The sequence below is a fragment of the Bacteroides sp. 1_1_14 genome (assembly GCF_000162515.1).
Classification (GTDB): domain Bacteria; phylum Bacteroidota; class Bacteroidia; order Bacteroidales; family Bacteroidaceae; genus Bacteroides; species Bacteroides thetaiotaomicron.
This window is the reverse complement of record NZ_GG774705.1, coordinates 159,305-216,975: the sequence shown is the minus strand read 5'-3', so window position 1 is coordinate 216,975 and position 57,671 is coordinate 159,305. Positions and strand designations below refer to the sequence as shown.

The 57,671-nt window shown below is 45.3% G+C and carries 42 protein-coding genes and 4 pseudogenes (1 of these 46 cut by a window edge); 18 read left to right on the top strand and 28 right to left on the bottom strand.

Annotated features, from left to right (window positions below; genetic code table 11):
- The 9 genes from HMPREF9007_RS14045 to atpD form a co-directional block, all read right to left on the bottom strand.
- Positions 1 to 1,031, bottom strand: the 5' portion of a protein-coding gene (locus HMPREF9007_RS14045; RefSeq protein WP_032850357.1) for an LruC domain-containing protein. The gene continues 937 nt to the left of window position 1, outside the view; 1,031 of the gene's 1,968 nt are visible here — the first part of the coding sequence; the start codon lies at positions 1,029 to 1,031; its stop codon lies off the left edge, out of view.
- Between the two features lie 165 nt (positions 1,032 to 1,196).
- Positions 1,197 to 2,093: a F0F1 ATP synthase subunit gamma gene (locus HMPREF9007_RS14050; RefSeq protein WP_008761394.1), complete on the bottom strand. Its 897-nt coding sequence runs from the start codon at positions 2,091 to 2,093 to the stop codon at positions 1,197 to 1,199.
- A gap of 89 nt (positions 2,094 to 2,182) precedes the next feature.
- Positions 2,183 to 3,766 (bottom strand): F0F1 ATP synthase subunit alpha, encoded by a 1,584-nt coding sequence (atpA, locus tag HMPREF9007_RS14055; RefSeq protein ID WP_008761393.1) that lies wholly within the window; start codon positions 3,764 to 3,766, stop codon positions 2,183 to 2,185.
- Positions 3,766 to 4,326 carry a F0F1 ATP synthase subunit delta gene (locus HMPREF9007_RS14060; protein WP_008761392.1) on the bottom strand — a complete coding sequence of 187 codons (561 nt, stop codon included), beginning with the start codon at positions 4,324 to 4,326 and terminating at the stop codon, positions 3,766 to 3,768. The genes atpA and HMPREF9007_RS14060 overlap by 1 nt, the downstream gene beginning before the upstream one ends.
- A 5-nt stretch (positions 4,327 to 4,331) precedes the next feature.
- Positions 4,332 to 4,835 (bottom strand): F0F1 ATP synthase subunit B, encoded by a 504-nt coding sequence (atpF, locus tag HMPREF9007_RS14065; protein ID WP_008761391.1) that lies wholly within the window; start codon positions 4,833 to 4,835, stop codon positions 4,332 to 4,334.
- Between the two features lie 12 nt (positions 4,836 to 4,847).
- Positions 4,848 to 5,105, bottom strand: coding sequence for an ATP synthase F0 subunit C (gene atpE / locus HMPREF9007_RS14070; RefSeq protein WP_004295758.1), 258 nt, complete (start codon positions 5,103 to 5,105; stop codon positions 4,848 to 4,850).
- 58 nt (positions 5,106 to 5,163) lie between these two features.
- Positions 5,164 to 6,270 (bottom strand): F0F1 ATP synthase subunit A, encoded by a 1,107-nt coding sequence (gene atpB, locus HMPREF9007_RS14075; protein ID WP_011107411.1) that lies wholly within the window; start codon positions 6,268 to 6,270, stop codon positions 5,164 to 5,166.
- Between the two features lie 459 nt (positions 6,271 to 6,729).
- A complete protein-coding gene (gene atpC, locus HMPREF9007_RS14080; RefSeq protein ID WP_011107410.1) occupies positions 6,730 to 6,975 on the bottom strand; it encodes an ATP synthase F1 subunit epsilon in 246 nt (81 codons plus the stop codon).
- Positions 6,976 to 6,993: 18 nt separating this feature from the next.
- On the bottom strand, positions 6,994 to 8,511 hold the full coding sequence (gene atpD / locus HMPREF9007_RS14085; protein WP_008761388.1) for a F0F1 ATP synthase subunit beta: 1,518 nt from the start codon (positions 8,509 to 8,511) through the stop codon (positions 6,994 to 6,996).
- Between the two features lie 622 nt (positions 8,512 to 9,133).
- Between atpD and HMPREF9007_RS14090 the strand changes: the two genes are divergently transcribed.
- Together HMPREF9007_RS14090 and HMPREF9007_RS14095 are read left to right on the top strand one after the other, a co-directional pair.
- The gene (locus HMPREF9007_RS14090; RefSeq protein WP_008765587.1) at positions 9,134 to 9,544 is read left to right on the top strand and encodes a hypothetical protein; all 411 of its coding nucleotides are present in this window, start codon (positions 9,134 to 9,136) and stop codon (positions 9,542 to 9,544) included.
- A 99-nt stretch (positions 9,545 to 9,643) separates the two neighbouring features.
- Entirely contained in the window at positions 9,644 to 12,019 is a 2,376-nt protein-coding gene (locus HMPREF9007_RS14095; protein WP_128567836.1) for a DUF3987 domain-containing protein, read from the top strand.
- A gap of 226 nt (positions 12,020 to 12,245) precedes the next feature.
- Here HMPREF9007_RS14095 and HMPREF9007_RS14100 read toward each other — a convergent pair whose 3' ends face one another.
- On the bottom strand, positions 12,246 to 12,491 hold the full coding sequence (locus HMPREF9007_RS14100) for a DUF4248 domain-containing protein (RefSeq protein ID WP_008761384.1): 246 nt from the start codon (positions 12,489 to 12,491) through the stop codon (positions 12,246 to 12,248).
- A 278-nt stretch (positions 12,492 to 12,769) separates the two neighbouring features.
- Here HMPREF9007_RS14100 and HMPREF9007_RS14105 point away from each other — a divergent pair, with 278 nt between their 5' ends.
- The 3 genes from HMPREF9007_RS14105 (at position 12,770) to HMPREF9007_RS27130 (ending at position 13,964) form a co-directional block, all read left to right on the top strand.
- Complete coding sequence (locus HMPREF9007_RS14105) at positions 12,770 to 13,279, top strand: HU family DNA-binding protein (RefSeq protein WP_008765585.1); 510 nt, start codon at positions 12,770 to 12,772, stop codon at positions 13,277 to 13,279.
- 64 nt (positions 13,280 to 13,343) lie between these two features.
- Positions 13,344 to 13,793 (top strand): N-acetylmuramoyl-L-alanine amidase, encoded by a 450-nt coding sequence (locus tag HMPREF9007_RS14110; protein ID WP_008761382.1) that lies wholly within the window; start codon positions 13,344 to 13,346, stop codon positions 13,791 to 13,793.
- Positions 13,794 to 13,862: 69 nt separating this feature from the next.
- Positions 13,863 to 13,964 (top strand): smalltalk protein, encoded by a 102-nt coding sequence (locus HMPREF9007_RS27130; protein WP_149192761.1) that lies wholly within the window; start codon positions 13,863 to 13,865, stop codon positions 13,962 to 13,964.
- A gap of 130 nt (positions 13,965 to 14,094) precedes the next feature.
- Here the strand turns inward: HMPREF9007_RS27130 and HMPREF9007_RS14115 are convergent, their stop codons facing one another.
- From HMPREF9007_RS14115 to HMPREF9007_RS14135, 5 genes and pseudogenes are all read right to left on the bottom strand, one after another.
- Entirely contained in the window at positions 14,095 to 15,030 is a 936-nt protein-coding gene (locus HMPREF9007_RS14115; protein ID WP_032850356.1) for a hypothetical protein, read from the bottom strand.
- Between the two features lie 97 nt (positions 15,031 to 15,127).
- Positions 15,128 to 16,294, bottom strand: coding sequence for a formate-dependent phosphoribosylglycinamide formyltransferase (gene purT / locus HMPREF9007_RS14120; RefSeq protein WP_008761380.1), 1,167 nt, complete (start codon positions 16,292 to 16,294; stop codon positions 15,128 to 15,130).
- A gap of 50 nt (positions 16,295 to 16,344) precedes the next feature.
- Positions 16,345 to 17,568 (bottom strand): acyloxyacyl hydrolase, encoded by a 1,224-nt coding sequence (locus HMPREF9007_RS14125; protein ID WP_008761379.1) that lies wholly within the window; start codon positions 17,566 to 17,568, stop codon positions 16,345 to 16,347.
- 36 nt (positions 17,569 to 17,604) lie between these two features.
- Positions 17,605 to 18,228, bottom strand: a complete 624-nt coding sequence (locus tag HMPREF9007_RS14130; RefSeq protein ID WP_008761378.1) for a chloramphenicol acetyltransferase — start codon at positions 18,226 to 18,228, stop codon at positions 17,605 to 17,607.
- A gap of 265 nt (positions 18,229 to 18,493) precedes the next feature.
- Positions 18,494 to 20,010, bottom strand: a pseudogene (locus HMPREF9007_RS14135) (DUF4301 family protein).
- 106 nt (positions 20,011 to 20,116) lie between these two features.
- Here HMPREF9007_RS14135 and HMPREF9007_RS14140 point away from each other — a divergent pair.
- Positions 20,117 to 22,334: pseudogene (locus tag HMPREF9007_RS14140) on the top strand (RelA/SpoT family protein).
- Positions 22,335 to 22,462: 128 nt separating this feature from the next.
- Here the strand turns inward: HMPREF9007_RS14140 and HMPREF9007_RS14145 are convergent.
- The 3 genes from HMPREF9007_RS14145 to HMPREF9007_RS14155 form a co-directional block, all read right to left on the bottom strand.
- On the bottom strand, positions 22,463 to 23,620 hold the full coding sequence (locus HMPREF9007_RS14145; protein WP_008761375.1) for an MFS transporter: 1,158 nt from the start codon (positions 23,618 to 23,620) through the stop codon (positions 22,463 to 22,465).
- A gap of 8 nt (positions 23,621 to 23,628) precedes the next feature.
- Entirely contained in the window at positions 23,629 to 24,450 is an 822-nt protein-coding gene (gene panB, locus HMPREF9007_RS14150) for a 3-methyl-2-oxobutanoate hydroxymethyltransferase (RefSeq protein ID WP_008761374.1), read from the bottom strand.
- A 182-nt stretch (positions 24,451 to 24,632) separates the two neighbouring features.
- Complete coding sequence (locus HMPREF9007_RS14155) at positions 24,633 to 25,280, bottom strand: HAD family hydrolase (RefSeq protein ID WP_008761373.1); 648 nt, start codon at positions 25,278 to 25,280, stop codon at positions 24,633 to 24,635.
- 151 nt (positions 25,281 to 25,431) lie between these two features.
- Here HMPREF9007_RS14155 and HMPREF9007_RS14160 point away from each other — a divergent pair, with 151 nt between their 5' ends.
- Complete coding sequence (locus HMPREF9007_RS14160; RefSeq protein ID WP_008761372.1) at positions 25,432 to 26,802, top strand: MATE family efflux transporter; 1,371 nt, start codon at positions 25,432 to 25,434, stop codon at positions 26,800 to 26,802.
- Between the two features lie 137 nt (positions 26,803 to 26,939).
- Here the strand turns inward: HMPREF9007_RS14160 and HMPREF9007_RS14165 are convergent, their stop codons facing one another.
- Genes HMPREF9007_RS14165 through HMPREF9007_RS14175 form a run of 3 tightly spaced genes read right to left on the bottom strand, consistent with a single transcriptional unit; the run spans position 26,940 to position 32,292 of the window.
- Positions 26,940 to 29,255: an ABC transporter permease gene (locus tag HMPREF9007_RS14165; RefSeq protein WP_008761371.1), complete on the bottom strand. Its 2,316-nt coding sequence runs from the start codon at positions 29,253 to 29,255 to the stop codon at positions 26,940 to 26,942.
- A 12-nt stretch (positions 29,256 to 29,267) separates the two neighbouring features.
- On the bottom strand, positions 29,268 to 29,942 hold the full coding sequence (locus HMPREF9007_RS14170) for an ABC transporter ATP-binding protein (protein WP_008761370.1): 675 nt from the start codon (positions 29,940 to 29,942) through the stop codon (positions 29,268 to 29,270).
- A gap of 40 nt (positions 29,943 to 29,982) precedes the next feature.
- The gene (locus tag HMPREF9007_RS14175) at positions 29,983 to 32,292 is read right to left on the bottom strand and encodes an ABC transporter permease (protein WP_032850355.1); all 2,310 of its coding nucleotides are present in this window, start codon (positions 32,290 to 32,292) and stop codon (positions 29,983 to 29,985) included.
- A gap of 296 nt (positions 32,293 to 32,588) precedes the next feature.
- Between HMPREF9007_RS14175 and HMPREF9007_RS14180 the strand changes: the two genes are divergently transcribed.
- The 6 genes from HMPREF9007_RS14180 (at position 32,589) to hcp (ending at position 39,410) form a co-directional block, all read left to right on the top strand.
- Entirely contained in the window at positions 32,589 to 33,392 is an 804-nt protein-coding gene (locus tag HMPREF9007_RS14180; RefSeq protein WP_008761368.1) for a metallophosphoesterase, read from the top strand.
- Positions 33,373 to 34,176 (top strand): hypothetical protein, encoded by an 804-nt coding sequence (locus HMPREF9007_RS14185; protein ID WP_008761367.1) that lies wholly within the window; start codon positions 33,373 to 33,375, stop codon positions 34,174 to 34,176. Before HMPREF9007_RS14180 ends, HMPREF9007_RS14185 begins: the two co-directional genes overlap by 20 nt.
- A 68-nt stretch (positions 34,177 to 34,244) precedes the next feature.
- Positions 34,245 to 35,588, top strand: coding sequence for a sigma-54 dependent transcriptional regulator (locus HMPREF9007_RS14190; RefSeq protein WP_008761366.1), 1,344 nt, complete (start codon positions 34,245 to 34,247; stop codon positions 35,586 to 35,588).
- Positions 35,585 to 36,901 (top strand): ATP-binding protein, encoded by a 1,317-nt coding sequence (locus tag HMPREF9007_RS14195; protein WP_008761365.1) that lies wholly within the window; start codon positions 35,585 to 35,587, stop codon positions 36,899 to 36,901. Before HMPREF9007_RS14190 ends, HMPREF9007_RS14195 begins: the two co-directional genes overlap by 4 nt.
- An 11-nt stretch (positions 36,902 to 36,912) precedes the next feature.
- Positions 36,913 to 37,581, top strand: a complete 669-nt coding sequence (locus tag HMPREF9007_RS14200; protein WP_008761364.1) for a Crp/Fnr family transcriptional regulator — start codon at positions 36,913 to 36,915, stop codon at positions 37,579 to 37,581.
- Positions 37,582 to 37,778: 197 nt separating this feature from the next.
- Complete coding sequence (hcp, locus tag HMPREF9007_RS14205) at positions 37,779 to 39,410, top strand: hydroxylamine reductase (RefSeq protein WP_008761363.1); 1,632 nt, start codon at positions 37,779 to 37,781, stop codon at positions 39,408 to 39,410.
- Positions 39,411 to 39,558: 148 nt separating this feature from the next.
- Here hcp and HMPREF9007_RS14210 read toward each other — a convergent pair whose 3' ends face one another.
- Entirely contained in the window at positions 39,559 to 40,743 is a 1,185-nt protein-coding gene (locus HMPREF9007_RS14210) for a uracil-xanthine permease family protein (RefSeq protein WP_008761362.1), read from the bottom strand.
- A 168-nt stretch (positions 40,744 to 40,911) separates the two neighbouring features.
- Here HMPREF9007_RS14210 and HMPREF9007_RS14215 point away from each other — a divergent pair, with 168 nt between their 5' ends.
- Together HMPREF9007_RS14215 and HMPREF9007_RS14220 are read left to right on the top strand one after the other, a co-directional pair.
- Entirely contained in the window at positions 40,912 to 42,384 is a 1,473-nt protein-coding gene (locus tag HMPREF9007_RS14215) for a potassium/proton antiporter (RefSeq protein ID WP_008761361.1), read from the top strand.
- Between the two features lie 318 nt (positions 42,385 to 42,702).
- Positions 42,703 to 44,370 (top strand): annotated as a pseudogene (locus HMPREF9007_RS14220) (long-chain fatty acid--CoA ligase).
- 194 nt (positions 44,371 to 44,564) lie between these two features.
- Here HMPREF9007_RS14220 and HMPREF9007_RS14225 read toward each other — a convergent pair.
- Positions 44,565 to 46,580, bottom strand: coding sequence for a glycoside hydrolase family 97 protein (locus HMPREF9007_RS14225; protein WP_008761360.1), 2,016 nt, complete (start codon positions 46,578 to 46,580; stop codon positions 44,565 to 44,567).
- Positions 46,581 to 46,699: 119 nt separating this feature from the next.
- Here HMPREF9007_RS14225 and HMPREF9007_RS14230 point away from each other — a divergent pair, with 119 nt between their 5' ends.
- Positions 46,700 to 47,374, top strand: coding sequence for a response regulator transcription factor (locus HMPREF9007_RS14230; protein WP_008761359.1), 675 nt, complete (start codon positions 46,700 to 46,702; stop codon positions 47,372 to 47,374).
- Between the two features lie 23 nt (positions 47,375 to 47,397).
- Complete coding sequence (locus HMPREF9007_RS14235; protein ID WP_008761358.1) at positions 47,398 to 48,729, top strand: HAMP domain-containing sensor histidine kinase; 1,332 nt, start codon at positions 47,398 to 47,400, stop codon at positions 48,727 to 48,729.
- 97 nt (positions 48,730 to 48,826) lie between these two features.
- Here HMPREF9007_RS14235 and HMPREF9007_RS14240 read toward each other — a convergent pair.
- The 3 genes and pseudogenes from HMPREF9007_RS14240 to HMPREF9007_RS14250 form a co-directional block, all read right to left on the bottom strand.
- Positions 48,827 to 51,951: pseudogene (locus HMPREF9007_RS14240) on the bottom strand (CusA/CzcA family heavy metal efflux RND transporter).
- Between the two features lie 15 nt (positions 51,952 to 51,966).
- Positions 51,967 to 53,061 carry an efflux RND transporter periplasmic adaptor subunit gene (locus tag HMPREF9007_RS14245; RefSeq protein WP_032850354.1) on the bottom strand — a complete coding sequence of 365 codons (1,095 nt, stop codon included), beginning with the start codon at positions 53,059 to 53,061 and terminating at the stop codon, positions 51,967 to 51,969.
- A 55-nt stretch (positions 53,062 to 53,116) separates the two neighbouring features.
- Positions 53,117 to 54,379 (bottom strand): TolC family protein, encoded by a 1,263-nt coding sequence (locus HMPREF9007_RS14250; RefSeq protein ID WP_008761356.1) that lies wholly within the window; start codon positions 54,377 to 54,379, stop codon positions 53,117 to 53,119.
- Between the two features lie 233 nt (positions 54,380 to 54,612).
- On the opposite strand from HMPREF9007_RS14250, the gene HMPREF9007_RS14255 reads away from it, so the two are divergent.
- The gene (locus tag HMPREF9007_RS14255) at positions 54,613 to 54,972 is read left to right on the top strand and encodes a thioredoxin domain-containing protein (RefSeq protein ID WP_008761355.1); all 360 of its coding nucleotides are present in this window, start codon (positions 54,613 to 54,615) and stop codon (positions 54,970 to 54,972) included.
- Positions 54,973 to 55,189: 217 nt separating this feature from the next.
- On the opposite strand, the gene nagA (HMPREF9007_RS14260) is transcribed toward HMPREF9007_RS14255, so the two are convergent.
- The gene (gene nagA, locus HMPREF9007_RS14260) at positions 55,190 to 56,362 is read right to left on the bottom strand and encodes an N-acetylglucosamine-6-phosphate deacetylase (RefSeq protein WP_008761354.1); all 1,173 of its coding nucleotides are present in this window, start codon (positions 56,360 to 56,362) and stop codon (positions 55,190 to 55,192) included.
- An 18-nt stretch (positions 56,363 to 56,380) separates the two neighbouring features.
- Positions 56,381 to 57,547 carry an N-acetylglucosamine-6-phosphate deacetylase gene (gene nagA / locus HMPREF9007_RS14265; protein WP_008761353.1) on the bottom strand — a complete coding sequence of 389 codons (1,167 nt, stop codon included), beginning with the start codon at positions 57,545 to 57,547 and terminating at the stop codon, positions 56,381 to 56,383.
- Between the last annotated feature and the right edge of the window lie 124 nt (positions 57,548 to 57,671).

Genomic DNA, 57,671 nt, shown 5'->3' with positions numbered 1-57,671 from the left:
AACCATCCTACTGTATATCCTTTCGGAAATTTCTCACTTGGTTTACCATCCTCACCCCAAAAGAGCAGACGTACTTTATCTCCACACTTCAAAATAGATAAAGCTCCATTATATACGGAAAAAGCAACATTTGGAAATACGATATACTTCCTCATATTAGAGTTACTAACTCCATCACTTGTTTTATAATAATAATATCCAAATGAATTATTAAATGAAGCGTCCCTGTCAAGAAAGACCAAATCTAATGTAGTTCCCTCTTGTGTTACATTAATATTAGTGATTTCAGATCCCTTATACAAATAAGCGTTGTCAACAGAACCTCCGGATGGCTTGAAAAAAGAGTTTAAACGTTCTACAAGATTTCCAATCAATTCATTACCCACTTGTTTTTGAGGTGTTACATATCCATTATTAATAGGGTCTGGCTTTCCTGTTTGACTATTATAAATATAGGTGAGATTTCCTCCTTCTCCCCACTTACACAATGAATACAAATTAGCACCGGAATTGATAAGATACGGCACGTTACCTTTCGAAAAGTCATAAGAACGCGTTACCGCTTTAGTATTGGCAGTAGGAGAATCCTTTTTACTCATATCAAAACTAGCCATCCCATCTTTGATATCTAGTTTTACGCATCGGGGCACTCCCCAGCTTGATGTATACAAGTAAACAGTCTCTACAGAAGTCGGAATATTCATTTTCCCTTCATATTTTCCATTTCCATCCGTAAAAATTTTGAATAAAGCTTCAACCCCTTCTTTCTTTACCGGAACATTGTCCACTACTTCCATCGGGTCTTCATCATACACTTCAAGTAGAGCCACAAGTCCGGGGACATCATAGTTTACTGAGAGGTTCACGTCGCCACGTGTTTCAAATCCGAAATACTCGCTAGGGTCCGGAAGAGGTTCTTTTCCATAATTAGGATCGTACAGATCTTTTTCCATACATCCAGCCAACAGCCCACCAATCAATGCTGCCGTAGCAATAGCACCAGAAATGCCGAATAATCGCTTTTGTGTCATAATCTATATATTTGTTTTGTTAGTTATCAAGGCTTGTTTTGTTCCCATCAAAACAATCTCACCTCTCAAATAATTTTCAAATATATAGATTATTTAATTACCAGCCGGACAAAGCTTAAAAACGGAATACCGATTCACAAAATAGTGTTATCGTGCAATCTTTATTTACTGCATAGAACCACCCACGATATCCAATAATTCGTTGGTAATAGCCTGCTGGCGACTCTTATTATATTGCTTCGTCAAATCCTGGATCAATTCGTTCGCATTGTCCGTAGCCACCTGCATCGCCAATGTGCGTGCCGCATGTTCCGAAGCGTTCGAATCCACGGCAGCCGTAAAAAGCTTCTGGCTCAATACCGTTGGGATCAGATTGGCGATCAGTTCCTCTGCAGAAGGTTCGATAATGTAATCATTCGCTATTTCACCTCCTTGTACTTCTTCTTCCTTTTGCTTCTCTTCCTCATCCACGACCCGTGTCAGGTCAATAGGCAGATAAGTTTCGCGAAGCAGAATCTGCACGCCCATTGATTTAAAATGATGATAGATCAGTTCTACCCGGTCTATTTCTCCGGATACGTACATTTCCATCAGGCGATGTGCCAGTTCGGAAGCCTCCTGATACGATGGTTTGTCGGAAAGCGTCGGTGAAGTCTCCTGCGGTTCGAATCCCAGGCGCTTCACTGCTTCATCCACCTTCTTCCCTACCGGGAATATCAGGATATTATCCTGTCCCAGTGTACGAAACTCACCGACTGTTTGCAGCAGCATCTTAATCACATTTGCATTAAAAGCACCACAGAGCGACGTATTCGAAGAAAAGGCAACGATTGCCACACGCTTCACTTCCCTCGCCTTGATGTAAGGAGATTCAACAGGAAGGTCGGCACTCAGGAAGTTGGTCAGAATCTTGTTGAGCTTCCTTTCATAAGGCAGCATATTTTCAATGGCTCCTTGTGCCTTGTGTAACTTGGCAGAAGCCACCATCTTCATTGCTGAAGTGATTTTTCGGGTACTCTTTACCGAATTTATTCTGGTTTTTACTTCTTTCAGTGAAGCCATAACTATTTAAATTAAGAATTAAGAATGAGTGTGTGTCAAAAGTCAGTCCCAGTTCAGTTACTATTGACTTTTGACACAGCGTCTTCATTTTATAAATATTGTTTGGCAACCATAGCGGCAGTCTCTTCGATAGCCTTGGTCACGTTATCGTCTATCACACCGGTTCTCAGAACGTCCAGCACATCTTCCTGATGATTGAGTTGTAGAGATTCGATGAAGCTGCGTTCAAAATCCTGTACGTTTTCCAAGGGAACATCGTGGAGCAGACCGTGCGTGCCGCAATACAGAATAGCAATCTGTTGTTCTACCGGCATCGGACTATACTGAGGCTGAATCAGCAATTGTGCATTCTTACGTCCCTTGTCGATAGTCATCGCCGTAATGGGGTCCATATCACTGCTAAACTTGGAGAAGGCTTCCAGTTCACGATACTGTGCCTGGTCCATCTTCAAGGTTCCGGCCACTTTCTTCATCGCCTTAATCTGAGCGTTACCACCTACACGGGATACAGAAATACCGACATTGATAGCCGGACGGACACCTTGATTAAACAAGTCCGTTTCGAGGAATATCTGTCCGTCGGTAATAGAAATCACGTTCGTCGGGATATATGCCGAAACGTCTCCTGCCTGCGTCTCAATGATAGGCAGAGCTGTGAGTGAACCACCACCTTTCACGATACCTTTCAGGCTCTCCGGAAGGTCGTTCATTTCGCGTGCCACTTCTTCTTCCTTGATGATCTTTGCCGCACGTTCCAACAGACGTGAGTGCAGGTAGAAGATATCACCCGGATATGCCTCACGTCCGGACGGACGACGAAGAATCAACGATACTTCCCGATAAGCAACTGCCTGCTTGGAAAGGTCATCATAAACCACCAGCGCATGACGGCCGGTATCACGGAAATATTCACCGATGGCAGCTCCTGCAAACGGTGCATAATACTGCAACGCTGCCGGATCACCTGCCGTAGCGGCAACGACAATCGTGTAATCCATCGCTCCATACTCACGGAGCGTATTTACGATAGAAGCCACGGTAGAACCTTTCTGACCGATAGCTACATAAATACAGTACACCGGGTCACCTGCCAGAAAGTTATTGCGCTGATTGATAATCGTATCAATCGCAATGGAAGTTTTTCCTGTCTGACGGTCGCCGATAATCAGCTCACGCTGTCCGCGTCCGATAGGAATCATAGCGTCTACAGCTTTCAAGCCCGTCTGTAACGGTTGGTTTACCGGCTGGCGGTAGATAACTCCCGGCGCTTTGCGTTCCAACGGCATTTCATACAGTTCTCCACCGATCAGCCCTTTTCCGTCGAGCGGTTCGCCCAGCGGGTCGATGACACGTCCCAGCATGCTTTCACCTACACGGATTGAGGCGATACGCTTGGTACGTTTCACTATAAAGCCTTCCTTGATTCTGTCGGTAGGTCCCAGCAGAACGGCACCTACGTTGTCCTCTTCGAGGTTCATCACAATGGCTTTGATGCCGTTGTCAAACTCCAGCAATTCGTTGGCTTCGGCGTTCCGCAATCCGTAGATACGTACCACTCCGTCGCTTACCTGGAGCACCGTACCGATCTCGTCGAGCTGCACGTTGGTATTGATACCTTCGAGCTGCTTGCGCAATATATCGGATACTTCGCTTACTCTTATATTTTCAGACATTATACAATTCTCCTATTCTTATCAATAAACTGTTGTTTCACTCGTTTCAACTGCGTGGCAATGCTTGCATCGAGCCGATAATCATTGATATCGAAGATGAAGCCCCCCTCTATCGAGGGATCGATCACAGTATCCAGTTCCATTTGGGCATGCAGAATATGTGCTGCTGCGGAACGGATCCGGTTTTCTGTCTCCTTGTCCACCGGGACTGCCGTAATCAGTTTGCCTACTCCGATGTGTTTCAGTTTCCGGTAAAGATCGAGATACATCAGGCTGATGAACTGCAAATAGCCTTCGCGCCTGTTTCGCAGAACCAGCGTGATGAAACGGACAAACTCTCTGCTGGATTCACCGTTACCATCGGCAGCCGTACATATCAGCGCCAACTTGTCCTTTACCGACACCACAGGATTATCAAGCACTTCGCGCAGTCCCGGCTGGACACGAAAACTGTGAGACAATGTGAAGAATTCGTTGTAGAGTCTATCCTCCACACCTTTCTCCTGAGCGTATTCGATCATCGCTTTGGCATATCGCATTGAGAGTACTCCGACTTCCATCTTCCTTAGTTCTTATTAGGGGTTAATACTTCATCCAGCATACGGTCGATCATTCCCATCTGGGATTCTTTGTCCTGAAGGTTCTTGCGGAGCACCTTCTCGGCGATATCGACAGAAAGCACAGCTACCTGGCGACGGATGTCGCGGATCGCTTCATCCTTCTCTATCTGGATTTGTTGTTTCACCGCATCCAGTTCTTTCTGTGCGGCTATCTCTGCTTGCTTACGGGCCTCGTGAACAATCTTGTCACGTTCTTCCATTGCCTCCTTCAAGATTCGTCCTTGTTCCTTGTTGGCAGCAGCCACAAGCGCCTCGCCCTCTTCCTTCAAATGAGCTAACTGGGCGTTGGCTTCTCTTGCCACCTCCAAGGACTGGTCGATATAGGTTTTACGGCCTTCCACCATCTTGATGATGATGGGGAAACCGTATTTCGCTAATATCACGAACACAACCCCGAATGCGACAAACATCCAGAACAACAGGCCACTATCAGGTAATAGTAATGACATATCTATTTAATATTACAGGAAGAATACCAGCAGACATACTACTACCGCCAACAGAGCCACACCTTCGATCAAAGCGGCGGCGATAATCATATTCATACGGATGTCACCCGAGGCTTCCGGCTGGCGTGCAATAGCTTCCATAGCCGAACCACCAATCTTACCAATACCCAAACCAGCTCCGATTACTGCAAGACCTGCACCGATAGCTGCACCTAATTTACTTACTCCTACTGCTGCTGCAGTGGCTTGTAACAATACTGATAGTAACATAATTTTCAGTTTTAAAATGGTTTATTTTCTCGTTTATTTATTTGCTCTCTCTTCGCGTTTATTCTGCTTTTACTTTTGCACCTTCCTGCGCCAGTCCGATAAATACGGCCGAAAGCATGGTGAATACATATGCCTGGATGAAAGCTACCAACAGTTCAAGCGCATTCATAAAAATGTTGAACAGTACGGAAGCTACCGTCAGTGTACCATTGAGCGCAGGTCCCATGCTTGCCGAGATAAAGATCAGGCAAGTCAGTACCAGCATCGCCATGTGTCCCGCCAGCATATTGGCGAAAAGACGGATCATCAAGGCAAACGGTTTCGTAAAGATTCCGAAGAACTCGATGAAAGGCATCATCGGTACAGGCACTTTCAGCCACCAGGGCACATCCGGCCAAAAGATATCTTTCCAGTAATGTTTCGTTCCAAAGATGTTGACTGCAAGGAACGTACAGATTGCAAGCACCATAGTGATGGCAATGTTTCCCGTCACATTCGCACCACCGGGGAAGAAAGGAATCAGCCCCATGATGTTATTAATGAAAATGAAGAAAAACGCAGTCAGCAGGTACGGTGCAAACTTCCGGTAGTTGGGTCCGACACAACTCTTGATGATATCATCGTTCACCATCATGATAAACATTTCCATGAATCCGATAAAACCACCCGGTGCCAATGCTCCCTGCGGACGCTTCCTGTACCATTGCGCCACACTCAGCACGATAACCAGCAGCAGCACACTGTTGAACAACAAAGCGAATGTCACCTTCGTAATGGAAATATCCCACGGACGAACCTGCTCTCCGGCTGCATTATACTCCACCAGTTTGCCTTCGTACTTACTTCCTTCGGGGGCGACGGAGAGCCCTTCATAAGTGCCTCCATTCTCAGCGAGACGGGAAGAAAGGAACGTATGCCAACCTGTAGTAGAACTATAAACAATGATAGGTAATGGTATAGTAATGTGCGTTTTACCCCACGTCGTAATATGCCATTCGTATGAGTCGCCGATATGTCCGAACACGATCTCCTTCACATCGACCGTATTCTCTTTCTGCTCCTGCGGAGTCACATCTTCCTGTGTCTGCGCGAAGACCGGCAGACCGGCTACCAACATCAGGCAGAGCAGAAATATCGGAGCTACTATGTTACGCAACTGTTTCATTTTTATTCTTATTTTTCTTTTCCGTTTCAGGTTCACTTCAAAGGAGAAGAAGAACCACGTTTCATATATCAGATACAACAGATAGAACGAGATAAACGTCAGCAAGAAAGCCTTGGCTTCTTCGCGTACTGCCAGACAATAAATCAGCAGCAGAATCAGCGAGAGAATCATTTTTATCATCTTCATTGCCAGATACAGCAGCGACAACTTCTGCGGAGCATGCCGCCGACACGCATCGAACATATAAATACTAAACAAACCGAAGATATAGAAATATACCGGTATAAACGGATATCCTCCGAAATAATGCCCCGGCAAGGCTATGTGTAAAATCACTGCTCCCGCTGCTCCGCTTAGTATAGCAAACAGCGTATTCAGTGCGATAAAATTCCGTTTAGTCTTACTAATGTTCACCATGTCGTTGTGTTTTTCTGCTGTATATTATCCATCTCGTCTTCCTTACGAGACACACACCGAAGCTGTCCCGTCACTCATTTCAACAAAACCACCCTGAATATCCAATGTATGCTCCTCGCCGTCCATCGTGGTATAACCCAACGTTCCCGCTTTCAATGACGAGACGATCGGCGCGTGTCCCGGCAGGATAGAAAACGATCCTACCGTTCCCGGCAGTGTGACAATCTTCACTTCTCCGTCGAATACGCTCTTTTCGGGCGATACGATACTTAAATGCAATTCTTTCATCATGGAATGTTGTTTCGATTACTTTTTCGCTTGTTCCAGCAATTTCTTGCCTTTCTCTATCGCTTCTTCAATCGTGCCCACGTTCAGGAAAGCCTGTTCGGGGAGGTTGTCTACCTCACCGTCGAGAATCATTCTGAACCCTTTGATTGTATCCTCGATGCCTACCATCACGCCCGGAACGCCTGTAAACTGTTCGGCAACGGCAAACGGCTGCGAAAGGAAACGCTGCACACGGCGCGCACGGTTCACGACCAGTTTGTCTTCTTCCGAAAGTTCCTCCATACCAAGGATAGAGATGATGTCCTGCAATTCCTTGTTGCGCTGCAAAATCTGTTTCACGCGCTGTGCTACGTCATAATGTTCCTGTCCCACGATGTGCGGGTCAAGGATACGGGACGTAGAAGCCAGTGGATCGACAGCCGGATAGATACCCAATTCCGTAATCTTACGGTCGAGTACGGTCGTTGCATCCAGATGGCTGAAGGTTGTTGCCGGAGCAGGGTCCGTCAAGTCATCCGCAGGCACATATACTGCCTGTACGGAGGTGATAGAACCTTTCCGGGTGGAAGTGATACGTTCCTGCATCGCACCCATTTCCGTGGCAAGTGTCGGCTGATAACCAACGGCAGAAGGCATACGTCCCAGCAGAGCCGAGACTTCCGAACCCGCCTGCGTGAAACGGAAAATGTTATCGATAAAAAACAGGATATCGCGTTTCTCACCTTCCTTGCCGGCATCACGGAAAGATTCCGCTACCGTCAGTCCGGACAATGCCACAGAGGCACGTGCGCCCGGAGGCTCGTTCATCTGTCCGAAAATCAAGGATACCTGCGACTTTTCCAGTTCATTATAGTCTACTTTCGAAAGGTCCCAGTCACCCTTCTCCATACTTTCCTTGAAAGCCTCGCCGTAGCGGATAACGCCCGACTCGATCATTTCACGCAGCAAGTCGTTACCTTCACGGGTACGCTCGCCGACTCCGGCAAATACGGAGAATCCGTTATGTTTCTTGGCAATATTATTGATCAGTTCCTGAATAAGTACGGTCTTTCCTACACCGGCACCGCCAAAGAGTCCGATCTTGCCACCTTTGGCATACGGCTCCAGCAGGTCGATTACTTTGATACCCGTGAAGAGTACCTCCTGCACAGTTGTCAAATCTTCAAACTTTGGGGGATCACGGTGGATGGAATATGCGCCTGTACGGTCGAGACTCTTCATACCGTCGATAGAGTCGCCCACTACGTTCATCAGTCGTCCTTTAATCTGTTCGCCTATCGGCATTGTGATCGGGCCTCCGGTGGGATACACCTTCATGCCTCGCTGAAGTCCGTCAGTGCTGTCCATAGCCACGGTACGAACCGTATTCTCGCCGATGTGTTGCTGAACTTCTACAACCAGTATTTTGCCGTTTGGCCTCTTTATCTCCAGTGCGTCGTGAATGCTTGGCAGCATTAACTCTGCGTCCGTACCTTCAAAGTACACGTCGACCACAGGGCCGATCACCTGTGAGATATGTCCGATAATCTGTGACATAAGCAATCTTTATTTATATTATTCTTTCTTTACCTATCGAATTTTAGTAGCATGACAAGGAACGTTTCGCGTTTTATCTACTTTAATCTACTATAGTAAACAGTTAAATTTAGCTTTTGTTCAATCATGCCCGATTTCTTTTTAACAAAATAGTTAAATAAACAACCGCGCAAATGTAGAAACAAATTAGCATCGTTGTTCTTCCTTTTTCATTATTTGTCGTTCAATAACACTTGTTAGGCCAACAAAGACTACAAACAGACCAATATCGGAACATTCCAATTACGATTGTATAGTAAAACAAGCCTGTTAGTTATAAAATATCATTAAAACTATGACTTAACATCAAGTTTTCCCATTCAACGGTAATATTCAAACACTTAAACGAGTGATAAAATAGTAGCATATGCAACTAGTTTTATATCCGGGCACGTACGTCCTATTAAACACTCCCCATTTGCCTGAAGCGGAAAAGTTTTCGGCAAGAAAATTATAAATTCCTTAATTTTGCCACTTTGTTAAATGTCAGCAGAAAAAATAAGAAGCAAAAAACACTCTTCTGATAAAAAAAGAAGAAATTTGCTGCATTATTAATCCTAAAAATTATGGTAAAAAAAACCTTTTGGCTTTTGCCGAAAAAATCGGCAACTTTACGTTAAACGTAACAATGGTAGACAAAGCAGGCAATCCGTTGACAGTAGATGATATATCTCAATGTCACCTACCCGGATTCCCCATCTTATTCACTCAAAATGAATTACTTGAAATCCTTGCAAAAGAGATTTTCAAGCAACAGTTTCTTTGGAAATCCGTACAGGATAAAGACATCAAAGAGTGCAACAAAGAAGAACGGATCATCAAGCAGATACCGCTGATGCCACGCTGTCCGGATGTACTGAAAGGGCTGTTCCATTGCATCGAAATCCGCGACGAACGCTCTCCGAAGCATGCCATAGCCTATAAAAGCTGTCTGGGAAAACTGGAGGAGATGGTGAAAGACCAATGGGACGATTGGAACAGAAATCAGTCCTAATAATCGATTTGGTAAAAAAAGAGAAGTTCCTACCTTCGCAGCCGGAAGCCCGTGATAACTACACCACCCGCTTCCGGCAACTTATATATTATATTTCAAATGAGAAAGCACATGTACCAAGTGTCACTATTTATCAACACTTGGAGTAAAACTCCCACGACTATAACTTTTGAAGATTTTTTCGCAATGGTACGCAACGGACATTGGAAAGTGCCTACGGAAGGCCACCGCAGCTGTCTGGCAAAAGACCGCAAACACGACGCGCAAACCATCAAAGACAGCATGGCATGTGTCATCCCCGCAGGCATATGCAAGAATGGACACGCAAAAAACAACCTTACCTCCCTGTCACTCGCACTCTGCATCGACATCGACCATACGGACGAACAGACAAAGGATATTTTCGTACGTGCCTGCCTGCTCGAATACGTACTGGGAGCGTTTATCAGCATCTCCGGACGTGGTGTTAAGTTGTTCATTCGTATAGATATCGATGGAGTAAACGATTATCCTGCCATTTATGAAGCGACTGCAAAGCTCGTTTCCACCGTTCTCGGCGTAGAGAACGACGGGAAATGCAAGGATATCACCCATCCCTGCTTCGGATCATACGACCCGGACGCATACTACAACGGTGACGCAAAGGCCGTCAACGACTTTCTGCCGAACGGTGCACTCACTCCGCGCGTCACCTACGCTCCCGTCACTTCCGCTCCCCGTACCACCTGCACTCCCACCTCTTTCTCCAACGGACATCCGCCTGCGATGCCGGGTAACCGGATTTCCGCCGCTCCCTTCGTACAGTCCTACCTCACCCTCTACCCTGCCGCAACGGGCGACCGGAACGGAACCGTTTTCCGGCTCAGCTGCGCTGCCTGCAAACGCGGCATCGACCGTAACGAACTGACCACCGAATTGGTTCGCACCTTGGAAGAAGACAACTTCCGTGAACCCGAAATCACACGTACTGTAAAATCAGCTTACCAGAATGTAATGACTGCGGCAGAGACGGAAAGCTTCGAAAATCCTCCTTCAAATTCCAGTAAAGTCCAAAAGTCCGTTATAGGATTTTCAGAAAACGAAAATCCGGCAGAAAAGGAGGATGAAATCATCGGAGAAGAGCTCAGAGAGCAGACTCCGACCTTTCCTGACGAAATTTACGATCTCATTCCCGCCATCTTCAAGGAGTGCGTCTCCATCGCAAGAGACGAGCGTGAAAGGGACGGACTCTTGTTGTCATGTATTACCACGATAAGCAGCATGCTCCCCAGTGTAAGCATCCGCTACAACCGACGGAATTATCAGCCCAATATCTACTGTATCGTCGTAGCTTCCTCCGGTGCCAACAAGAACCTCATCGGCTATGGCATACGCCTGCACAAGCACTATTGTGAGTATTGGGAGAAGCAGAGTCTGAAGATCGAAAAGGAATACAAGAAAGCACTCAGGGACTACACCCTCTCCTTGCAGGCGATACGCAAAAAGAATACTGCCGCCACCAACCTGCCGGACGAACCGGAGGAGCCGAAGCTGGCATTTCCGCTGATCCCTGCCGACATCAGCCGTGCACAGCTCATCACTCACCTCATCAACAACCAAAGTTGTTCTTCCTTGCTCACCAGTACCGAAGCCAGCAGCGTCAGCACAGCCCGCAACCAAGATTACGGACACTTCGACGATATCCTCTGCAAGGCATTCGAGCACGAACTGATCAGTTCGTCCTACAAGATCAACGGACGACATCCGCTGAAAGTGGAATATCCCTCCCTGTCGGCTTTTCTCACCGGCACTCCATCCAGCCTCATTTTATTCATCCCGACCATGGAGACAGGGCTGTACAACCGCTTTCTGATCAATACCTTCAGACTTCCGGCAGCATGGCAGGATGTATTCGCGGAGGAAAAGGTGCGGGCGGACGATCTCTTCAACGAGTTGTCCATGCGCTTCGCACAGATGGCATTGTTTCTGAAAGATTCTCCTACGGAAGTAAAGCTGACAGATACACAGAAAAAAGAATTCAACCGGGTATTCACGCAACTGCTCAAAGATACGGACCAGTTAGGTAATGATGACCTGCTGGGGGTGGTGAAACGTTATGGAGTGATAACGGCACGCATCTGCTGCATTTTCTCCGCCATCGACAAGGGAACCATGAGAATGGAAACACCCGAAGTATACTGCTCGGACGCGCATTTCAAAGCAGCGCTCGCCATCGTGCTGTGTTGCTTCGAACATAGCAAACTGGTCAGTACTTCGGTAAAAAGCTCTGCCGAAGATACGAAACCATTACAATCGCCCGATAATCTCTCGCGACTTCTGACGAAACTCAAAAAGAGTTTTTCAGCCAAAGAAGCATGTGCTTTGGGAGAGGAATTGAACCTCTCAAGAAGCACCGTTTACTACTTATTGAATAAAGGCATTAAAGCAGGGAGAATCAGCAAGTTAGGTCACGGTTCGTATATTCTGAAAATCTAATATGGACTTTCTGGACTTTACTGGACTTTGAAAAGGGAAATTCGTGACTTTTACTTCATTGTCACAAGAAAAAAAAACAATAAGTCTTATTAGCATATCGAAATTAGCTATTAGCAAAAACAAATTAGCTAATAGCTAATCGAAATATGCTAATAGCTAATTTGTTTCTTCCTTACAGACGGACGACTTATCAAGAAACAGATTCACGACTCATCGAAAAACAGATTCACGGCTCATCGAGAAACTTCACAATCAGCCTCACCTGTCTGCTGCTATAAGCATGATCGTTTTTTCCTTCTCCACCGCTATACATAGCGTCATAAAGTTCTTTATTATTTCTGATCCATCCCCGTAGTTTCTGCATGGCATAAATCAATGGCAAATGTGGATTGTACTTGTGAGCCAGCTCCGACTTCAAATACGGACGGATGACAAACGGTTCTTCTTCCGCTTCTTCTTTTTCTGTTTTCATATCGTTGTTTTTAAGTTCTTTCGTACTTCAAATATACTAAAACATATTTGCGCACACAAGCAAACAAGTAAAATAAAATCAATCAGAAAGAAAGTAAATACATTCTGAAAGAAAGTACGACGAAGTACGATAAAGTACGTATTCTCATGGCTTAAGAATAGGCTACCTTTGACACATCGAAAGAAAGAAACAGAGCTCATTCTCTCTCCCGACACTGATCGAGTGACAGCAATCAGTAATTATTAATTTATATTTTTCTAAATCTTTAATTTATCATCATGGCAATACCATTTAAAAGAATGGGTCGTAAAGACCCGCGAAAAATTGACGGGGTGCTGAAGTACCACCCCCAACTGGTGACGATGGGACAAAGTGTAGACCTTGACGGCATCGCCTACATCATGAAGGACAAGAGTTCCCTCTCCCTGGGCGACATCCAAAGCGTACTGACCAACTATGTGGAGGCAATGCGAGCGGCGCTCTTCGACGGAAAATCGGTCAATATCAGAGACTTCGGTGTATTCAGCCTATCCGCCCATACGCTGGGAGCAACCACGAAAGAAGAGTGTACGGTGAAGAATATCAAATCTATACAGATCAACTTCCGCCCTTCCAGCAGCGTCCGCCCCAACCTGACGTCTACCCGTGCCGGTGACAAGATCGAGTTTCTCGACCTCGAAGCCCCGAAAAAGAAGAAAGGCGACGGATCAGGAGAGGACAACACCCCCGGTGGCGGTGGAAACGAAGGCGGCGGAGGCGACGAGGAAGCTCCGGACCCGACAGTGTAAGAAGTGGAGAGTTGAGAGTTGGTAATCAATGTACGAGAGGTTGATAGTTAGAATTAATGGCTTTATGAGGAAGATTCATTTAATTGTGATTCACTGTTCTGCAACGCGGGCAGACAAGGAGTTGACGGCTTTTGATTTGGATACGATGCACCGCCGGCGGGGATTTAACGGGACAGGTTATCATTACTATATCCGCAAGGATGGAACAACGCTTATTACCCGTCCGGTGGAACGGATCGGGGCACATGCGAAAGGTTTTAATGCGGAGAGTATCGGAATTTGCTACGAAGGCGGCCTGGACTGCCGGGGACGCCCGGCGGACACACGGACACCGGAACAGCGGGCAGCGCTCCGGCTGCTGGTGCATCAGTTGCAAGAGAGATTCCCCGGTTGCCGGGTGTGCGGTCATCGCGACTTGTCGCCGGATCGCAACGGTAATGGAGAGATTGAGCCGGAGGAGTGGATCAAGGCGTGCCCGTGCTTTGAGGTAAAGGAGGAAAGTTATCGGGAGTAATCGGTCATTCGGTAATGATTCACTTAGTAATCAATCATATAAAGAGTCGGAAAGGAGGTGTGTAGAGTTATGGCAGTCAAGAGATCCCTTTGGGATACCATTTTGAAAGTAGTCATCGCGGTGGCTTCGGCAGTGCTGGGTATTGTAGGCGGTAATGCGATGAGTCTGTAAGATCAGAGAAATAACAATGTCATAAACGTGAGAGAGAGGATGCAGGTTCAGACTTCTGTCCTCTCTCTTTATTTATAAATCTAAGTACAGTATTAACGTTGATATTCTTCCTAGAAAGAAGGAGTTATCATCAGAAGTAGTAGCGCAGCCCACCCAGCAGGTTAAAGCGGGTGATTCCACAACGTTCGTCTTCTTTCAGCAGCATCCAGTCCTGTTTGGGCATACTTCCACCGATCCCGTTCAGAGTCAAGCCGAGTCCCCAATTAGATGAAAGCATGTACTCAAATCCTAATGTGGCATGAAGGCCGAATCCGGCAGCATTGTAGAAAGGATCATGATAAAGGAAAACGCCGACACCAACGCCTGATTTTAAGATCCATCTGTCAAATTTTGTACGGCTTACCCACTCCGGAGCTATATAGGAGAACATCATGTCGCCACCGGAGAATGACTTCTTGAAACCAGCATATTGAAGTCCGATTCCCATCCCACCGTTCCAGACATGTTCGTAAGCGAGTTTCCATTCAACTCCTCCTTTCGAATCTAACGCCCTACCGTTGATATCATAAATCTTGCTGATCACCCATCCATATCCGAAGCTCGCTTCAAACGTGTTGGCAGGCGCTTTTCTGCTTTCTGCATAGTCTTTAGCAATAACCAGGTCGAGATCTATTACGTCTTGTACAGGATTTGTTTTCAGTGTATCCACACTTTTATCCGACAACCGCAGCATCAGTCCGGAAATCTGATGACAGGAACTTCCCCCAAAAGAAGGTTTCTGGTGATTAGTGATGGCGAGTCCATTGCCACCAATCTTTCCTGTAGCCTCTTGTGCAAGATGTAATACCTGATCATAACGGCAATTCGTAGAAGTACCCCGATCCACTACTGATACACGCCCGATAGTCTCGGCTGTATTGGGCACTTTTTCTCCCAAACCGATGACATAGACCGAATCTGCCGGAATAATATCCGGATAGGTTCTTACAATGTTAGTGACCACTTTAGGTGAACAGGAAGTCAGTAATAGCATAGCAGTAGCTGCCAATAGTTTAGTCTTTTTCATGTTTTTCATTATTAGTTATATAAGAGGAGATGATGAGAGAGAATCAAAAGCAATATTCACTATCCTTTTGCTTTTGACTCACTCTCATTCTTTTTATTTAGTATACCTCTACTTTCTCGGCGATTCGTTTCGCTTTATCACGCAACGCATCCAGATCGGAGTTCAGCGGTGCATAGCAAAGTACGACTCCCATGCGACGGTTGACGCGGGTAAACGGCTTGCCGAAGATGCGCAGATAAGTGTCTTCTTCTTTCGTCACTTCTTCCATGCCACGATATTGAGGACGTTCCTGACTCGCTATCGGAGAAAGGATAACGGCACTTGCACCGATCCGCTCCTGCTTGATGCCGGGGATGGGCAGACCGAGTACGGCACGCAGGTGAAGTTCGAACTCATTCAGATTCTGCGTTCCTGCCAATGTCACCATGCCCGTATCGTGCGGACGGGGAGAAAGCTCGGAGAAGTAGACTCCGTTTTCATGGCTCAGGAAGAATTCCACTCCCCAAAGTCCGGCACCAGTCAAGGCACGGGTTACTTTTTCCGCCATTTCTTCGGCTTCTTTCAAGTGTGCAGGGTCGATGTGTGCAGGCTGGAAACTCTCACGGTAGTCACCGCCTTTCTGTACGTGTCCGATAGGAGGACAGAACAGCGTAGGTCCGTTTTTCTGTGTAACGGTGAGCAGGGTGATTTCACTGTCGAACTTGATGAATTCTTCGATGATCAGTTCGCGGATATCGCCACGGCTGCCACTGCATCCATATTCCCAGGCATGTTCAAGCTCGTCGGCACCCTTGACGAGAGACTGTCCTTTGCCGGAAGAAGACATCAACGGTTTGACGACACAAGGGAAACCGATTTTGGCGGCTGCTTCCTTCAATTCGTCCAGTGTCTTGGCATAAAAATAGTTGGCTGTTTTCAAGCCGAGTTCTTTGGCGGCAAGGTCACGGATCGCCTTACGGTTCATCGTGAAGTTGACGGCACGGGCACTGGGCACTACCTGAATTCCTTCTTTTTCAAAGTCATAGAGACGCTCTGTGCGGATGGCTTCTATCTCCGGAACGATGATGTCCGGATGATGTTTTTCTACAACGCGTTCCAATGCTTCACCGTCCAGCATGTCGAAGACTTCAAATTCATCGGCAACTTGCATAGCAGGTGCTCCGGCATAAGAATCACAAGCAATGACGTGTTGCCCCTTGCGCTGTGCAGAGATCACAAACTCTTTTCCTAATTCTCCGGAACCGAGTAACAGTATTTTCTTCATTATTTTGAGTGTTTTATGTTAGTGATGCAAAATTAGTATATTTCTTTTTATTAATGACGTACCTTAGGATATTTATTGTGGAAACGGAAACCGAGTCCGAGCATCAGATAGTTGGGCGTCTGGAAGTTCTGCAAATTGTATCCGATATGAAGAAAGGAACTCCGGGTAACGGCTATTTTCAATGCAAGAATCTGGTAGAAGCCTCTCATATCGCCACGGCTGAGCACGTTGGCTCCCATGCCGACACCGATGGTAAAATAAGGCATCACATATTCCGCACGTCCCGAAAGTCCCAAGGCCAGCTGATGCTGAATGCCCGGTTTCAGGAACTCACGTTTAGAACTGCTGCTCCCATATTCTACAATTACATCTTCCCTATATACATTGGCACTGCCATCATAAACACCGTCCAGTGAAGCTCCCACGCGAAACTTATAACCCAGATTATACATCGGGGCAAAATTGAATCCGGCAACGGGATACGCATTGGGAGATGCGATCTGCTTCTCTCCTACCCACACTCCCTTTCGACGCCATGACCCGAACAGCACGACATCATAACTGATATGGCGGGGAAAACGGGTGATGACAGGCTGGTAGACTGATTTCGAGAGGTCTTCTTCCGTACGATTGAAATTGTAGACGAGTCCGATCTTGGCTCCGGCAGTATTGATTCCGGCATTCGGGAATTTAGTGTTACCATTGGAGAAGTGCGTGAAATCGCCTCCGACAATCAGATCGAAGTAACGGGAAAACGCCCAGTTTATGTAAACTCCGGCATTGATATAAGCATTCATCCGTGAACCGACCGCACCATTATAGGAATTATAATAATTGTCGTATGGCTTCCATCCGGCGGACAAACCGAAATTCCACTCATAATTGAGCGAGACACGGGGAGAGAAACGGGCAATTCGTGCTCCTTGAAACACATAGAATGAGAAAGGATCGCCCAACTGTTTTTTATCACCAAAGGTGGTAAGGGATACGCCGATACCCTGATAAGCTCCACCGTAAATACGGTCGGCACAAGTATTGGGACGAAACTTGAACGAGTATTTCAAGTGGGCGGCAAACGATGTCTGAATCGGTTTCCAGCGTTCGTTCTCTCCTTGCAGGAAGGGGTTGGTAGGAAATACATATTGCGGACGGGCTTCCATTCCCAAACGATGGATAAAACCAGAAGACTCCTGCCCTGCCAAAGGAGTCTTCGGCAGGCAAAACATGATGGAACAAAGAACGATGGTTTTCCATCTCAGGGTCTTGTTTCTCATAGTGCCGTCATTGTTAGTCTCCAGATCCTGACGGTTTCATAAATCAAGGGTCTCAATAAACTTGGCAACATGATAACCATCCATCAGTCCGTGATGACAAGTGACGGAAATGGGGAGCATCAGCTTCTCTCCTTCCCGAAAGTATTTTCCGGTAGATATTTTGGGGACGCTATCGCCCGAACGCATGTTCGTAGGGTGTTTCATATCTGTAAAGGCCAGCCATGGGACAGCCGAATAGTGAATGGCGTTGGGATGGAAAGTTCCTCCTTTGTTCAGTCCGGTGGTAGCTTGCAGCCGCTCCATTTCGGTTTTCGCCTTACGGATAAAGGTGAGCTCATCGGGATCGTACTCAAAGGCGGCAAAAGAAAAAGTATGATCGGCACGCCCTACTGTCGCTTCGGGAAGAAGACTGTCATAGCAGACTACTTTGTCGCCCTCGATGCGGTAACGGAATTCCTCGACTTTGCTTGCGGCAGTGATGATACGATGTAATAGTAAAAGAGAAAAGGAGACGCCTTTGTCTTTAGCCTCCTGATAAGAACGGGTACAGTCTACATGGACTGTCACTCCGAAAAAGGGATCATCGAATGCGCTGAAATGTTCAAAATGCTCTTTTCTGTTCCATGTTGCAATGTCAATGATCTTTTCTATCTGATTCATCCTAAATACTCTTTTTATTATAAGTAGTGACTAAAAAGTCGGTTGTATCTACACTAGGGCTGACTAAAAGTCGGCAGTATCTTAAATCTCCTCCTTCGGGAAGGAGGAGATTTAAGATAGTACTGACTTTTTAGTCAGCCTCTCAGATTTTGCTTTTACTTAATTAGTAATTATAATGATTGGGAGAGACATTTGTCTGTATCTGCCATTCGGACGACTGCGGAGGAGGAAGAATGACAGACTGGACCCAATCTTGTTTTAAATCCTACTGATGCTGCTCGCGCAACAGGTCGTTCACCGTTTCACCGGATTGAAAGTGGTAAGAGGAACTTCTACGAATACTGTGTTCCAGTCGCTCATCGCACCATTCCATAAGCCGGGAAGTTCAAGCGCTTTCAGGTCTTTTCCGTTCTTTGATTTATAAGAAATGAAGCCGGTCGCCTTATCTACATATTTCACCAAGTCGAACTTGTGACCTTTATAATCGCGTACGGCACAAACCAAGTCTACCGGATTGAAGTGCGTACCCTTTTCGAACATTTCCTTTTTGGCAGGATCGTTCATGTCGATCTGAGAGCTTTCGAGGATTTGCAGTGAGATAGTTCCGTCACTGTTATAAGCAAGGAACGGACCGCCACCCGGCTCACCTACATTCTTCACCATACCGCATACACGCATCGGACGGTTCAGTTTGTTCTTCAGGTAGATCACCAGTTCGGCATCTTCGAGGTTCTTCGTTTCGGGATTCTTGCAGAAAAGTTGTTTTTGCAGGAATTGGAGAATTTCCATGATTTGCTCGTGCGTATACTTTCCGCTGTCGAGCAGTTCGAGGTATTCGAATGCCTTTTTCTGCAAGGACACGAGTACGCCGGCAATCAGTTTTTTATAAGTAACGGTGTCGGCTTTCAGTTTATCGGGTACTACGTTGTCGATATTCTTGATGAAGATAATATCAGCGTCGAGATCGTTCAGGTTCTCGATCAGTGCACCGTGCCCACCCGGACGGAACAGGAGTTTACCATTGTCTCGGAACGGCTGGTTGTCCATATCGGCAGCGATGGTGTCGGTATTTGGTTTCTGTTCGGAGAAGGTGATGTAATAGTCTACTCCGTAACGTTTGCCGAATGCTTCGGCTTTCTCTTCCACCAGTTTCTTGAAGAGTTCGCGATGTTCGGTAGAGACAGTGAAGTGTACGTTGACTTTACCACTTTTTCCGGCTGCATACATAGCGCCTTCGGCAAGATGTTCTTCCAGTGGAGTACGTGAACCTTCGGGATATTTATGGAATTTGAGCAGACCTTTCGGAAGTGCTCCGTAATTGAGTCCGGCAGTTTCGAGAAGGGCAGCTACTACGGCTTTGTAATTACCTTCTTCCATCAGCCCCGGAATATCTTTTCCGGCTGTACGCTGACAAGCTACATTCAAGTCGTCATAGAAAGCAAAATCCTTGATTCCGTCGAAGAATGCCTGCTCAAACTTTGTAGTAGGTTTGTCATACTCTGCGGACAGAAACTCGAACAGATTCTTGAACATACGACTGGCAGCGCCCGAAGCAGGAACAAACTTCACAATGATTTTATCCGTATTCTTATAAGCATCCCATGCAGCCAGATATGCGTTCTTTTCTTCTGCGTCAGGAGCCAATATGCCTTTTTCTATGGAAGCGGCAGCGTCCAGTTTCAAATAAGGAAAACCCGTCTGGAAGCAAGCCAGCTGTTCTGCTATCTGCGCCTCCGTGATGCCTTTCTTGGCAAGCAACTCTTTGTCCTGTGTCGTTATCATAATATCTATTTTTATTAATTGATGCCCAAAAATACAAAATGTTATTTACTTCTTGCCGAATAACCGGGAAAAAAACTAATTTTACGTCGAATTAACAAGATTGAATATGGACGACTTTTTTACATCAGAGGAAAAGAAGGAGCTTTTTTTCACTCTACAGGCATCTGTTGCAATCTGCCGGAGATACGATTTTCTGGAGGGATTGCCAAAAATTAAAGAAACATCTTATCAAAGCCGCCCAGTGTAACGGGCTGCAACGCAATAACTTCGGGATGAATCCCGTCATCAGAGATTTACAAACGGCAGTTATCGTAGCCGAAGAAATTGGCATGAAAGGTTCGTGTCTGGTCGGCATCATGCTTCACGAAATAGTGAAGGCACATATCCTGTCTATCGAAGAAGTGAATGCCGAATATGGCGAAGATGTAGGCAGTATCATCAAAGGCTTGGTGAAAACAAACGAACTGTACTCCAAAAGTCCGGCGATAGAATCGGAGAATTTCCGCAATCTCCTGCTCTCTTTTGCCGAAGATATGCGTGTCATCCTGATTATGATCGCAGACCGTGTGAACATCATGCGCCAAATCAAGGATACAGGCAACGAGGAAGACCGGGTGAAAGTAGCGAACGAAGCTGCTTACCTATATGCTCCGCTGGCCCACAAACTGGGACTTTACAAGCTGAAATCGGAATTGGAAGACTTGTCGCTGAAATATACGCAGCGAGAAACCTACTACTTTATAAAGGAGAAGCTCAACGAGACGAAAGCATCCCGCGACAAGTATATCGCTTCTTTCATCGATCCTATCCAGAAGAAGGTAAAGGAAGCCGGACTGAAGTTCGACATCAAGGGACGTACCAAATCCATCCATTCCATCTGGAATAAGATTCAGAAGCAGAAGACTCCGTTTGAAGGTATCTATGACTTGTTCGCTATCCGTATCATTCTGGATTCCGAACCGGACCCGGCCAAAGAAAAGCAGGAATGCTGGCAGGTCTATTCTATCGTAACGGATATGTATCAGCCGAACCCGAAACGTCTGCGGGACTGGCTCTCGATTCCAAAGAGCAACGGTTATGAATCGTTGCACATTACCGTGATGGGCCCGGAAGGAAGATGGGTGGAAGTACAGATCCGTACCCGCCGGATGGACGAGATCGCTGAACGGGGACTCGCCGCACACTGGAGATACAAAGGTATCAAAGGGGAAACAGGACTGGACGAATGGCTGACTTCGGTACGTGAAGCGCTTGAAAATGCGGATAACGACTCACTGAAAGTGATGGATCAGTTCAAGATGGACCTTTACGAGGATGAGGTATTTGTATTCACGCCTAAAGGAGACTTATTCAAACTTGCCAAAGGAGCTACTGTGCTCGATTTCGCATTCCACATCCATAGCAAACTGGGATGCAAGTGTATCGGTGCGAAAGTAAACGGCAAAAATGTACAGCTCAAACAGAAACTGAACAGCGGTGATCAGGTAGAAATCATGACGTCGAATACCCAGACTCCCAAACAGGACTGGCTCAACATCGTGACGACTTCCAAAGCCCGCACCAAGATACGGCAGGCACTCAAAGAGATGGTAGCACGCCAGCACGATTTCGCCAAAGAGACACTGGAACGGAAGTTCAAGAACCGGAAGATGGAGTATGACGAAGCCACCATGATGCGCCTGATCAAGCGGCTGGGCTTTAAGAATGTGACAGAGTTTTATCAGAAGATTGCTGACGAGACATTGGATGTCAACGACATTCTGGACAAATACCTTGAACAGCAGAGACGGGACAATGACACGCACGATGAGATTGTGTATCGCAGTGCCGAAGGATATAATTTGCAGGCAACTCAGGAAGAACCTAGTTCAAAAGAGGATATACTGGTCATTGATCAGAATCTGAAAGGACTGGAATTTAAACTGGCCAAATGCTGTAACCCGATCTATGGGGATGATGTATTCGGATTTGTAACCGTGAGCGGAGGTATCAAGATTCACCGGGCAGACTGTCCGAATGCCAATCAGATGCGCGAACGGTTCGGATACCGGATTGTTAAAGCGCGTTGGGCTGGCAAGTCAGTCGGTACGCAGTATCCGATTACGCTGCGCGTAGTAGGTCATGATGATATCGGCATTGTTACCAATATTACTTCCATCATTTCCAAAGAGAATGGAATCAGTCTGCGGTCCATCGGAATCAATTCCAACGACGGACTATTCTCCGGAACGCTTACGGTCATGGTGGGTGATACCGGACGACTGGAAGCGCTGATCAAAAAGCTGCGGACAGTGAAGGGAGTTAAACAGGTAAGCAGAAACTAAGCACTCTATGCTAACAGCAAATCTGTTGACAGGTCTTTAATAAAAAGACTGGCATTATCTCCGTCAGGATAACGCCAGTCTTTTTATTTATGATAGACAATCATGTCACGGAAATAGTGCGAAACGATTTATCTCACTTTCTTTCTCTTATAATATGGATATGTAACCAGTATAAAGAAAATCAAAGCAATCACAGCTACCACCTGTCCTGTATAGAGCATCTTATCCGCTTCCAAATCGAAGTAACACGCAACAGCTATTCCGGATGCGAATCCGACTTCGCTGGCCAACAGATGAGTGGTATTTGCCGTACCCCGCTGACAATGATGTGACAGTTTCACGAACATGACCAGAAATTCCGGCATCACCAACCCCAGTCCCAAACCCAAGAGTATGGAAGGTACGCCTACCGGGAAACCGGAGGCCAGCAGAGTGATGGCTACAATCTCCAGTATGATGCCGACGAGCACCAGCCGCAGAGTTTTTTCTTTCAGAATAAACAGACGCGCCAGCAACAGGGAGGCAAGATATCCGATGCCTGTACCGACAAAGAACGGTATAGGGATTCCACTGCTTCCCAATACGGAATCGTTAAGGAAACGGTGTACAAGCGGAATCAACAACCCCGGAACGAAGGTGATCAGAATCATATTGATGGCAGGCACCCATCCCCGCAACAGCAAAAAGCGATCGAATGAATAAAGCCTGGTCACAATCGGTGCACGGAAAGGCACATATACTCCGGATACCATCAAAACACCTGCTGCTCCGGTAATCACCGATACGGACAATAGATTTTTAAAAGAATAGCTCTGATAAAGCCAGACACCCAGAACAATGCCTATAATCATCCCCAGACGTGCCATCCAGGAGAAACTGACATTTCCGGCACTGCGAAGTGTAGCGTTCGTTATGTCAATGGCGAGTGTGATTCCTGCGGTGGTAGCGATTCCGAAAGCCAGTCCCTGTACGGTGCTCAACAAGATAAGTTCCGTGATGTTCGTCACAAAGGCGTATCCTGCCGTTGCTGCCACCATCGTGGCAAAAGAGAACATACATACGTACTTACGCTTATAAGCATCTACGAGATAAGCATGGAACGGACCGATAAGGAACATTCCTAAAGTGAAAAAAAGAAAGATCACTCCTGTCTGTGCCACCGGTACTCCGAGACGGTCTGCCATCTCAACGGAAAGTACCGGAAACAAGATATACAAGGAGATAAACAACAGCAAATTAGCTACGCATATCCGCATAAAATGAACTGTCCACAATTTAACTGCCATATACTGTTTTAATATTGTTCCTTCTCGTTAGGGAAGTCGCAATTCTTCACGTCGGATACGTAACGGCTGATGGCGTCAGTCATCACCGTATACAGGTCTGCATAACGACGTAAGAAGCGCGGACGGAATCCGTTGTTCATTCCAAGCATATCCTGAATGACCAATACTTGTCCGTCAACATGACCACCGGCACCAATACCTATAATAGGTATCGTCAGTTCGGAAGCCACACGTTCTGCAAGAGTAGCCGGTATCTTTTCGAGTACGATGGCAAAGCAGCCTGCCTCTTCGAGAAGATGAGCATCACGAATCAGCTTTTCAGCTTCGTTGTCATCTTTGGCACGTACCGTGTAAGTACCGTATTTATTAATAGACTGAGGCATCAGTCCCAAGTGTCCCATCACCGGAATACCCGCACTGATGATACGCTTCACCGTATCGATGATTTCTTCTCCACCTTCCAGTTTCAAAGCATCGGCATGGCTTTCCTTCATAATGCGGATGGCAGAAGCAAGACCTTCCATTTCGTTACCTTGATAGGAACCGAAAGGCATGTCTACTACGACCATAGCGCGTTTTACGCCACGTACTACTGATTTAGCGTGATAAATCATCTGATCGAGAGTAATAGGCAATGTAGTCACATTACCCGCCATCACGTTCGAAGCGGAGTCGCCTACCAAAATTACGTCCATTCCCGCACCATCTACGATCTGTGCCATTGTGTAATCATAAGAAGTAAGCATAGATATTCTTTCGCCTCTTTGCTTCATTTCAACCAGGCGATGAGTAGTCACCTTTCTTGTGTCATCTGATATATAACCAGCCATGTTTCTTAAATTTTAAATTAAAACTAGAAATTAAATAAGGCGTCAACGCCATCAAAAATTGCGGCAAAGTTATAACATTTCTTTCATAAGTGAGAAAGAAAAAGAAAAAATCCTTTCAAACACCTCCTCAAGTTAATGAGAAGGCGGCCAAAAAGACAAATTAAGAAGATAATAAGAAAGAACTAACGGTGCAAGGCCAATAAGTGTTCAAAGGTCATTTCCGAAAAGTCATCTATTATATAATGTGCTTTTCCGGTGATGGCCTCTCTTGTATTGGTAGTGGCAAGACCGATAACAGTGGCACCGGAAGTCATTCCGGCTTGCAGACCGTGGAAGGAGTCTTCGAACACGTACGAGTTTTCGGGAGTAGCACCGAATATTTCCATACCGAGCAGGAAACAGTCGGGAGCGGGTTTGGAACGGGCAAACATTTCTCCGGTCAGGATGCGGTCTACCATTCCTTTAAATTCGGGATGGGCGTTATAGACGTTTTGCATCTTCTCTTCGTTGGAGCTGGTTACAACGGCTATTTTTGCTCCGTGTTTACGAAGATCGGCAATAAAAGCTTCTACACCGGGGATGTACTCGTAGGACATGCTTTTCTCATAAATATTGAGTCCGGCCGTAATCTCTTGTTGAGCTTCGGGGAGGTCCGAGAAATATTTCTCGTAAATCTGGGTCAGCGTCTGTCCCTTGATGCGACGGCCGAAGTCTTCTTCATTCAGATATTTACGTCCCTGTTCATCCCAGAAAACAGTGTACTGTGTTTCCGTATCCATGATGACACCATCAAAATCGAACAGTGCCGCAATTGTCTTTGTTGTATCCATACGTAATCTTTCTTTTTACCTAAAACGTTAAACCTTGTGTATTGAATTGTGCAAAGTTCCGAATAATCATCGAATCAGGCAAATAATTCGTACCTTTGCCCCACTTAAAAAAACGTAACATTCGTTTTCATCCAACAATCCATACGAGCGCATGAGCAAAAACGATCCGCACATATTAGGAAAAGAAAGCATCGGTAAGCTACTGTTGCAATACTCCATTCCCGCTATCATCGGGATGACAATCACGTCTATCTATAATATCATCGACAGCATCTTCATCGGTCACGGTGTGGGTGCGATGGCTATTGCCGGACTGGCGGTGAGCTTTCCTCTGATGAATCTGGTCGTTGCTTTCTGTACACTCGTTTCGGCGGGTGGTTCTACCATCGCTTCTATTCGCCTGGGACAGAAAGATATGAAAGGGGCTACGGAGATTCTGTCACATACGCTGATGCTCTGTATCACAAATTCTTTCTTTTTCGGTATCCTGTCTTTTATCTTTCTTGATGATATACTGACTTTCTTTGGTGCCAGTCCCGACACACTGCCTTATGCACGGAGTTTTATGCAGGTGATTTTATTGGGAACTCCCATCACATACACGATGATCGGCCTGAATAATGTGATGCGTGCCACCGGATATCCGAAGAAAGCGATGCTTACTTCTATGGTAACGGTAGTAGCAAATATCATCCTCGCTCCTATCTTTATCTTTCACTTTGAATGGGGAATGCGGGGAGCGGCTACAGCAACGGTTATCTCACAGCTGATCGGAATGGTATGGGTGGTGAGCCACTTCTGCAAGAAAGACAGTACGGTGCATTTTGAGGGAAAGGTCTGGAAAATGAAAGGAAGGATTGTAGAGAGTATTTTCGCTATCGGCATGTCTCCTTTCCTGATGAATGTCTGTGCTTGTGCCATCGTTATCGTGATTAATAATAGTTTGCAGGAACATGGAGGCGACATGGCTATCGGTGCTTACGGAATCATCAACCGGTTGCTGACGCTTTATGTCATGATCGTATTGGGACTGACGATGGGCATGCAGCCGATTGTAGGTTACAACTTCGGAGCACAGAAGATAGACCGGGTGAAACAGACGCTAAAGCTGGGAATTATTTCCGGTGTAGTGATTACAAGCAGTGGCTTTCTGATTTGCGAGTTTTTCCCTCATGCAGTATCGGCAGTCTTCACGGATAGTGATGAGTTAATCGGACTTGCGGTGGACGGTCTTCGGTTGACTGTACTTATGTTCCCGTTTGTAGGAGCACAGATTGTAATCGGTAACTTCTTCCAAAGTATAGGCAAAGTAAAAATAAGTATTTTCCTTTCGTTGACGCGGCAGTTGCTTTATTTGCTGCCTTGCCTGTTGTTATTCCCGCATTGGTGGGGACTGAAGGGAATATGGATCAGTCTGCCGGTATCGGACTCTTTAGCATTTATTACGGCAGTTATCAGTCTGATGATTTATATAAAGAAAGTATCGAAAGAACATCCGATAGCGGATAAGGTGGCGGAATAAAGCAAAAAGGACGCTATGCTAAAAGATATATCAGTATGAAAAATATTTAGGCACGAATACACGGATTAAGATGACTTCTGCAATGAATGCATCTCATAAAAGCCGCGTTAATCCGTGCCTAAAAGATAATAATATTCTTATTCGCTCTTTATACTTTTCACCGGATTCTCATTGGCGATGTGCCATGCTTTTAACACAACGCAAACTACAATCAGCAATAAGACAAACGTTGCCGTACCCACAAACAATAACGGGTTCATATAAATCTGTTCGGCAAACTGGTCAAGCCATGCCTTTCCGACAAAATAGGAAACAATGGTACCAATCAATATGGAGGATGCGGAGACATACAGAATCTCGCGTATCAACAGACGCAAAATATGAGAAGCTTCGGCTCCATTCACTTTCCGGATAGCTATTTCTTTGCTTCGACGTTGCGTTTCATCATTCACATATCCGATCAATCCCATTATTACAATCAGCAGAATAAAGCTTGAAGTGATCCAGACTGAATTACGGAAACGATATACACTCTTGTATATATCCTTTATCATACCGTCTACAGAACTGAAATGCAAGGCTACATTCGGAAATGTCTTATCGGCAAACTCGTTCAGACGTTTCAGATTTTCATCATACGGCTCTTTCAAACGGACATCAAATACATGATTGGCATTCTCCGATCCTATCAAGACAATAGGTGCCTGAGTTGAAAAGAAGCTATAGTTGCGGACATCCCGGAAGACACCGACAATCGTACCCTGTATATCATTCAGTTTCTTTCCTACCGCCCCATCTGTCCATTTCATCAGACGTACCAACTCTTCATTCACCAATAAATCGTCCTGTTTCTTAAGAGTGCTGCCTTCGATAATCTTTATTCCCATTACTTCGGGATAGTTATAACTGCAATAATTAAAGTTAAGTGTAGCGATTCTTTTACCATCATTACTCATCAGTCCGCGTGTCCAGTACTGTCCGATTACTCCGCTTGTGGCAACAGCCACTCCCTCTACCATAGGCTGGCGACGCAGTTCATCGGTGACATGCTCTACCGTTTCTTTCGGCAACCAGGTTCCTGCCTGAACCAGTCCCGGAACGTTTATTCCCATATCGCGGCTCATCAGATGGTTGTATTGCAGGAGCGTTACCAGCAGCAGTCCTAAAACAAAGGAGACACCTGTGAACTGTATAAACAACAACGAACGTTTCCAACCCGTTTTACCATCAGAGTAACGACGGAACACCTGCGTGACTGGTATACGCGAAAACAGCCGTCCCGGTATGCCACCTGCCAAAAGCAAAAGTATCACAATCGTAAGCAAAGGCACCCATAGTGTCTCCCACGCAAAAAGTGAGGATAGACGGACAGAAAGCAAATCTTCGATTATTTCATGTGCGTTGACTATCAGCAGAAGACTAAGAAGTACGGAAAAGATAACAAGGATTCCTGTTTCTGCCAAAAACATGCCGAAGATATTTCCGGAACTGGCACCACTGCATTTATGTACTCCTACTCCTTTGGCACGACGGCTTAGGGTGGCAATAGATATCAGCATATAATTCATGATGGCCACAAAGAAGATAGCGAATCCCAGAAAGCCATATATGATCAAACGCTTCTGCACATCGGAAGATATCAAATGATACTTCACCAATGGGATGACACTGAAATTCATTTTCCAGTCATCATACTGGGCAGGAGTGTATTTTTCGATTACCCGTTGGATGTTGTCATTCACCTTGTCAATATCCGCAGCATTACGCAGGCGAAGAAACGTGTAAAAGACATCATTTCCCTTCCAGCCATATCCTCCCTGATATCCTCCATCCCGATGGATGGAGACAACAAAGTCGTGAGTGAGCACCGTATTCTCCGGCATATCCTTGTATACACCACGAATAGTAAAATCATTTTGCCTGTCTGCTTTAAGAATTTTACCGATAGGGTCCGCATCTCCAAACGTTTCACGGGCAAAATGCTCTGACACAAACACACTTCCCGGCATGATCATATCTTTCGGGTTCCCTTTTAAGACAGGGATACCAAAAGTCTGGAAGAAACAAGTATCAGCGTATATATAGTTAACGTCCGATAATAATTTGTCTTCGTAATATATACTCATCCCTTGTCCGGTGAGGACACAACTGGCAAACTCTATTTCTTCGGGCATATCCTGCGCCAAAGTAGATGCAACCACATCAAAAAGTGTGTAATCATAATTGTTGCCGTCGTCTCCCATTGTCTCCCCCGTGCTAAGGTTAGTGGTCAGGCAACGTGCAATAGCCAGTCGTTCCGGTTCCGGATAACAATGTTCATAACTCAATTCAAACGCAATCTGCGAAAAGAGTAAAATACCAATAGTAAGTCCCAGCGAAAGAGAAATTATCCTGATGATATTTGTGCCGCGTTCGCGCAGTAAGGTTCGGATGCTATAATAGATTTGTCTCATTGTCGTTCCGGTTTATGCCGTTACACTTGCCACTACACTACCGTCAAACAGATGTACGGTACGATGTGCGAAACTCGCATCGTGCTGTGAGTGCGTTACCATGATAATGGTGGTTCCCTCCTTGTTCAGTTCTGTCAGCAGGTTCATTACTTCCGCGCCATTCTTGGAGTCCAGATTACCGGTAGGCTCATCGGCAAGGATAAGCTTTGGATTAGTCACTACCGCACGGGCAATTGCCACACGTTGTTGCTGACCGCCGGAAAGTTGTTGCGGGAAGTGTTTGGCACGGTGGCTGATATTCATCCTTTTCAGGATGTCTTCTACCATGCGGCGGCGTTCGGAAGATTTGATACCAAGATAGGTCAGCGGAAGTTCTACATTCTCAAAGACATTCAGTTCGTCTATCAGGTTAAAACTCTGAAATACAAAGCCCAGTTTGCCTTTGCGGACGCCGGTACGTTCCTTTTCTTTCAATCCGGCAACTTCTTCTCCCAATAATCGGTAAGAACCTTCGGTTGGGTTATCCAATAAACCAAGAATATTCAGTAAGGTGGACTTGCCACAGCCCGAAGGTCCCATAATGGCAACAAACTCTCCTTCCTTTACTTCAAGGTTCACGTGATTTAGTGCGACTGTCTCTACTTCGGTAGTACGGAATACTTTACTAATGTTTTCAATCTGTATCATCTTGTTCATTTATTATGTTGTTATACTTTTTATTTCTTCTTTATTCGCTCTTTATACTATTGACCGGGTTTTCATTGGCAATCTTCCATGATTTCCAAAGTACACATGCCACAATGACTGCCAGATTTGCAATTGCTATCAGAAGATAGGCAGCCCAACTGAGCGGAACATGTTCGGCAAACAAATCCATCCACATACCATTGACGTACCATGCTGCTACCACTCCGATTAAAACTGCAACAACGGCTACATAAAGCACATCTTTCACCAGCAGTTCCAAGATTCCGGTTGCTTCAGAACCATTCACCTTGCGTATGGCTATCTCCTTGGAACGACGGCGGACCTCATCCGTAGTGTAGCCTATCAATCCCATCAACATCACAAAAAACATTGTTATTGCCGCCAGCATCGTAGCATTACTGAAAACACGAACAGAGTTATAATTCTCTTTGATCATCTGTTGCATCGACCGAAATTCGATAGTCTTATCAGGAAATGCACTCTCCATCTCCTTATTCAGTTTGAGAAGATTCTCGGCAAAAGGTTCTTTCAACCGGACATGGATACAATCACCAAACCTCTTGGTGTGCATAAGCAGCAACGGTTGTTGCGGGCTGGTAAAACTTCCGATGCGATAATCTTTCATCACGCCCACTACCTTACATACGTATCCCGAATTATAAACTGTACGATTCAGTATATTGTTTCCCCAATGCATCCACTCGGCAAAAGTCTCATTGACGACTGTCTCATCGTCACCACGGGGCATACGTCCCTCTTTCAGAACCATCCCCATCATCTTCGGATAATCATCCGGAACACTGCAATAACGGGATGAAAATAGTGACTGTCCGCTTTCATCATTAATAATCGTTCCACTATATCCGTAGACAGGATGATAAGTGGCACTGGACACGGATTCCACATAAGGCATATTCCGGAAAACATTCAAGGCATAATTTCCTTTTTCTTCCTCACCGAAGCTGGCATTGGCCACCACTACACGCTTTGGATTATAACCCAAATCTTTATTCAAGATATAATAATATTGCATCATCACCACATACATCAGTCCGCAAATAAATGCTACACCGGCAAACTGGATAAACAGCAACGGTCGTTTCCAGCCCTTTTTACCTTCCGTGTATCGGCGGAATACCTGAGTAACGGGTATCCTTGCAAACAGTCGTCCCGGCAACACCCCACCCACAACGAAAAGTACAGCTACCGTTAATAAAGGTACCCAAATACGATCCAAGCTGAACAAAGCGCTTAACTTGACAGCTGCCGTATCTTCAAAGAAATCCTGAAAATTCAATAAGATCAATCCCATCAGGATCAGGGCAAACAGAATGATAATCGCTGTTTCCCAAAGAAACATACTCAATATGGTCATGTTTCCTGCCCCATTGCATTTATGCACACCGACCGCTTTCGCCCGATAGGAAAGTGATGAAACGGAAATCAACACATAATTCAATGAAGCGATGAAAAGAATAGTAATACCCAGAATAGTCATGATGTTCCGCATCCGCCTTACATCTTTATTGTCACGGTATACATCACGGATGGGCTTTACAAAAGCGGTATATCCAACCACTTTTTGATCTTCCGCAGGACGATACTTCTGTATCATTGCGTCTATCCGGGCATTCACTACCGACTTATCGGCTCCGGGACGAAAACGGATGAACGCCAGCCAGCTGTCGCCGCCTCTCCATGAGTAATTTCCCCATTTACGGCTCCATATCGACGGCAGAGAAATCACCGCTTCAGGCCTTACCGTCGCATTCTCCGGTATATCAGCATAGGTGCCTTTTACCGTAAGTTCTATCTCTTTACTGTATGAGATAACCTTGCCTATCGGATTCTCTGTGTCGAACATCTTTCGTGCCAAACGGTCACTCAGGTAAACTACATCTTTTTGGGCTAAATCTTTCACCGGAGTTCCGCTTAAGACCTCGATTCCCATCGTCTGGAAAAAGAGGGAATCTGCCGCCAGCTTTCTGACTTCAAAACGGACACTACCATGATAGAGAGGATCATTCACCCAAAGGCAGTAACTGGTAGCCGCCTCCACTTCTTTGGGAAAGTTTTCAAGAATTGCACCCGCTACCGGTCCGCAATTTTGATCCTGCGGTTCGAGTTGTTCGCCATTCATCGTAAAGATGGAAAAGACTTGATATAAGTTTTCATAATCCTTAAAGCATTTATCAAAGCTCTGCTCAAAAGCCACGCGGGCAAATAATAAAATACTCATTGTCAGCCCAAGCCCTAAAGAAATGACCTTGACAACATTGGAACTACGCCCCCGCAGCAAAGTTCGAATGACATAATAGATTTGTCTCATGATTATATAATATATTCCTGTTTTTTTTATGATGCAGTGCAGATAACGTGCCACAATAGTGAGAATACTCATTCTCAATCATTTATAGTTATCTGTCCTATCATCTACTGTCTAATAATTAGACACATGCGTCTAATTATTAGACAAAGACAATCGTATTTCCTTTCTCAGTGGAAAGTATGCATTAATGCCTATTTATTGTTCCATTTTTCTTATTTCGCCCAAGCAATCGCCCATATCTCAACTGAAAACTCTATCTTCGCATCAAGTTTTCAATTAAATAAATTATTCTATTTATGGTAAACAAGAATTTATACACTCTCCTAGTCTGCCTGCTTCTGGCCGGATGCGATCTGATAGACTACCACCCCTACGATGTACGTATCAGTGGAGAGACAGACGTAAATGCTCATAACATTGAACAAATAGAAGCTAAGTGCAAAGGAAAGACAACCATCCGTTTTATCACGATGGGCGATTCACAGCGATGGTATGATGAGACAGAAGACTTTGTAAAAGAGGTCAATAAGAGAGATGATATCGATTTCGTCATTCACGGAGGAGATATGAGTGACTTCGGGCTGACCAAAGAGTTTCTTTGGCAGCGGGACATCATGAACGGACTGAAAGTGCCTTATGTCGTCCTTATCGGGAATCATGACTGTCTGGGTACCGGAGCAGAAACTTATCAGGCTGTTTTCGGACCTACCAACTTCTCATTCATTGCGGGCAATGTGAAATTCGTCTGCCTTAATACCAATGCGCTGGAATATGATTATTCGGAGCCTATTCCCAATTTCGGTTTTATGGAACAGGAACTGACGGACAGGGCAGATGAGTTTGAAAAAACCGTAGTCAGCATGCATGCACATCCTTTTGCAGATGTGTTCAATGATAATGTGGCGAAGCCGTTCCAGTACTACATCACCCAATATCCGGGACTACAGTTCTGCACGGCCGCCCATAATCACGGATTCGATGACAGAATCCTTTTTGATGACGATGTGCATTATATTGTCAGCGACTGCATGAAAAGTCGCAGTTATCTGGTATTTACTATAACCCCGGAAAAATACGAATATGAACTGGTTGAATACTAAATATATGATCCGCGCAGGAGTACTGACTATGCTTCTACTCTTCCCCAGCCTGCTTTCGGCTACTTGCAAGCCAGATACAATTATCAGGAACTATAAACCCGACTCGCTGAAACTGGCAATTAAGGCAGATTCTATCATAGCCTTTCATGAGGGTGATTCTGCATTCACAATAGTCAAAGCAGACACAGTACTTCCTTATATTGCCGAACCGGTTCTTCGCACCGGCTACGACAGACGTGTACATCGCTTCCGCAAAAACTGGGAACGCATCATTCCGACCCACTCTAAAATACAATATGCCGGAAATATGGGATTACTCTCCTTCGGCACCGGATGGGATTACGGAAAACGAAATCAGTGGGAAACTGACCTGTTGCTCGGATTTATCCCGAAGTATTCGTCCAAGAAGGCAAAAGTGACCATGACACTGAAACAGAACTATATGCCCTGGAGCATCAACCTGGGGAAAGGATTCTCTACCGAGCCGCTTTCCTGCGGACTGTATCTGAATACCGTATTCGGCAATCAGTTCTGGGTCAGCGAACCGGAACGTTATCCGAAAGGATACTATGGTTTTTCAAGCAAGGTGCGTATCCATGTTTTCATGGGACAACGGCTGACCTATGATATTGACCCTAACCGCCGATTTCTGGCAAAGTCCGTGACTTTCTTCTACGAGATAAGTACATGCGATCTTTATCTGATCAGTGGCGTAACAAATAGCTACCTCCGTCCCCGTGATTATCTGAGTTTATCATTCGGATTAAAGTTCCAATGGCTATAAATTCAAATCCGAATTTTGAATTATGAATTACTTTTTCGTAAGTTTGTAGCGTACAAACCAATTCGGACATGAGTAAATCAGGAACCATCATCATTGTAGACGATAATAAAGGGGTGCTGACAGCGGTACAAATCCTTTTAAAAAACTACTTTTCGAAAGTCGTCACACTGTCGTCACCGGTCACACTGACCACTGCGATACGAGAGGAAACACCGGAAGTGGTACTATTAGATATGAATTTCACTTCGGGCATCAATACCGGCAATGAAGGATTGTTCTGGCTGCACGAAATAAAGAAAGTACGACGGGAGCTTCCTGTCGTACTTTTTACTGCTTATGCGGATATTGATCTCGCTATCCGGGGAATCAAAGAAGGTGCTTCGGACTTTATCGTCAAGCCCTGGAATAATCAGAAACTGGTAGAAACACTACAGGCTGCCGCCTCATCCGCACAGCAAGGACGTAAGACAGGAAACAAAAAGGAACCGGTCAACACTCCGGCACTCTATTGGGGAGAAAGCAAGTCCATGCAACAACTCCGAACACTGATCGAAAAGGTAGCCTCCACAGACGCCAATATCCTGATTACCGGTGAAAACGGAACAGGAAAAGAAATGCTTGCCCGTGAAATTCACACTCTTTCCAACCGCAGGCAACAGGAAATGATTGCTGTGGACATGGGAGCAATCACCGAATCTTTATTTGAAAGCGAACTCTTCGGGCATGTGAAAGGCTCTTTTACCGATGCGCATACCGACCGGACAGGAAAGTTTGAGGCTGCCGATCACAGCACATTGTTTCTGGATGAAATAGGAAACCTCCCCTATCACCTGCAAGCCAAACTATTGACGGCTATCCAACGAAGAAGTATCGTGCGAGTGGGAAGTAACACTCCGATTCCTATTGACATCCGTCTGATATGCGCCACCAACCGGAATTTGCAGGAAATGGTAGACCGGGAAGAGTTTCGGGAAGACTTACTCTACCGTATCAACACCATTCATATAGAAATCCCTCCTTTGAGGGAACGGAAAGAAGATATTGTCCCTCTTGCCGAAAGATTTATCATCCGCTTCTGCAAGCAATATGATAAGGAACTGATGAAATTCAGTCCGGCAGCGAAGGAAAAGCTTACCGCGCATCCCTGGTACGGCAATATCCGCGAATTGGAGCACGCAATCGAAAAGGTGGTCATCATTAACGACGGGTTGCAAATCCCTGCGGAATTGTTCCAGTTATCCTCCCGAAAGACAGAAACTTCCGAGAAGAATATTTCCACCTTGGAAGAGATGGAAGTACAAATGATACGGAAAGCGCTGGATGCTTGTGCAGGAAATCTTTCGGCAGTAGCTGCGCAACTGGGAATTACCCGACAGACTCTCTATAACAAGATGAAAAAATTCGGATTATGAACCGGATTCTACAACAAGTAGCCAACCAATATTGGTTCAGGGTATCACTGACGGTCATTTGCTGTCTGGCGACTATCTGTTTGGGCGTGCATCAGTCTTATGTCTGGTTCAGCGTCAGTGCCTGTCTGCTGATCTTAAGTATCATCTGGCAAGTCCGGCTTTATCGCCTGCACATCAAGCAGGTGCTCTTCATGATCGATGCGTTGGAGAATAATGACAGTGCCTTCCGTTTCCCCGAAGAGTCCGGTACTCCCGAGAGTAAACAGATCAATCGGGCACTCAATCGGGTGGGCCACATTTTATATAATGTAAAAGCGGAGACTGCCCAACAGGAAAAGTACTACGAACTGATTCTTGACTTTGTCAGCACGGGACTGCTGGTGCTCAATGATAACGGAGCGGTCTATCAAAAAAATAAAGAAGCACTCCGGCTTTTGGGACTGAATGTATTTACCCATGTCCGCCAGTTGAGTAAAGTAGATGCTACACTGATGGAGAAGATAGAAAGTTGTTGTTCCGGAGATAAGCTGCAAGTGGTGTTTCACAATGAACGGGGAACGGTCAATCTGTCTATTCGCGTGTCAGAAATCAATGTACACAAAGAACATCTGCGCATCCTTGCACTGAATGATATTAATATTGAGCTGGACGAAAAGGAGATAGACTCATGGATTCGCCTGACCCGAGTACTGACTCATGAGATCATGAACTCCGTGACTCCCATCACTTCGCTCAGCGATACGCTTCTCTCGATGGTGGAGGACAAAGACGAAGAGATCAGCCACGGACTGCAAACCATCAGTGCCACGGGAAAAGGGCTGCTTGCTTTCGTAGAATCCTACCGCAAATTCACACGGATACCGACTCCGGAACCTTCATTGTTTTACTTGAAAGCATTCATCGAACGAATGGTGGAACTTGCCCGCCATCAGAATCCTTGTGACCACATCACGTTCCATACAAAGATCGATCCTGCCGACCTGATCCTGCATGCAGATGAAAATCTGATTTCGCAAGTAGTCATTAATCTTCTGAAAAATGCGATTCAGGCAATCGGTGATCAGCCGGACGGACAAATCGACATTCAGGTTTATTGCAACGAAACGGAAGAAGTGCTGATTGAGATTAAGAATAACGGTCCCGTCATTCCACCGGAAATAGTGGAGCACATTTTTATCCCTTTCTTCACTACCAAAGAAGGAGGCAGCGGAATCGGACTAAGTATTTCGCGTCAGATCATGCGGCTTTCGGGTGGAAGCCTCACGCTGTTACCGGACAACAAGGAAACGAAATTCATATTAAAATTCAAATAACAGACCAGCCTATGACACCTGCACTCACCAATAACCCATTATTCCAGGGGATTACTCCGGAGAAGTTATCCGCCAATCTGGAAGAGATCAGTTTCCACACCCGTTCTTATAGAAAAGGAGAAATACTGGCACGACAGGGAGATGTGTGCAACCGTCTCGTGATACTGACCAAAGGAAGTGTCCGTGGTGAAATGATTGACTATTCCGGAAGACTCATCAAAGTAGAAGACATTGCCGCACCAAGGGCCCTTGCCCCTCTTTTCCTATTCGGAGAAGAGAATCGCTTTCCGGTAGAAGTGACCGCCAACGAACCGACGGAAGTAATCGAAATCCCCAAAGCCAGCGTACTGGAGCTTTTTCGTAGGAACGAGCAGTTTTTGGAGAATTATATGAATCTATCCGCCAATTATGCCCGTACCCTATCGGATAAGCTTTTCTTTATGTCCTTCAAGACTATCCGGCAAAAGATAGCATCTTATCTGCTACGGTTATACAAACAGCAGCAACAGCTACAGATCACCCTCGACCGCTCGCAACAGGAACTGAGCGATTACTTCGGTGTCTCCCGTCCTTCTCTGGCACGTGAACTGTCGCACATGCAGGAAGACGGTATGATCATAGCCGACCGGAAACAGATTACTATCTTACAGAAAGAATGGCTGATCCGGCTGATTCAATGACCAAGAGTTCACTCCGGTTTCATTATAGCTAATCTTTTTTTCATTATAGCTAATCGGAATATGATTATAGCTAATTTAATTTAGCTCATAGCATCCATTTTTTTTTCGCCCAATGTAACATTGGTTACAAACTTACCTCAAACTTTCCCCCTACTTTTGCGTTCATAATCAATAAGACTAATTAAAACGTAAAAGTTATGAGTATGTTCTGTTATCAATGTCAAGAGACCGCAATGGGTACAGGCTGTACCTTAAAAGGAGTATGCGGAAAAACATCCGAAGTGGCTAACCTGCAAGACCTGCTGCTCTTTGTAGTACGAGGAATCGCCGTGTACAACGAACATCTGCGCCGGGAAGGACATCCTTCTGAAGAAGCAGACAAATTTATCTACGATGCCCTGTTCATCACCATCACTAACGCCAATTTTGACAAAGCGGCCATCATCAGAAAAATAAAAGAAGGACTACAACTGAAAAACGAACTCGCCAGCAAAGTAACCATTGCAAATGCTCCCGACGAATGTCTTTGGGATGGGAATGAAGATGAGTTTGAAGAGAAAGCCAGGACAGTAGGAGTACTTCGCACACCCGACGAAGATATCCGTTCGCTGAAAGAACTGGTACACTACGGACTGAAAGGTATGGCGGCTTACGTTGAGCATGCGCATAACCTTGGATACCAGTCGCCGGAAATCTTCGCCTTTATGCAAAGTGCACTGGCCGAGCTCACCCGCAATGATATTACGATGGAAGAATTGGTTCAGCTTACTTTGGCAACAGGCAAGCACGGAGTTTCCGCCATGGCACAACTGGATGCCGCCAATACAAACAGCTACGGAAATCCGGAAATATCGGAAGTGAATCTAGGTGTCCGCAATAATCCCGGTATCCTTATCAGCGGCCATGATCTGAAAGACCTCGAAGAATTGCTGGAACAGACCGAAGGAACAGGTATAGACATTTACACTCACAGTGAAATGCTCCCCGCACATTATTACCCCCAACTGAAAAAATACAAGCATCTGGCAGGAAACTACGGAAATGCCTGGTGGAAACAGAAAGAAGAGTTTGAAAGTTTCAACGGACCGATCCTGTTTACCAGTAACTGCATCGTTCCTCCGCGTGCCAACGCTTCTTACAAAGACCGTATCTACATCACCGGAGCCTGCGGACTGGAGGGAGCACACTACATCCCCGAACGCAAAGACGGAAAACCGAAAGATTTCTCCGCACTGATTGCACATGCCAAGCAATGTCAACCGCCGACGGCCATCGAAAGCGGAACGTTGATCGGAGGTTTTGCCCATGCACAGGTAGTGGCTTTGGCGGATAAGGTAGTAGAAGCCGTGAAAAGCGGAGCGATCCGTAAGTTCTTCGTTATGGCAGGATGTGACGGACGTATGAAAAGTCGTGAATATTATACCGAATTTGCCGAGAAACTTCCGAAAGATACAGTCATACTGACTGCCGGTTGCGCTAAATACAGATACAACAAACTGGCTTTAGGGGACATTAACGGCATTCCCCGCGTATTGGATGCAGGGCAATGTAACGACAGTTACTCACTGGCTGTCATCGCACTGAAACTGAAAGAAGTATTCGGATTGGACGACGTCAACAAACTTCCTATCGTATATAACATCGCATGGTACGAACAGAAAGCGGTGATCGTATTGCTGGCATTGCTGGCACTGGGAGTGAAGAATATTCATCTGGGACCTACTCTTCCGGCCTTCCTTTCACCAAACGTAAAAAACGTATTGATCGAACAATTCGGAATCGGTGGCATCAGTACCGCAGACGAAGATATTATGAAGTTCTTGTCATAAACACAAGACGTATATACATGCTAAGCCTTAACTATTAAATATAAAAAAGGAGGGGTGTCAATAGTAACTAAACTGGGGCTGATTAAAAGTCGGTCCTAGTTTAGTTACTATTAACCTTGACACAGTCCTGACCATTTCAAGAACAGAGTCAATCGTCCTTCGGTAATATCAAATTAAGAAGTACTCCGACCAAAGCGGCCAGTCCGATGCCGGATAATGAAAAGTCTCCCCACGTGAGAACAGCTCCGCCAATGCCGACAGTCAATGTCAGAGAGACAATGATGATGTTTCTTGTACGGCTCAGATCAATACAGTTATTCACCAGATTACCTATTCCGGCACAAGCGATGGTTCCGAACAGCAAAAGCATAATTCCCCCCAATACCGCACTTGGAATGGATTTCAGCAACGCACTGATTTTACCGACAACGGAGAATAAAATAGCGGATATGGCAGCAATCCGGATGACTTGCGGATTGGTGATTTTCGTTAATGACATCGCACCCGTCACCTCCGAATAAGTCGTCACCGGAGGACCGCCGACCAATCCGGCAAAGCAGCAAGCCAGCCCATCGCCCAACAACGTACGATGCAGACCGGGATCTTTCACGAAATCTTTTCCTGTAACTGTATTGACTACGTATACATCTCCGATATGCTCTATCACCGGAGCAATAGCTACCGGAATCATAAACAGTATCGGCTCCCATGAGAACTTGGGAAACACGAACTGCGGCAGCCCGATCCATGCCGCATCCCTAACACCGGACAAATCCAGATCATAGAAAAGCCATGCCGCCAGATAACCGACAATGATACCGCAAAAGATAGGAATCAACTTCAAAAGTCCTTTCGCTTTCATCGAGACAACGACTGCCGTAACCAGCGACAACAAGGCCAGCACCCAGTTCTCCTTCGCCATATTTACTCCTGTCCCCGCGAGTGACAAACCGATCAGAATAATAACCGGCCCAATAACCACCGGAGGAAACAGACGTTCAATCACCCTCACCCCTTGCCATTTGACCAACGCGCTCATTACAAAATAAACCAATGCGACACCCACCATTCCGGATAAAGTACCCGGCAATCCGTAAAGTTCTGTCGCTTTTATTATCGGGGCAATAAACGCAAAACTACTTCCTAAAAAGATAGGCACTTTCCCTCGGGTAACCGCATGAAAAATGAGTGTACCAATGCCGGCTGTGAACAAGGCGGTGGAAGGGTCAAGCCCCACTAAAAGCGGCACGAGCACCGTAGCTCCGAAAGCTACAAACAAGAATTGTACTCCTACCACTCCTTTCCGTAAAGGAGTAAGATTGTTTGAATCCATAAGTATGATGTAGATTAATTGAGTGCAAAATTAATCTTTTTAGACAATTTAACTACCTTTTTTCACAAAAATACATCCAAAAAGACTCTTTATTTGTTTTAAATAATGTGTAACTTCGCACGGTGAGACCTATTACGACACATTTAATAACTTAATAATATATTGCCTATGATATTTACAGCAGAAAACACCCTACTAATTGGTTCTATCTTACTTTTCGTAAGCATCGTTGTCGGAAAAACAGGATATCGCTTCGGAGTGCCCACCTTATTACTGTTCCTCGTAGTAGGAATGTTGTTCGGAAGTGACGGACTCGGACTCCAGTTTCATGACGCAAAAGATGCGCAATTCATCGGTATGGTTGCTTTAAGCATCATCCTGTTTTCGGGAGGTATGGATACGAAATTCAGAGAAATCAAACCCATTTTAGGTCCAGGTATCGTGCTTTCTACCGTCGGAGTTCTACTAACCGCTCTTTTCACCGGATTATTTATCTGGTGGCTGTCCGGAATGAGCTGGACGAATATCTATCTGCCTATCACCACGTCATTGCTACTGGCATCTACCATGTCCTCTACGGACTCGGCTTCGGTGTTCGCCATCCTGCGTTCGCAGAAGATGAATCTGAAACACAACCTCCGCCCCATGCTGGAGCTGGAAAGTGGAAGTAACGACCCGATGGCATACATGCTCACCATTGTCCTGATACAGTTTATCCAATCGGCAGGTATGGGAGTCGGGGCTATCGCCGCTTCTTTCATTATTCAGTTTATAGTCGGCGCAGCTGCCGGATACGTGCTCGGAAAACTGGCTATCCGTATGCTGAACAAGCTCAACATCGACAATCAGGCGTTGTATCCTATCTTGTTGCTGGCGTTTGTTTTCTTCACCTTCTCTATCACTGATTTACTGAAAGGAAATGGTTACCTTGCCGTATATATCGCAGGTATTATGGTAGGAAACAACAAGATCATGCACCGCAAAGACATTTATACGTTCATGGACGGACTTACCTGGTTGTTCCAGATCATCATGTTCCTCTGCCTCGGACTTCTCGTTAATCCTCATGAAATGCTGGAAGTTGCAGCAGTAGCACTATTGATCGGTGTCTTCATGATTGTGATCGGTCGCCCGTTAAGTGTGTTCCTCTGTTTGCTTCCGTTCCGGAAGATTACAATGAAATCGCGGCTGTTCGTCTCCTGGGTAGGATTGCGTGGAGCAGTTCCCATTATCTTCGCCACTTATCCGGTGGTTGCAGGAGTCGAAGGATCGAATATTATCTTTAATGTCGTATTCTTCATCACAATCGTTTCACTGGTAGTGCAGGGAACAACGGTTTCTTTCGTTGCCCGCCTGTTACATCTGTCCAAACCGCTGGAAAAGACGGGGAATGATTTCGGAGTGGAACTTCCGGAAGAGATTGATACAGACCTCAAAGATATGACTATCACACAGGAAATGCTGGAAGAGGCAGATACGCTGAAAGATATGAATCTCCCCAAAGGCACGCTGGTAATGATTGTGAAACGTGGGGATGAGTTCCTGATACCGAACGGAACGCTGAAACTGCATGTGAACGATAAATTGCTGCTCATCTCCGAAAAGCCCAAAGAGGACGAGGAAGCCAACAGCGAATCCTGATGTTTATAGGGACTGACTAAAAAGTCAATAGTATCTCCAATTCCCCTCCTTTCGGAAAGGAGAGGTGGCTGAAAGCCGGGGTGGTAGGTAAAATAAGGTTTATTCCTATTCTATTGTAAACAACAGAGTTATGTGTTCACCTACCACCTCCCCCTACGGGGACTCCTCCTTCCCGAAGGAGGAGAGTTAAGATACTACCGACTTTTTAGTCAGCTTTTCCTCCCCCGTTAATTAACCGTAAAACTTAATTGTAAACTTCGGTTTCCGTTAATGAAATGTTATTTTTGCGCAATTTTAAATCAAATGTGCAAAAATCGAATGGAACAAGAACATCAGTTCATTGATTATATTGAACAGAGCATCATTAAAAACTGGGATAAAGATGCATTGACAGACTACAAAGGAATCACGCTTCAATATAAGGATGTAGCGCGCAAGATAGCCAAGTTTCACATTGTATTGGAAAGTGCCGGTATCCAGCCAGGAGATAAAATAGCAGTCTGCGGCCGGAACAGTGCCCATTGGGGAGTCACCTTCTTAGCCACTATCACTTACGGAGCCGTCATCGTTCCTATTCTGCATGAGTTCAAAGCGGATAATATTCATAATATCGTCAATCACTCCGAAGCCAAATTACTCTTTGTCGGCGATCAGGCATGGGAAAATCTGAATGAAGACGCAATGCCGCTACTGGAAGGTATCGCTTCACTCACCGATTTCACTGCATTAGTATCGCGCAACGAGAAACTGACTTACGCCTTCGAACACCGGAACGCTATTTACGGTCAGCGTTATCCGAAGAATTTCCGCCCCGAACATATCTGTTACCGGAAGGACCGTCCGGAAGAACTGGCTATCATCAATTATACCTCCGGCACTACCGGATATTCCAAAGGAGTCATGCTCCCCTACCGCAGTATTTGGTCGAACGTGGCATACTGTTTCGAGATGCTTCCCGTGAAAGCGGGCGATCACATCGTTTCCATGCTTCCGATGGGTCATGTATTCGGCATGGTATACGATTTCTTATATGGTTTCTCTGCCGGAGCGCACATTTACTTCCTGACACGTATGCCGTCTCCGAAGATTATTGCGCAGTCTTTTGCAGAAATAAAGCCAAGAGTGATCTCCTGTGTACCTTTGATCGTAGAGAAAATTATCAAAAAAGATATTCTTCCGAGAGTGGACAGCAAAATCGGTAAACTATTGCTTAAAGTGCCCATTGTAAACGATAAAATCAAATCGTTGGCGCGGCAGGCTGCTATGGAAATCTTCGGTGGGAACTTCGATGAAATCATTATCGGTGGTGCTCCTTTCAATGCCGAAGTAGAAGCGTTCCTCAAAAAGATAGGCTTTTCCCTACACCATCGCTTACGGTATGACCGAATGTGGCCCGATTATTTGCTCCAGCCGTTGGGAAACACTGAAACTGGCTTCCTGCGGCAAGGCAACCACCCGAAGTGGAAGTCCGCATCGACTCGCCCGACCCTAAAACACATGCCGGAGAAATCGTATGCAGGGGAATGAATATGATGCTGGGATATTATAAAAAATCCGGAAGCGACGGCACAAATTATTGATGCCAACGGATGGCTTCACACGGGTGATTTAGGAACAATCGACGACGAAGGATATGTGACAGTTCGCGGTCGTAGCAAGAATCTGCTTCTGACTTCCAGCGGACAGAATATCTATCCGGAAGAGATAGAAAGCAAACTGAATAATATGCCTTATGTTGCCGAGTCACTGATCGTTTTGCAGCACGACAAGTTGGTCGCACTGATTTATCCGGACTTTGACGATGCTTTTGCCCATGGCTTGCAACAGGCTGATATCATAAAAGTTATGGAAGCCAATCGTGTTGAACTAAATCAGCAGCTTCCCAATTATTCTCAGATAAGCAAAGTCAAAATCCATTTCGAGGAATTTGAAAAGACTGCGAAGAAATCAATCAAACGCTTTATGTATCAGGAAGCAAAAGGATAACACATCCTTTCAAAACCATACTCAATAAAAACAAAAACGGTGAACAGGTATCAAAACTCTGTCCACCGTTTTTTCAGTCTAACCTAACCAACTTAATTTTATCTTGTTATCCTCCGACAATCTCTCTACTTTAACAACCTCACTTATTACCCTCACCTATTACTTATTACCTATTACCTATTACCTATTACTTACTACCTATTACTTTTTATAAACGAAACAGCCTGCCCGCCTCCGGGAGCCATCCGTATACTTAACGTATTTTCCGATGTTACAATCTGTTCCGTAATCTTATAATCGGTAGGATTCGTTTTCCAGTCCGCCTTTTCGCCATCCGCATAGATGACAGCTTTATACTGCTTGTCCGGTTCCAGGAAGTCCAGTTTTACTTCTAAAGTACGGGGACTTTCATTGGTAGCTGCTCCCAGGAAATAATTGCCTTTTGCTTTACGTACCACTGCAATGAACTCTCCCGGTTCACCTGCCAGTGCTTTCGATTCATCACAATCCGGATCAAAATCACGGAAGAACTGGAATGCCGGATGTCCTTCATAATGCTCGATCATATCCGAAGCCATCTGCAAAGGAGAATACAGGATTACCCAATTAGCCAGTTGTTTAGCCAGCGTCGTATTCACACGGCTATTGCCTTTATCCTGATCGTTCCACTTCTGTCGGCGCGGAGAATCCTTCGTTTTCAAGAACAGAATATCAAAAGTTCCCGGCGTATAATCCATCGGACCGGACAGCAGGCGGGTGAACGGTAACATCACGTGATGAGAAGGAGGATTGCCTTCACTCCACGCATTCCATTCCATGCCTCTTGCCCCCTCGCGTGTCATCATATTCGGCCATGTACGACGGATACCGGTATCTTTGATCGGTTCGTGTGCATCCAGAGTCATTTGATGACGGGCGGCAGTTTCCACTACCCGTTGATAGTGATTGACACCGTATTGGCTATGATGCAGATATCCATCCGGAAATGCGCCTGCATATCCCGTCTTCAGGAGGTGGATACTATGATCGGTATACCATTGCATGGCATGATCCATCTGACGTTCATAGTTAGGAATATTCCCTCCGGTCTCATGATGTCCCATGATTTCAACGCCTTTCTCTTTGGCATAACGTACGATTTCATCAATATCGAAATCCGCGTATGGCTTGGTGAAATCAAAGCTCTGCATACCGCCCCAACTCTCCCAACCTTCGTTCCAACCTTCGAACAGGACAGCTTCGATATGATTGGCCGCGGCAAAATCTATGTATTTCTTTGCATTGGCAGTAGTAGCTCCGTGACGTTCGTCCATCTTCCAGGTCTCTACGCCGAGGTGCATCCCCCACCACACTCCTACATATTTCAGCGGACGAATCCAGTCCGTAGTTTCCAGTACGCAAGGATCATTCAGATTCAGAATGAGTGAAGAGTTGATCAAACCGACAGCTTCCGGTGCGATCTGTATGGTGCGCCATGAGGTCGTGAAGTGATTTCCCTTACGCGCCTTAATGCCGTCAGGCCACGGGGCAAGTTCCGCTTTCAATGTATAATGGCCGATTTGCTTCAGAGTCATTTCCGGAAAATCATACAAAGCGGCTTCGTGGATACTTCCGTAAACTCCATCCGCAGTCTTGAATGTGAAAGGTGTATTAGCCGTTTCCACTTCGGAAATCGGTTGTTGTTGATAGAGTAGTTCATATGTTTCGGCACTGGCGGGAATCGACCACGAAGTTCCGTCACGATGGAAACGGAAAGTAGTCAGTTCGTCGGTAATCAATAAAGAATCTACAGTCGGCACCGTGTATTCATAGCGGAAACCGATTCCATCATCAAATACACGGAAACGGAGTGTCAGTTGTACCTGATCTTCATTTGTCAGGCTGACTGCCATTTCGTTATAATGATTCCGGTTCTTTTTGTTTTCTCCCCACGGCTGTGTCCAAGTTTCGTCTTCACTGCTGAAAGTCGTGTTCTTCACCTGAAAACCTTCTGCCAGAATGATGCCGTTAGCCGCCGTAAAGCCCATGGCTGAATTTTCTATCAAGAGGAAGTCATCCACCGACACATTATAAAACGGTTTGCCGTTTTCGTCTACCGTCAATGTCATCTTGATATGTCCGTCCGGTGACTGGACCTCTGTTTTCGGGCTACTACAGGCATAGCATCCCAGCACACACAGAAAAGCTCCAACTAAATGTTTTACTTTCATAGTATAATCGTCTGTTTATATATAATACAGTTCAGAAAGGAGAAACACTTAAATGTATGCCGTTTTTCTTTCTTCAGATGCAAAGAAAAAGTATCTTTGCATCTAAACAATGTAGATTTATGGCAAAAATACTATTAGCAGAAGATGAAGTCAATATCGCCTCCTTTATCGAACGGGGACTGAAAGAGTTCGGACATTCGGTAACAGTCTGTCATGACGGAAATACGGGTTGGAGAATTCTTCAGGAAGAACCTTTCGACCTTGTAATCCTGGATATTATCATGCCGAAAATAAACGGGCTCGAACTTTGCCATCTCTATCGGCAGATGTTCGGTTACCAGGCACCGGTCATTATGCTGACGGCTTTAGGCACTACGGAAGACATTGTAAAAGGACTGGATGCAGGAGCAGACGATTATCTTGTCAAGCCTTTCAGTTTTCAGGAACTGGAAGCACGTATCAAGGCGCTGCTGCGACGAAACAAGGAGACTGTAACCAATCAACTGACTTGCGACAATCTGGTATTGGACTGTAACACCAGACGGGCGAAAAGAGGTGATGCGGATATCGATCTCACCGTAAAAGAATACCGTCTGCTCGAATATTTCATGACTCACCAAGGGGTAGCCTTATCGCGCATTACGCTGCTCAAAGACGTATGGGACAAGAACTTTGATACGAATACCAACATCGTAGACGTATACGTCAATTATCTGCGGGTAAAGATAGACCGTGACTTCGACAAGAAACTGATTCATACAGTAGTAGGATTAGGATATATCATGAATGCCTGAACATCCATCAAATAAATCCGTGTATGAAAATAGGTTCTAAAATAGCTCTCTTCTATACGTTGCTCAGTGTACTGACAACTATCATCATTATTGCCGTATTCTATCTTTTCAGCACACAGTTTATCAATAAACTCTATGCCTCCTACCTTCGTGAAAAAGCATATCTGACCGCACAAAAGCACTGGGAGAAAGACGAAATAGACGAACAGAGTTACCAGATTATCCAGCGCAAATATGACGAACTCCTGCCCGAAGCTCATGAGATTCTTTTAAATATGGACAGTCTCTCCGAAGTCCGTGACACACTGAACAAATATCTGACCCAGCATCAGCAGGCACTTCTGATAGCCGGTGAAGACAGCATCCCTTTTTCTTTTAAATACAAAGACCAGTTGGGAGCCGCCCTTTATTATCCCGATAATGAAGGAAATTTCATCGTCCTCGTCATGTCCCGGAATGTGTACGGTGCAGAAATCAAAGAACACCTCTTGCTTCTCTCCATCTTTCTGGTTTTATTCAGTTCCATCCTGATTTATTTAGTCGGGAAAATCTATTCCGGCCGTATTCTTATCCCCCTGCAGCATATACTGAAGGAGCTGAAGAGGATACGAGCCAACAGTCTGAACCGCCGGTTAAAGACGACCGGAAACAACGATGAACTGGAAGACATGATCAAAACACTGAATAGCATGCTCGACCGTCTGGACAGTGCTTTCAAAGCTGAAAAGTCCTTTGTCAGCCATGCTTCGCATGAACTGAACAACCCCATAACCGCCATACAGGGAGAATGCGAAATCAGTCTGCTGAAAGAAAGAAGTACCGGAGAATATATCGAAGCCCTGCAACGAATCTCATCCGAAAGCAAGCGAATCTCCAATCTGATCCGCCATCTTCTCTTCCTTTCACGTCAGGATGAAGAGCTCTTAAAAAGCAATATGGAAGCAGTGTCTCTGCCGAATATGCTGAATGACTTAATAAAAACGAACGAACGAATCCGGTTCCATCATGAAGAAACAGGTAAGTCTGCCACTGTAAAGGCCAATCCTTATCTGCTCAAAATAGCTTTAAAGAATATCATCGATAATGCCTGCAAATATTCTGAAAAGGAAGTAGACATTACGCTCAGCCAAAAAGATCAACACCTCGTTCTTGAAATAAAAGATCAGGGCATCGGCATTCCTCCGGAAGAAATAGAACATATATTCCAGTCTTTCTATCGGGGCAGCAACACACATGACTATGCAGGTCAGGGCATCGGCCTCAGCCTGACGCTGAAAATAGTATCTGCCTACAACGCCAGACTGGAAATATCTTCGGAAATAGAAAAAGGAACAAAAGTACGGGTGATCTTCTGATTCAACCGACTTTTGTCCCTTCCTCACTTCTACCTACTGAAAACGAAATTAAAATTTAATCTATGCCGTTTCTTTCATAGAAAGAATAGAAAATGAATTAGATACGTCTTTGCAATAATTTTCCGTTTTTATCATATAGCATTCGTTCATACACTACTTCCACAATCAGCGGGAAGATGAACAGGGCGAAGAAAGTCGCTCCTATCAATCCGCCGATAATGACAATCGCCAACGGACGCTGTGATTCCGAACCGATACCATGACTCATAGCCGCAGGCAACAGACCGATAGCTGCCATAGCCGCTGTCATTATCACAGGGCGGATACGTGAACGGACTCCTTCTTTAGTGGCCTCCTGTAAGGGCGAACCCAGTTTTAGATTTGCCTTGATATCGGAAATCATAATAACGCCATTCTGTATGCAGATACCGAACAAAGCGATAAAACCGATACCCGCCGATATAGAGAAATTGAAGCCCGTTATCAGAAGGGCTGCGATACCTCCCACGGCAGCAAACGGTACATTCAGCAATACCAGTCCTGCATCTCTTGCATTGGAGAAGAGAATAAACAGAATAATGAAAATAATGGCAATGCTGATAGGTACTACCTGTGCCAGACGTTTCGAAGCACGCTGCTGATTCTCAAAATCACCCGTCCATTTCAAAAAATATCCTGCCGGTAAATGGACGGAAGCATTTACCTTTTTCTGCGCTTCGGCAACTGCCGTACCCATATCCCGTCCTCTCACCGAGAACTTGACAGCACAGAAACGGGCATGGTTGTCACGGAAGATCAATAATGGTCCTGTGATTGTGGTGATATCTGCCAGTTCCTTAATAGGTACCATCGTTCCGTCCATCGCCGGAACCAGTATCTTACCTATCTCCTCTTCATTCTGACGGAACTCTTCACTATACCTCACCATGATATTAAATTTCCGTTCGTCCTCATACAACAGCGAAGCTGACTTCCCGCCAATAGCCATTTCAATGATAGACTGAACATCCTCCTTAGCCACTCCATAACGTGCCAACTGACGCTCATTCAGTTCGATACGAAGTTCCGGCTGGCCGATATTGCGAATCACTCCCAAGTCCTCAATTCCCTGCACGGTATTTAATATCTTATCAATCTGAACGGCCAGTTTTTCCGATTCGTACAAGTCTTTACCGAACACTTTCACCGCAATAGAGCCTTTTACACCGGAGGCCGCTTCTTCCACATTATCCGTAATCGGCTGCGAAAAGTTAAAGTCAATGCCGGGATAAACGGATAAATCTTCCTGCATCTTGTCGATAAGCTGCAGTTTGGTCAGCTTGCTTTCCCAGTCTTTCTCCGGATAAATATCTACATGAAACTCAATATTATAAAATCCGGTTGCATCCGTTCCGTCGTTGGGACGTCCGGTTTGAGACAATACCTGCCTCACTTCGGGGAAGGTCAATAGTTTCTTTCTCATCTTATTTGCCAGCGTTACGGATTCATCCAGCGATATACTTTGCGGCAGCGTAGCACGGATGTAGATCGAACCTTCGTTGAGTTGAGGAAGAAACTCCGTCCCAAGGAAGGAGAAAAGCCATAAACCGACTCCTGCAACCACAGTTGCCAATCCGATAGTCAGTTTACGATGGGCATAGAAAGTATCAAAAAGAGCCGTACACTTTTGATTGATGAAATGGACAAAGCGATTGTTCTTTTCGCGTACATTCTTTTTCAGCAACATGGACGACATGACGGGAACCAGCGTTAATGTGAAAATAAGCGCACCCAGCAAAGCAAAACCCAATGTATATGCCAAAGGTGAGAACATTTTTCCTTCCACTTTCTGAAAAGAGAAAATAGGAATTAAGGCAGTAATGATGATCAGTTTGGAGAAAAATACCGCTTTTGCCTTATCCTTGGCGGTATGACGGATCAGTCCCATCTTGGACATCACATTGAATGCGGGCATTCCCACCTCTTTCGCCTTCTTGTCCAAAGCGACAAACACACCTTCCACCATCACCACTGCCCCATCGATAATAATACCAAAGTCAATGGCCCCCATAGAAAGCAGATTGGCAGACATCCCCATCACGCGTAAACAAATAAATGCGAATAACAAAGCTAATGGAATAATCACCGCAACAATCACGGTTGTCCGCCAATCTGCCATGAAGATTAACACAATAAACGTAACCAACAATATTCCTTCAATCAGATTATGGGTCACCGTTTTTACCGCCAGGTTCACCAAGTCCTCACGGTCGTAGAACGGTATTATCCGTACATCTTCAGGAAGTACATTCTGATTCAATTCTTCTATCTTATCTTTCAGATTTGCAATGACTTCACCGGGATTCTCCCCTTTACGCATCACTACAATTCCCTGAACGACATCGTTCTCATCCATCCGTCCCACTTGTCCGAGGCGGGGCAGGCAGGATTCGTGAACATCTGCCAGGTTCTTTACGAGAATCGGCGTCCCGTTGATGTTCTTCACTACGATGTTTCGCAATTCATCCAGGTCGTTTATCAAACCGATTCCCCGGACTACGTATGCCTGAGAACTTTTCGTGATGACATCTCCTCCTACATTGATATTACTCTTGGCTATCGCGTCATAAAGTTCGAGAGAGGTAATTCCGTAATTAATCAACTGATGAGGATTCACGCTCACTTCGAATGTCTTCACCTCGCCACCGAAACTGACGATATCAGCTACACCTGATACCGAACGGAGATTTCGTTCGATCACCCAGTCCTGAATCGTTTTCAAATCGCGTACACTACGTCTGTCACTGCGCAGGGTGTAGCGATAGATTTCTCCGGTAGGTCCGTACAAAGGCTGTACTTCGGGAGTCACGCCTTCGGGCAGATCGGCATCATTCAGCAAATTGTAGACTTGCTGACGGGCTGTAAAGTCATCAACACGATCTTCAAACATTACATTGATCACAGAAAGTCCGAAAAGAGTGGTCGAACGAATATCCGTTTTTTCTGTACGGGATTCATGGCTATCTCAATGGGAATCGTGATAAATTTCTCCACCTCTTCCGCACTACGGCCCGCCCATTGCGTGATGATCGTCACTTTTGTATTCGTTACATCCGGAAAGGCATCTATCGGCGTATGTTTGAATGAGACGGCTCCGGCTATAACGGCAATCACCGTACAGAAGAATATAAAGAACTTATTCTTCAGCGAGAAGGCTACTATATTATCTATGAATTTATGCATACTATTCTCTGATTTTTAATCCGCATTCAAAGCATTATACACTAACAATACATTATTATTCAGTACCCTGTCTCCTTCGGAAAGACCGGAACGGACATAACATTCCTTGCTCAACTGTTTGTAAACGTCTACTTCCTTTATCTTCAGACGCTGGTCAGGCTCTACTGTGACCACATAATTCTTTCCTCCCTCGAACACCAGCGCATGGGAGTCGATACGAGGCATGGAAGTATCTTCCGCTTTACACTTCACGCTCACGTTTGTAAACATACCCGGCTTCAGCAAGTAATCCTCGTTTTTCAGTTTGATGCGTACGTTCATTGTCTTACTTTCACTGTCCAACAGGTGATAGACCTTGTCGATCGTACCTGTAAATGTCCTTTCCGGATATGCCAAAGTCGAGATACGGACATCAGCTCCCTCGGAAACCTTACTAATATCACTTTCATACACATCCGCCATCACCCATACATCGGACAGACCGGAAATCGTAAACAGCGCATCTCCCTGATCGGGGCGCAGCTGCATATCCCTGCTGATCTGCTTTTCCACAATAAAGCCTGATACGGGAGATTTGAGCTGATAAAAAGCATTTCCGGAGAAGTGATAAATGGAGAATATTTCTTTGATTCGTCTTTCTTCCGCTTCCGCAGTTGCCAGTTCCTGCTTGGCCTGAAGTACATCTTTATCCGATGCCATGCCGGAAGTGTACATATCCTGTGTGGCATCCATGTTCCGCCGGGCCAGCAAGAGTTGTTGTTCAGCTTCTTTCAATTGTTTCTCATAATCTGCCACTTCCCCGCTACGGATCACTGCCAGCACTTCTCCTTTGCGAACAAGGTCTCCTATTTCGGCACGCAGTTCCGTCACGGTTCCTCCGAACATCGGATACACATTTGCCACCTGATCCTGATTGAAAGTGACCCGTCCATTCAATGTCAGTTCATCTACCACTTCACAGACGTGCACGGTATCGACGGATACAATTCTCAGCAGGCTGTCCGTCAGGCATAGTGTAGTCGGTTCTACTTTGGGTTGTTCTCCTTTTCCGGAGCATGCTCCCAAAAGGCTGCCAAACAATATACAAGGAAGAAATTTATTCCAGTTCATAGTCTTTGATAATTTATGGATTGTGATCTTTAATCGTTTCATATTGGTCGGTTTATTAGTAGTTCAATACATTTTGTCCGACAACTGTATTCAGGTTTTCCATAGCGAGAAATACGTTTTTCTTTATCTCGTATAGTTGGATACAGGTTTCTTTATAGCTGTCATAATAGTCGATAAATTCCAGCAGGCTGATATTCTTTCTGGTGAAATTCTCATTGACTCCTGTGATCAATTTCTCGAAGTTACGTTCCAGGTCCATATTAGTGGATTGATAGAGTTGAGTTGCTTTCTCCAGAGACGTATAAGCGGTGAAAAGTTCCATATCGGCACGATTAGCGGCATATTCCTGCTGCACTCCCGCTTGTTGGATACTGAAGCGGGCTGCTTTGATATTTCCCTGATTACGGTTGAAGATAGGTACGGACAGGCTTACTCCTATCGCGAAATAGTCATTGATAAAGTTTCCTACACGGTCATAATTCCCTTTCACAGAGAACTCGGGAAAGGCCATTGACTTCTGTAGTTTCAGATTTGCACGGGAGGCATTCACTGTGCTTCGGGCAGTCTTTTGGTCGGGCCGTTCATTGATGATTGCTTTCAGGTCTGCAAATGATAATTGCGACAGGTCCAGTTGTTGCAGTACTTCTTCGTCTAATGAGAGTTGAACTTGTGTATCTTCCGGAAGGTTCAGTAATAAATTCAGTTCTCCCCTGGTAGTCAGTAAATCACTCTCCCGTTCGTTCTTCTCTTTCTTCAAGGAGAAGAGCATGGATTCCAAACGGGAAATTTCCATTAAAGAGATGTTTCCCTTTTCCTGCTGAATTTTCATTCCGCCCAAAAGTACTTGCAGGGAATTTACTTCCTTTTCATAGATGGCAATGGACTTAGAAAGAAAGTAGACTTCTACAAACTTTTCATTCAATTCCTGACGGAGCGTCCGCATTACTTCTTCAAACTGGTATTCAGCTATTTCCTTATTGATTTTTTCCAGCCGGACTTGCTTATTCCGCTGACCAGCAAGATGGATCACCTGTTCTATTTCAACAACAGCTTCCCCTTCTTTTCCAAAATCAAAATACTTCCCGTTCAATCGGTTGTAGACATTCTGTTCCAGCGAAATGACCGGATTTTCAAACAATTTGGCTTGTAATACCTGCGCCTGTGCCATGTCGATATTGTACCGCTCGGCTATCAACGATAAATTGCGCTCTAAAAAACGCTGCTCTGCTTCTTTCAGTGTCAATGTGCCTGCAACCTGTTGCGCACACATCTTTCCTGCCAATAGAAGAAATAGTAAAAATAAAAATGCTCTGTTCATCGCAATCTTTTTGTTACCTTAATTTGTTTTCCGACAAAAGTACAACTCTGCAACGGTAGAGGCTGGATAAAAGCGATTATAAGGCTCTCATTTCAGATTAGAATTTGATTAGAAAATATCTAAGGAAAGGAAAAATTGTAAACACAACAGGAAGAATGGCCATCCCTCTTTCTCTACCATACCCCTATCTTTGCAAAGTAGAAATAAATAATGAATCATTAAAAACAGGAAATATGAAAATTATAGATTTAACCAAAGAAAGTTTTGTTGAGAAAGTTGCTGATTATCAATCTTATCCGGATAATTGGGAATATAAAGGGGATAAACCTTGTTTAGTCGATTTTCATGCTCCATGGTGTGGTTATTGCAAGGCATTATCACCCATATTGGACCAATTAGCAGAAGAATATAAAGGGAGACTGGACATTTATAAAGTAGACGTCGATCAGGAAGAGGAACTGGAAAGTGCATTCAAGATTCGGACAATTCCCAACCTTTTGCTTTGTCCAGTGAATGGCAAACCGATAATGAAACTCGGTACAATGAACAAAGTTCAATTGAAAGAACTTATAGAAACGACTCTATTTTCATGATAAAATAGAATATAGAGCACTCACATAACTACTTTTCTTACTGAAAAAGTCCGAATCCCAATTGCTTTTTGCCATTTAAAGGTTCGGACTTTCTATTTTAAAATAGGACATCAGGTACAATTAATACAAAATCGAGCCATGGAACAGCTAGAGGGTATGATATTTCAATTCCATGCGATGTCCTATAATTAAAATGTCATTAAACAGATAGCACTTATCATTTATGCAGCAACCTATCCGTCCCCGGAACAACTTTTCCCATCGACCAGACACACCGTACATTTAATCCCTTATCAAGTATCACAATATCAGCATCTTTACCTTTAGACAATGCCCCTTTCCGATCGCTCACACCAATCAGACGGGCAGGAGTTTCGGAAGCCATACGCACGGCATCTTCCAAAGGAATACTTGCTTTCTTCACCATCGTACGAACCAACACATCCATAGTCGCCAAACTACCGGCTAATGCAGAATGATCCGCCATCTTACATACTCCGTCCTCAATAATATAACGCGGATCAATCGGCTCGTTCCCTTCATTGGCAGCATAAGCCAACGCATCAGTCACCAGACAGGTATTCTCTACTCCTTTCAGTTTATAAACCAGTTTCAGAATAGTAGCAGGTAAGTGGATACCATCTGCAATAACTTCTACCGTCATTCCATCTGTCAGATATACACTCTCTACCGTACCTTCATATTTATATTCGCGACGTTTGTGAAAACCGGGCATCGCATTATAGAAATGAGCAGCATGTGAGAATCCTACCGCATACGCCTCCTTAATCTCATCATATTCAGCTTCCGTATGAGTAACGGCAGTCATGATCCCCTTGGAACGAGTGTATTTTGCAAAATCATGCGCTCCATGCAATTCGGGACTGATATCCCAGCGCTTGATGCAAGAAGTATGCTCCAACAGCGGCATATATTCATTAGCATCGGGAGTTTTCAGAAAACCGTCATACTGGCTTCCTGCCATCTTCGGATTCAGATAAGGCCCTTCGATATGCAGACCGAGAATCGGAGACTCCGGTTCCTTCATCAGCTTCTCACAAACATCGACCGCCTGATATATCCTCTCAAACGAAGTAGATGACAAAGTAGGAAATATACCGGTAGCTCCATGCTTCAAATGAGCAGTTGCTGCGATACGGAAAGCCTCCTCCGTTGCTTCGGTAAAATCATGGCCGCCGCCACCATGCGCATGCATACTGACAAATCCCGGTACGATTGTCATTCCTCTCGCATCAATCACTGTTGCACCGATAACTGCCAGATCACTGTTGGTTACCTCTAATATTTTTCCATCACAAATCAATACAGAGCCGTCTTTCAGCCAGCCTTGCGGAGTAAGTATTCTACCGTTGATTATTTGAGTTAACATCGTTTTCTTTTTTAGTCGTTAAAACAGCTTGTTTGTACCTTCTACCAATTGTCCCATCGCCCAGACCGCTCTTACATTCAGATCTCTATCCAAAGCAATAATATCCGCATCCTTGCCACGTTCCAACGTACCTTTGCGGTCGAGCACTCCCATGATACGGGCCGGAGTCTCGGAAGCCATCCTCACAGCATCCGCCAAAGGAATTTCAGCATTCTGCACCATCGTACGGATCAGACGGTCCATCGTCGCCACACTTCCTGCCAATGCAGAGCGGTCTGCCAGTTTGCACACACCGTCTTCGATAATGACACGCGGATCAAAAGCAGTCTTACTGTCACTTGCCGCACAAGCCAGCGCATCAGTGATCAGGCACGTACGCTCCACTCCTTTTATCTTATAGACCAGACGAAGAATGGTAGGAGGCACATGAATGCCATCGGCCACGACTTCCACTGTCATATCATCAATCAAATAAATACTTTCTACCGTACCTTCATACTTATATTCCTTCCGTTTGTGAAATCCGGGCATAGCATTGTAGAAATGGGTAGCATGCGTATATCCTACCTCATACGCAGTCTGGATATCTTCAAATTCAGCCTGTGTATGTCCTACAGATGCCAATACGCCTTTTGCGGTGATATACTTTCCGAACTGCATAGCCCCCGGAAGTTCCGGTGCCGCATCCCAACGTTTGATGCAATGGGTTTCTTCCAGCAAAGGGATATACTCTTCCGGATCAGGATTTTTGATATTCTCCGGAATCTGTCCGCCTGCCATCTCCATATTGAAGTAATGTCCTTCCAGATGCAGGCCGAGTACGGGACTGTCCGGCTCTGCCATCATCTTTTCAGTTGTTTCTGCGGCTGCACGGATCATAGGAATAGTAGAAGAAGAAAGTGTGGGGAAAATACTGGTAGTTCCGTGTTGCATGTGAGCTTTAATCGCTGTCCGGAAGGCGTCTTCCGTCCCCTCCATAAAGTCTCTTCCACCACCGCCATGAACATGAATTTCTACTCCTCCCGGAACGATATACATGCCCTTGGCATCAATCAGTTTTGCTCCGATAACCGCCAGGTCGCAGTTAGTCACTTCCAGAATTTTATGATCACGAATAAGTACGGACCCATCCTTCAACCAGCCCTGAGGGGTGAGGATGCGCGCATTAATGATTTGTGTTAACATATCACAAGTTCTTAAATTAATTATAGGTCTGTGTGAGTCGATGACACTCTTTTTGGGGAATCATCGACTTTCGTAATTACAAAAAGAGGTCGCCAATCTTATCGACTGACAACCTCACTACTTT

Coding starts and splice junctions, on each gene's coding strand:
- HMPREF9007_RS14105 (WP_008765585.1), top strand. CDS start 12,770: ATGGCAATACCATTTAAAAGAATGGGTCGTAAAGACCCGCGAAAAATT.
- nagA (WP_008761354.1), bottom strand. CDS start 56,362: ATGTTAACTCAAATAATCAACGGTAGAATACTTACTCCGCAAGGCTGG.
- HMPREF9007_RS14230 (WP_008761359.1), top strand. CDS start 46,700: ATGGCAAAAATACTATTAGCAGAAGATGAAGTCAATATCGCCTCCTTT.
- HMPREF9007_RS14170 (WP_008761370.1), bottom strand. CDS start 29,942: ATGATACAGATTGAAAACATTAGTAAAGTATTCCGTACTACCGAAGTA.
- HMPREF9007_RS14155 (WP_008761373.1), bottom strand. CDS start 25,280: ATGGATACAACAAAGACAATTGCGGCACTGTTCGATTTTGATGGTGTC.
- HMPREF9007_RS14175 (WP_032850355.1), bottom strand. CDS start 32,292: ATGAGACAAATCTATTATGTCATTCGAACTTTGCTGCGGGGGCGTAGT.
- atpA (WP_008761393.1), bottom strand. CDS start 3,766: ATGTCTGAAAATATAAGAGTAAGCGAAGTATCCGATATATTGCGCAAG.
- purT (WP_008761380.1), bottom strand. CDS start 16,294: ATGAAGAAAATACTGTTACTCGGTTCCGGAGAATTAGGAAAAGAGTTT.
- atpB (WP_011107411.1), bottom strand. CDS start 6,270: ATGAAACAGTTGCGTAACATAGTAGCTCCGATATTTCTGCTCTGCCTG.
- HMPREF9007_RS14130 (WP_008761378.1), bottom strand. CDS start 18,228: ATGAATCAGATAGAAAAGATCATTGACATTGCAACATGGAACAGAAAA.
- panB (WP_008761374.1), bottom strand. CDS start 24,450: ATGGCTGGTTATATATCAGATGACACAAGAAAGGTGACTACTCATCGC.
- HMPREF9007_RS14125 (WP_008761379.1), bottom strand. CDS start 17,568: ATGAGAAACAAGACCCTGAGATGGAAAACCATCGTTCTTTGTTCCATC.
- atpE (WP_004295758.1), bottom strand. CDS start 5,105: ATGTTACTATCAGTATTGTTACAAGCCACTGCAGCAGCAGTAGGAGTA.
- HMPREF9007_RS14050 (WP_008761394.1), bottom strand. CDS start 2,093: ATGGCTTCACTGAAAGAAGTAAAAACCAGAATAAATTCGGTAAAGAGT.
- hcp (WP_008761363.1), top strand. CDS start 37,779: ATGAGTATGTTCTGTTATCAATGTCAAGAGACCGCAATGGGTACAGGC.
- atpC (WP_011107410.1), bottom strand. CDS start 6,975: ATGAAAGAATTGCATTTAAGTATCGTATCGCCCGAAAAGAGCGTATTC.
- HMPREF9007_RS27130 (WP_149192761.1), top strand. CDS start 13,863: ATGGCAGTCAAGAGATCCCTTTGGGATACCATTTTGAAAGTAGTCATC.
- HMPREF9007_RS14115 (WP_032850356.1), bottom strand. CDS start 15,030: ATGAAAAAGACTAAACTATTGGCAGCTACTGCTATGCTATTACTGACT.
- HMPREF9007_RS14100 (WP_008761384.1), bottom strand. CDS start 12,491: ATGAAAACAGAAAAAGAAGAAGCGGAAGAAGAACCGTTTGTCATCCGT.
- HMPREF9007_RS14215 (WP_008761361.1), top strand. CDS start 40,912: ATGATATTTACAGCAGAAAACACCCTACTAATTGGTTCTATCTTACTT.
- HMPREF9007_RS14195 (WP_008761365.1), top strand. CDS start 35,585: ATGAACCGGATTCTACAACAAGTAGCCAACCAATATTGGTTCAGGGTA.
- HMPREF9007_RS14180 (WP_008761368.1), top strand. CDS start 32,589: ATGGTAAACAAGAATTTATACACTCTCCTAGTCTGCCTGCTTCTGGCC.
- HMPREF9007_RS14200 (WP_008761364.1), top strand. CDS start 36,913: ATGACACCTGCACTCACCAATAACCCATTATTCCAGGGGATTACTCCG.
- nagA (WP_008761353.1), bottom strand. CDS start 57,547: ATGTTAACACAAATCATTAATGCGCGCATCCTCACCCCTCAGGGCTGG.
- HMPREF9007_RS14185 (WP_008761367.1), top strand. CDS start 33,373: ATGAACTGGTTGAATACTAAATATATGATCCGCGCAGGAGTACTGACT.
- HMPREF9007_RS14110 (WP_008761382.1), top strand. CDS start 13,344: ATGAGGAAGATTCATTTAATTGTGATTCACTGTTCTGCAACGCGGGCA.
- HMPREF9007_RS14255 (WP_008761355.1), top strand. CDS start 54,613: ATGAAAATTATAGATTTAACCAAAGAAAGTTTTGTTGAGAAAGTTGCT.
- HMPREF9007_RS14145 (WP_008761375.1), bottom strand. CDS start 23,620: ATGGCAGTTAAATTGTGGACAGTTCATTTTATGCGGATATGCGTAGCT.
- atpF (WP_008761391.1), bottom strand. CDS start 4,835: ATGTCATTACTATTACCTGATAGTGGCCTGTTGTTCTGGATGTTTGTC.
- HMPREF9007_RS14210 (WP_008761362.1), bottom strand. CDS start 40,743: ATGGATTCAAACAATCTTACTCCTTTACGGAAAGGAGTGGTAGGAGTA.
- HMPREF9007_RS14190 (WP_008761366.1), top strand. CDS start 34,245: ATGAGTAAATCAGGAACCATCATCATTGTAGACGATAATAAAGGGGTG.
- HMPREF9007_RS14095 (WP_128567836.1), top strand. CDS start 9,644: ATGAGAAAGCACATGTACCAAGTGTCACTATTTATCAACACTTGGAGT.
- HMPREF9007_RS14245 (WP_032850354.1), bottom strand. CDS start 53,061: ATGAACTGGAATAAATTTCTTCCTTGTATATTGTTTGGCAGCCTTTTG.
- HMPREF9007_RS14160 (WP_008761372.1), top strand. CDS start 25,432: ATGAGCAAAAACGATCCGCACATATTAGGAAAAGAAAGCATCGGTAAG.
- atpD (WP_008761388.1), bottom strand. CDS start 8,511: ATGTCACAGATTATCGGACATATCTCACAGGTGATCGGCCCTGTGGTC.
- HMPREF9007_RS14235 (WP_008761358.1), top strand. CDS start 47,398: ATGAAAATAGGTTCTAAAATAGCTCTCTTCTATACGTTGCTCAGTGTA.
- HMPREF9007_RS14250 (WP_008761356.1), bottom strand. CDS start 54,379: ATGAACAGAGCATTTTTATTTTTACTATTTCTTCTATTGGCAGGAAAG.
- HMPREF9007_RS14225 (WP_008761360.1), bottom strand. CDS start 46,580: ATGAAAGTAAAACATTTAGTTGGAGCTTTTCTGTGTGTGCTGGGATGC.
- HMPREF9007_RS14165 (WP_008761371.1), bottom strand. CDS start 29,255: ATGAGACAAATCTATTATAGCATCCGAACCTTACTGCGCGAACGCGGC.
- HMPREF9007_RS14060 (WP_008761392.1), bottom strand. CDS start 4,326: ATGGAAGTCGGAGTACTCTCAATGCGATATGCCAAAGCGATGATCGAA.